The sequence below is a fragment of the Streptomyces sp. PA03-6a genome, from assembly GCF_033792765.1.
In the GTDB taxonomy this organism is placed as follows: domain Bacteria; phylum Actinomycetota; class Actinomycetes; order Streptomycetales; family Streptomycetaceae; genus Actinacidiphila.
The window spans coordinates 1-44,099 of record NZ_JARAVK010000055.1 but is presented as its reverse complement, the minus strand read 5'-3'; the positions used below and the strand labels follow the sequence as shown (position 1 = coordinate 44,099).

General features: G+C 72.0%; 43 protein-coding genes. 25 read left to right on the top strand and 18 right to left on the bottom strand.

Annotated elements, in window-relative coordinates; all coding sequences use genetic code 11:
* Positions 1–22: 22 nt before the first annotated feature.
* The 5 genes from PV350_RS15925 to PV350_RS15905 all read right to left on the bottom strand — a co-directional run bounded on the left by PV350_RS15925 (position 23) and on the right by PV350_RS15905 (position 5,080).
* Positions 23–820: a carbohydrate ABC transporter permease gene (locus PV350_RS15925; protein WP_499517036.1), complete on the bottom strand. Its 798-nt coding sequence runs from the start codon at positions 818–820 to the stop codon at positions 23–25.
* A 56-nt stretch (positions 821–876) separates the two neighbouring features.
* Positions 877–1,827, bottom strand: a complete 951-nt coding sequence (locus tag PV350_RS15920; protein ID WP_499516170.1) for a carbohydrate ABC transporter permease — start codon at positions 1,825–1,827, stop codon at positions 877–879.
* A 7-nt stretch (positions 1,828–1,834) separates the two neighbouring features.
* Positions 1,835–3,172, bottom strand: coding sequence for an ABC transporter substrate-binding protein (locus PV350_RS15915; RefSeq protein ID WP_499516171.1), 1,338 nt, complete (start codon positions 3,170–3,172; stop codon positions 1,835–1,837).
* A gap of 277 nt (positions 3,173–3,449) precedes the next feature.
* Positions 3,450–4,454: a LacI family DNA-binding transcriptional regulator gene (locus PV350_RS15910; protein WP_499516172.1), complete on the bottom strand. Its 1,005-nt coding sequence runs from the start codon at positions 4,452–4,454 to the stop codon at positions 3,450–3,452.
* Between the two features lie 149 nt (positions 4,455–4,603).
* Positions 4,604–5,080, bottom strand: a complete 477-nt coding sequence (locus PV350_RS15905) for a MarR family winged helix-turn-helix transcriptional regulator (RefSeq protein ID WP_499516173.1) — start codon at positions 5,078–5,080, stop codon at positions 4,604–4,606.
* A 132-nt stretch (positions 5,081–5,212) separates the two neighbouring features.
* Here PV350_RS15905 and PV350_RS15900 point away from each other — a divergent pair, with 132 nt between their 5' ends.
* From PV350_RS15900 to PV350_RS15850, 11 genes are all read left to right on the top strand, one after another.
* Positions 5,213–5,992, top strand: a complete 780-nt coding sequence (locus tag PV350_RS15900; RefSeq protein WP_499516174.1) for an RNA polymerase sigma factor — start codon at positions 5,213–5,215, stop codon at positions 5,990–5,992.
* A gap of 208 nt (positions 5,993–6,200) precedes the next feature.
* Positions 6,201–7,349, top strand: coding sequence for a transaldolase (gene tal / locus PV350_RS15895; protein ID WP_500334417.1), 1,149 nt, complete (start codon positions 6,201–6,203; stop codon positions 7,347–7,349).
* Positions 7,346–8,899 carry a glucose-6-phosphate dehydrogenase gene (gene zwf / locus PV350_RS15890; RefSeq protein ID WP_499516176.1) on the top strand — a complete coding sequence of 518 codons (1,554 nt, stop codon included), beginning with the start codon at positions 7,346–7,348 and terminating at the stop codon, positions 8,897–8,899. Before tal ends, zwf begins: the two co-directional genes overlap by 4 nt.
* The gene (gene opcA / locus PV350_RS15885) at positions 8,896–9,930 is read left to right on the top strand and encodes a glucose-6-phosphate dehydrogenase assembly protein OpcA (RefSeq protein ID WP_500334415.1); all 1,035 of its coding nucleotides are present in this window, start codon (positions 8,896–8,898) and stop codon (positions 9,928–9,930) included. The genes zwf and opcA overlap by 4 nt, the downstream gene beginning before the upstream one ends.
* Complete coding sequence (gene pgi / locus PV350_RS15880; RefSeq protein ID WP_500334414.1) at positions 9,923–11,572, top strand: glucose-6-phosphate isomerase; 1,650 nt, start codon at positions 9,923–9,925, stop codon at positions 11,570–11,572. The genes opcA and pgi overlap by 8 nt, the downstream gene beginning before the upstream one ends.
* Before the next feature lie 90 nt (positions 11,573–11,662).
* A complete protein-coding gene (gene gnd / locus PV350_RS15875) occupies positions 11,663–12,550 on the top strand; it encodes a phosphogluconate dehydrogenase (NAD(+)-dependent, decarboxylating) (protein WP_500334412.1) in 888 nt (295 codons plus the stop codon).
* A 91-nt stretch (positions 12,551–12,641) separates the two neighbouring features.
* Complete coding sequence (locus PV350_RS15870; RefSeq protein WP_499516180.1) at positions 12,642–13,319, top strand: histidine phosphatase family protein; 678 nt, start codon at positions 12,642–12,644, stop codon at positions 13,317–13,319.
* 97 nt (positions 13,320–13,416) lie between these two features.
* Entirely contained in the window at positions 13,417–14,244 is an 828-nt protein-coding gene (locus PV350_RS15865) for an SDR family oxidoreductase (protein ID WP_499516181.1), read from the top strand.
* A 122-nt stretch (positions 14,245–14,366) separates the two neighbouring features.
* Positions 14,367–15,029, top strand: coding sequence for a nitrile hydratase subunit beta (gene nthB / locus PV350_RS15860; protein ID WP_499516182.1), 663 nt, complete (start codon positions 14,367–14,369; stop codon positions 15,027–15,029).
* Positions 15,029–15,628, top strand: a complete 600-nt coding sequence (gene nthA, locus PV350_RS15855) for a nitrile hydratase subunit alpha (protein ID WP_500334410.1) — start codon at positions 15,029–15,031, stop codon at positions 15,626–15,628. The genes nthB and nthA overlap by 1 nt, the downstream gene beginning before the upstream one ends.
* Complete coding sequence (locus PV350_RS15850; protein WP_499516184.1) at positions 15,625–16,002, top strand: nitrile hydratase accessory protein; 378 nt, start codon at positions 15,625–15,627, stop codon at positions 16,000–16,002. Before nthA ends, PV350_RS15850 begins: the two co-directional genes overlap by 4 nt.
* Positions 16,003–16,031: 29 nt before the next feature.
* On the opposite strand, the gene PV350_RS15845 is transcribed toward PV350_RS15850, so the two are convergent.
* Entirely contained in the window at positions 16,032–17,033 is a 1,002-nt protein-coding gene (locus tag PV350_RS15845) for a SpoIIE family protein phosphatase (RefSeq protein WP_500334409.1), read from the bottom strand.
* Positions 17,030–18,277 (bottom strand): GAF domain-containing protein, encoded by a 1,248-nt coding sequence (locus tag PV350_RS15840; RefSeq protein ID WP_500334407.1) that lies wholly within the window; start codon positions 18,275–18,277, stop codon positions 17,030–17,032. The genes PV350_RS15845 and PV350_RS15840 overlap by 4 nt, the downstream gene beginning before the upstream one ends.
* Positions 18,278–18,480: 203 nt before the next feature.
* Here PV350_RS15840 and PV350_RS15835 point away from each other — a divergent pair, with 203 nt between their 5' ends.
* Both PV350_RS15835 and PV350_RS15830 read left to right on the top strand, forming a co-directional pair.
* Positions 18,481–19,386 carry an NmrA family NAD(P)-binding protein gene (locus tag PV350_RS15835; RefSeq protein ID WP_499516186.1) on the top strand — a complete coding sequence of 302 codons (906 nt, stop codon included), beginning with the start codon at positions 18,481–18,483 and terminating at the stop codon, positions 19,384–19,386.
* A gap of 503 nt (positions 19,387–19,889) precedes the next feature.
* Positions 19,890–21,848 (top strand): multicopper oxidase family protein, encoded by a 1,959-nt coding sequence (locus PV350_RS15830; protein WP_500334405.1) that lies wholly within the window; start codon positions 19,890–19,892, stop codon positions 21,846–21,848.
* Between the two features lie 78 nt (positions 21,849–21,926).
* Here PV350_RS15830 and PV350_RS15825 read toward each other — a convergent pair whose 3' ends face one another.
* Positions 21,927–23,282 carry a mycothione reductase gene (locus PV350_RS15825; RefSeq protein WP_499516188.1) on the bottom strand — a complete coding sequence of 452 codons (1,356 nt, stop codon included), beginning with the start codon at positions 23,280–23,282 and terminating at the stop codon, positions 21,927–21,929.
* Positions 23,283–23,445: 163 nt separating this feature from the next.
* Positions 23,446–24,048: a CGNR zinc finger domain-containing protein gene (locus PV350_RS15820; protein WP_499516189.1), complete on the bottom strand. Its 603-nt coding sequence runs from the start codon at positions 24,046–24,048 to the stop codon at positions 23,446–23,448.
* 342 nt (positions 24,049–24,390) lie between these two features.
* Between PV350_RS15820 and PV350_RS15815 the strand changes: the two genes are divergently transcribed.
* From PV350_RS15815 to tatC, 5 genes are all read left to right on the top strand, one after another.
* Positions 24,391–24,864 (top strand): VOC family protein, encoded by a 474-nt coding sequence (locus PV350_RS15815; RefSeq protein ID WP_499516190.1) that lies wholly within the window; start codon positions 24,391–24,393, stop codon positions 24,862–24,864.
* Positions 24,865–24,967: 103 nt separating this feature from the next.
* On the top strand, positions 24,968–26,080 hold the full coding sequence (locus PV350_RS15810; RefSeq protein ID WP_499517037.1) for an alpha/beta fold hydrolase: 1,113 nt from the start codon (positions 24,968–24,970) through the stop codon (positions 26,078–26,080).
* A 50-nt stretch (positions 26,081–26,130) separates the two neighbouring features.
* On the top strand, positions 26,131–26,370 hold the full coding sequence (locus tag PV350_RS15805; RefSeq protein WP_499516191.1) for a twin-arginine translocase TatA/TatE family subunit: 240 nt from the start codon (positions 26,131–26,133) through the stop codon (positions 26,368–26,370).
* Positions 26,371–26,442: 72 nt separating this feature from the next.
* Positions 26,443–26,724, top strand: coding sequence for a Sec-independent protein translocase subunit TatA (gene tatA, locus PV350_RS15800; protein ID WP_500334402.1), 282 nt, complete (start codon positions 26,443–26,445; stop codon positions 26,722–26,724).
* A 21-nt stretch (positions 26,725–26,745) separates the two neighbouring features.
* Positions 26,746–27,612, top strand: coding sequence for a twin-arginine translocase subunit TatC (tatC, locus tag PV350_RS15795; protein WP_499516193.1), 867 nt, complete (start codon positions 26,746–26,748; stop codon positions 27,610–27,612).
* A gap of 20 nt (positions 27,613–27,632) precedes the next feature.
* On the opposite strand, the gene PV350_RS15790 is transcribed toward tatC, so the two are convergent.
* Positions 27,633–28,082, bottom strand: a complete 450-nt coding sequence (locus PV350_RS15790; RefSeq protein ID WP_499516194.1) for a MarR family winged helix-turn-helix transcriptional regulator — start codon at positions 28,080–28,082, stop codon at positions 27,633–27,635.
* A gap of 199 nt (positions 28,083–28,281) precedes the next feature.
* On the opposite strand from PV350_RS15790, the gene PV350_RS15785 reads away from it, so the two are divergent.
* The gene (locus PV350_RS15785; protein WP_499516195.1) at positions 28,282–28,758 is read left to right on the top strand and encodes a MarR family winged helix-turn-helix transcriptional regulator; all 477 of its coding nucleotides are present in this window, start codon (positions 28,282–28,284) and stop codon (positions 28,756–28,758) included.
* 81 nt (positions 28,759–28,839) lie between these two features.
* On the opposite strand, the gene PV350_RS15780 is transcribed toward PV350_RS15785, so the two are convergent.
* From PV350_RS15780 to PV350_RS15755, 6 genes are all read right to left on the bottom strand, one after another.
* A complete protein-coding gene (locus PV350_RS15780) occupies positions 28,840–29,547 on the bottom strand; it encodes a hypothetical protein (RefSeq protein ID WP_499516196.1) in 708 nt (235 codons plus the stop codon).
* A 376-nt stretch (positions 29,548–29,923) separates the two neighbouring features.
* Positions 29,924–30,529, bottom strand: a complete 606-nt coding sequence (locus tag PV350_RS15775) for a GOLPH3/VPS74 family protein (protein ID WP_500334399.1) — start codon at positions 30,527–30,529, stop codon at positions 29,924–29,926.
* A 114-nt stretch (positions 30,530–30,643) separates the two neighbouring features.
* A complete protein-coding gene (locus PV350_RS15770; RefSeq protein ID WP_499516198.1) occupies positions 30,644–31,102 on the bottom strand; it encodes an RrF2 family transcriptional regulator in 459 nt (152 codons plus the stop codon).
* Between the two features lie 42 nt (positions 31,103–31,144).
* On the bottom strand, positions 31,145–32,386 hold the full coding sequence (locus PV350_RS15765) for an acyl-CoA dehydrogenase family protein (RefSeq protein ID WP_500334423.1): 1,242 nt from the start codon (positions 32,384–32,386) through the stop codon (positions 31,145–31,147).
* A gap of 96 nt (positions 32,387–32,482) precedes the next feature.
* Complete coding sequence (locus tag PV350_RS15760; RefSeq protein ID WP_500334421.1) at positions 32,483–33,559, bottom strand: PP2C family protein-serine/threonine phosphatase; 1,077 nt, start codon at positions 33,557–33,559, stop codon at positions 32,483–32,485.
* Between the two features lie 187 nt (positions 33,560–33,746).
* Entirely contained in the window at positions 33,747–34,493 is a 747-nt protein-coding gene (locus PV350_RS15755; protein WP_500334397.1) for a hypothetical protein, read from the bottom strand.
* A gap of 339 nt (positions 34,494–34,832) precedes the next feature.
* On the opposite strand from PV350_RS15755, the gene PV350_RS15750 reads away from it, so the two are divergent.
* Positions 34,833–35,801, top strand: a complete 969-nt coding sequence (locus tag PV350_RS15750; protein ID WP_500334396.1) for an esterase-like activity of phytase family protein — start codon at positions 34,833–34,835, stop codon at positions 35,799–35,801.
* 193 nt (positions 35,802–35,994) lie between these two features.
* On the opposite strand, the gene PV350_RS15745 is transcribed toward PV350_RS15750, so the two are convergent.
* Positions 35,995–36,948 carry a hypothetical protein gene (locus PV350_RS15745; RefSeq protein WP_500334394.1) on the bottom strand — a complete coding sequence of 318 codons (954 nt, stop codon included), beginning with the start codon at positions 36,946–36,948 and terminating at the stop codon, positions 35,995–35,997.
* 195 nt (positions 36,949–37,143) lie between these two features.
* Here PV350_RS15745 and PV350_RS15740 point away from each other — a divergent pair, with 195 nt between their 5' ends.
* The 3 genes from PV350_RS15740 (at position 37,144) to PV350_RS15730 (ending at position 39,988) form a co-directional block, all read left to right on the top strand.
* Positions 37,144–37,737, top strand: coding sequence for a DinB family protein (locus tag PV350_RS15740; protein ID WP_499516202.1), 594 nt, complete (start codon positions 37,144–37,146; stop codon positions 37,735–37,737).
* 39 nt (positions 37,738–37,776) lie between these two features.
* Complete coding sequence (locus PV350_RS15735) at positions 37,777–38,877, top strand: M20 family metallopeptidase (protein WP_499516203.1); 1,101 nt, start codon at positions 37,777–37,779, stop codon at positions 38,875–38,877.
* Positions 38,878–39,004: 127 nt separating this feature from the next.
* Entirely contained in the window at positions 39,005–39,988 is a 984-nt protein-coding gene (locus PV350_RS15730) for an aldo/keto reductase (RefSeq protein ID WP_499516204.1), read from the top strand.
* A gap of 75 nt (positions 39,989–40,063) precedes the next feature.
* Here PV350_RS15730 and PV350_RS15725 read toward each other — a convergent pair whose 3' ends face one another.
* Complete coding sequence (locus PV350_RS15725) at positions 40,064–42,598, bottom strand: alkaline phosphatase D family protein (RefSeq protein ID WP_499516205.1); 2,535 nt, start codon at positions 42,596–42,598, stop codon at positions 40,064–40,066.
* 242 nt (positions 42,599–42,840) lie between these two features.
* Here PV350_RS15725 and PV350_RS15720 point away from each other — a divergent pair, with 242 nt between their 5' ends.
* Both PV350_RS15720 and PV350_RS15715 read left to right on the top strand, forming a co-directional pair.
* Positions 42,841–43,254, top strand: coding sequence for a hypothetical protein (locus tag PV350_RS15720; protein ID WP_499516206.1), 414 nt, complete (start codon positions 42,841–42,843; stop codon positions 43,252–43,254).
* A 94-nt stretch (positions 43,255–43,348) separates the two neighbouring features.
* Positions 43,349–43,927, top strand: coding sequence for a P-loop NTPase family protein (locus tag PV350_RS15715; RefSeq protein ID WP_499516207.1), 579 nt, complete (start codon positions 43,349–43,351; stop codon positions 43,925–43,927).
* Positions 43,928–44,099: the final 172 nt, after the last annotated feature.

Here is a 44,099-nt window from a genome sequence, read left to right as displayed (position 1 = left end):
GCGCGGGGGTGCCGGCGCGGGGCTAGCGGAGCGAGCCGGCGGCCAGTCCGGTGCGCCAGAACCGCTGGAGGAGGATGAACACGACGATCACGGGCACGATCGAGACCAGCGAACCGGTGATCACCGACTCCTGCAGCAGCGGGGCGCGGGCGGTCTGGCCGTTCCACTGGTACAGGCCGAGCGTGATCGGGAAGAGCGACTCCTTCTGCAGCATCACCATCGGCAGGAAGAAGTTGTTCCAGATCGCGACGAACTGGAACAGGAAGATGGTCACCAGCGAGGGCGTCATCAGCTTGAACGCCACCGAGAAGAACGTCCGGAACTCCCCGGCCCCGTCGAGGCGCGCCGACTCCAGGATCTCCTGGGGGACGGCCGACGCGGCGAAGATCCGGGCCAGGTAGACGCCGAACGGGCTGACGATGCTGGGCAGGAACACCGCGAGGTAGGTGTTGACGAGCCCGGTCGCCGAGAACAGCAGGAACAGCGGCAGCGCGAGCGCGGTGGTCGGTACGAGGATCCCGCCGAGGATGACGGAGAAGAGGAACTCGCGGCCCCGGAAGGGGAACTTGGCGAGCGCGTAGCCGCACAGCGCCGAGATCAGGGTGCCGACCGCCGCGCCCAGCACCGCGTACAGCACGCTGTTCAGCGCCCAGCGCCCGAAGATGCCGTCGCTGCGGGTGAAGAGGGTGTCGAGGTTGGCGAAGAGGTCGAAGTGCGAGAACGCCAGGCCGTTGGTGGAGGCGAGGTCGCCCTGCGGCTTCGTCGCCGCCACGACCAGGAAGTAGACCGGCAGCAGGAAGTAGACCGCCAGCAGGAACATCAGGGCCGTGGCGGCCGTGCGGCTGACGCGGCTCTCGCGGATCGGGGTCTGGTCGCTCACAGTCCGGCCCTCTTCGAGGTCAGTCGCATGAACCCGAAGCTCAAGACGAAGGTGATCACGGCGATGACCACGGAGATCGCCGCCGCCTGCTGGTAGTTGTTCCCGGAGGCCACCGTGTACGCGAGCATGTTCGGGGTGAAGGTGCTCGAGATGTTCGAGGAGATCTGGCGCAGCACCGCCGGCTCGGCGTACAGCTGCAGCGTGCCGATGATGGAGAACACCGTGGTCAGGACGACCGACGGGGCGATGATCGGCACCTTGATCCGCCATGCGATGGCCCAGTTGCTGGCGCCGTCGAGCTTGGCGGCCTCGTAGAGCTCCTGCGGGATCGACTGCAGCGCGGAGAACATGATCAGCATGTTGTAGCCGGTCCACAGCCAGGTCGACACGTTCGCCGTCGACCACAGCACGGCACCCGGACCGAGGAAGTCGGGCTGGAGGCCGACGCCCTTGAGCAGGTCGACGACCGGGCTGATCTGCGGCGAGTAGAGGTACGACCACATGATCGCGGCGATGACGCCGGGCACGGCGTACGGCATGAACGCCGAGATGCGGAAGAAGGCCTTGAGCTTCAGCAGGGGGGTGTCGAGCAGCAGCGCCATGACCAGCGCCACGAAGAGCATCACCGGCACCTGCACGATGCCGAACAGCCCGATGCGGCCGATGCTGCCCCAGAACTCGGTGTTCTGGAAGACCTGCGTGTACTGCTCCAGACCGCCGAAGGTCGTGTACGACGTGCCGTACTGGCCGCCGGTGCGGCGCACGACGAGCAGGCTCTGCCAGAACGCGTAGCCGATCGGCACCAGGTAGAAGAGGACGAACGGCAGGAAGAACGGGGTCACGAACGCGGCGATGGTGCCCGCCCGGGGGCCGCCGCCGTTGTGGCGGCGACGGCGGCCCTCGGTGGTCGCCACCCCGCGCGTCGCGCGGGTTGCGAGGTCGGTCATGCGACGGTCACTTGCCCGCCGTGGCCGGGATCGCCTGGTCCTTCATGGACTTCAGCGCGGCGTCCTGGGCGGCCGTGAGGGCGTCGGCGACGGTGCCGTCACCGGCGGTCGCCTTGGCCATCGCGTCCTGGAGCGCCAGGTTGACCGTCTTCTGGGTCGGGCCCCAGGTGAAGTCGGTGTCGATGTTCTTGGACGACTCGGCGAAGACGTCGAAGATCTTCTCGTTGTCGTAGTAGGCCACGCCCTGGGAGAGCGCGGGGAGCGCCAGACCGGCGGTGGCCGCCGGGTAGAGGCCGCCCAGCTTGTTCTCCAGCGCGAGGGCCTCGGGGTCGGTGTTCAGCCAGGTGTTGAACTTGACCGACTCGTAGGGGTGCTTGCCGCCCTTCATGAAGGCGACGGTGGAACCGCCCCAGTCACCGGACGCGGCGCTCGAACCCCAGGTCGGCATCGGCACGATCGACCACTTGCCGGCCTGCTTGGGCAGGTTGTCGCGGAACATGCTGTAGCCCCAGGCGGCGCCGACGTAGGTGGCGATCTGGTCCTTCTGGTACGCCGTGTACATCTGCGTCGAGCCGTGGGCGAGGTCGGTCCGCACCAGCTTGGCGTCGATCAGCTTCTGCCAGTAGTCGGCGACCTGCTTGCTCTGCTCGGACTCGACGGCGACGTGCCACTTGTCGCCGGAGTAGGAGTACATCTCGGCGCTGTTCTGCCAGAGGAGCCCGTTGAACCACTCGGCGTTGTTCGGGTCGAAGAACGTCATGCTGAGGTTCGGGTCCGCCTTGTGCAGCTTCTGCGCCTCGGTCGCGTACTCGTCCCAGGTCTTGGGGATCTCCAGGCCGTGCTTCTTGAAGATGTCGCTGCGCACGTACAGGGCCATCGGGCCGGTGTCCTGCGGGATGGCGAACACCCCGGTGCCGCCGAAGCTGGCCTGCGACCAGGTCCAGGGCACGAACGCCGACTTGGCGTCGGTGGCCGCCTTGCAGGCGGAGGCGTCCGCGAAGGCGTCCTGGCTGCGCAGGTTGGGCAGTTCGTCGTAGCCGACCTGGGCGAGGTCCGGCGCCTTGCCCGCCTTGAGGGCGTTGCCGATGGTGCCGTACTGGTCGTTGGAGATGTTCTTCGTCTCGACCTGGATGTTCGGGTTCTTCTTGTTCCACAGCGCGACGACTTCGTCCATGCCGGGAACGGTGTTCCAGTACTGGAGGGTGACTTTGCCCTTCGCGGGCGCGCAGGCGTCTGCCGATGCGCTGTCACCCGAAGGGGCCGGCGATGAGCATCCGGCGAGTACGGCGATGCTGGCTGCCGCGGCGACGGCGGCGACGCGGATGCGCGTGACTGTGCTGCTCATGGTTTCCGTTCCGGAGGACGACTGGCGTGGGCGCCAGCCGGGTCGACGTTGACACCTCAGGCGGGCCGTGCTGGAGAGGAGGGACAGGGGGAGCGACGGGTTCCGGTGCACGCACCGAGCACCGTCGCAAGGTTGGGCAAAACCACGTGTTCCGGTCCCGTGAGCGTTCACGTGAGCGTTCACGTGAACGCTCACGGGGCCATTGAGAATTGTTCGGAAGTGTGCGCTCCGGTGCCGTCAAGTGTCAAGAGTTTGCGGCGCGCACGGGTCCGGCAGGTTAAGCGGAGCCGCTCAGCCGCAGCTCGGCGCGGACGACGAGGTCGTCGGCCCCGAGCGGTTCCAGCCCGGTCAGCAGCCGTGCGACCTGGTCGATGGCGAGCGCGCCGAGCCGGCGTGTGTCGAGCGCGACGCTGGACAGCGGGGGCTCCACGAGCGTGCCGAGCTGCAGTCCGTCGAAGCCGACCACGGCGAGGTCCTCGGGGACGGCCCTGCCGAGCCGGCGTGCCTCGCGCAGGGCGCCGATGGCGATGATGTCGTTGAAGGTGAAGACCGCGGTGACGTCGGGATGCGCGGCCAGCAGTTTCCTGAGCGCCGTCCCGCCGCCGTCGGCCGACTGGGCGGCCCCGACCACCCTGCCCGCGTCGATCCCGTGGGCCGCCGCGGCCGTGGCGAACCACTCGCGCCGGACGCTCGGCTCGGCACGGCCGTCGTGGTCGAGCATGCCGATGTGCCGGTGGCCCGCGGCGACCAGGTGGGCGACCGCGGCGTTGACGCCCTCCTCGCCGTCGATGCGGATCGAGCTGAACCGCGCCGTGTGGTGCTCACGGCCGATGAGCACCACGGGCACTCCGCGGGTGAAGCGTTCGAGGTCGTGCTCGGAGCAGCTGAAGTAGCCGACGACCGCGTCCACTTGCGAGGCGATCACCTGCAGGGTGCCGAACTCCTCCTCGGCCCTGTCCCCCGTGTCGTAGACGACGACGTGCCAGCCGCGTGCCCGGGCCGCCTCCAGCGCGGCCGCGGCGACCTCGGTGAAGAACGGGTTGAGCAGGTCGGGGATGACCAGCCCGATCGTGGTGGTGTCCTGCCGGACCAGGCCGCGGGCGAAGCGGCTCGGCCGGTAGCCGAGCTCGCGGGCGGCCTCCAGCACACGCTGCTTGGTGGTGCCGTCGATCTCGTCCTTGTCGTTGAGCGCCCGCGACACGGTCTGCCGCGACACCCCCGCGGACCGGGCGACGTCATGGATCGTGACCCTCCGGGATTCCGTCCCTGACGACGACACCATCGCGTACCTCCCGATCGTCGCGGGTGCCGGCGCGCCCGCAGGGCCTGAGTATGCACGTCCCGGACGGGGCGGCGCGAGATCAGGTCCCCGCGCGGCTGCGGGGGTACGGGCCCCTCGGGGCGGCTCTGACCTCGGGAAAAGAGGCGGGGTCAGGTTGCCGCGGTGCGCAGCGCCGCGCTGAGCGCCCGGAGGTCGAGACCGGCGAGGTGGTCCAGGAAGTGGCGGCGCATGGAGGCCAGGTGGGTCGGCCAGGCCTCCTCCAGGCGGGCCAGCCCGGCGTCGGTGAGGACGGCATTCGAGCCACGGGCGTCCCGCTCGCACCTGACCCTCCGGATGAACCCCTGGCCTTCCAGCCGGCGCACCACGCCCGTCATGCCGCTGAGCGACATCTCGCAGGCGGCGGCGAGGTCGCTCATCCGCATCCGCCGCCCGGGCGCCTCCGAGAGGTTCATCATCGCCCGGTACTCGATGAGGGGGAGCTGCTGCTCGCGGGTCATGTCGGCGTCCAGTGCGCGGGGCAGGGCGTAGATGACACGGCTGAGGGACCGCATGAGGGCTTCTTCGTCCGGATTGAGGGGATCCAGCAGATCCGGGTCGGATTCCGGGCGGTGTGCGGCATCGTGCATGCCCCCCACTTTACTTGCTTCGCGAAGGATATATATTTGCTGCGCGAAGCAATTAATGCCGAGCCGTGCGGCGCGGCCACCTTGCCCGCGTGACCGTACCGACCCCGCAAGTCATCCCGGAAAGAGACGCACATGCCTCAGTCGCTGACGAACGCCCAGTCCACCGCAGGAATCCGGTACGCGGTGTCCGGCCCGGGCGGTGGCCGGCACCGGGGCCGGAGCGTCGACGGCGAACCGTACGTGCGGGGGAGCGGTACGGCTCCCGGGAGCGGCCGCCACCGCAGGACCGTCCGCGCCCCGCAGGCCCGGCAGGCCGCCGAGGAGCCGGTGCGGCCGGCCGTCGGCGACGAGGACGGTTCCGCCGGGCGCGAGGCCCGCTTCGAGCGTGACGTGCTGACCCTCCTCGACCCCGTCTACCGGGCCGCGTTGGGCGTCACGGGCGACCCGGCCGAGGCGGAGGGGCTCGTCCTGGAGGTGTTCACCCGGGCGTACGCCGCGTTCCCGCACCTCCTCGACGGCATCGACCACCGGGCCTGGCTCTACGACCTCCTGGCCTCGGCGTTCGTCGGCCCCCACCCGGAGGTGTGCGTGCTGCCCCCGGAGTCCGGGATCCCGCAGGGGGTGCGGGTGTCCGCGCTGGACGAGTTCGTCCTGCTGTCCGAGGCGGACGTCCGGGCCGCCCTCCTCACGCTGCCGAAGGAACAGCGGTTTGCCGTGTACCTCGCGGCCGTTGAAGGCTTCGCCTATCAGGAGATAGCAGACATCATGGATGTTTCCGCAGCAATTGCGGCGTACTGGCTGCACGACGCCCGGCTGCGGCTGTGGGCGGCCGAAGGCCCGCGCGTGGCGGCGTCCGAGCAGGAGTACGCCTGCGGCGACCTCGTCGGTGCCGGGCGGAGCGGATCCGCATGACACGTCGTCGCCGGGACGAGCGGCGGGCAAGGGCCGGCGGGCCCGCGCGGCACCCACGCGCGGCGTGATCTTCGTCTCTCGTCACATTCCCGGGGCCCGCGCTGTCATGCCCGCGGGGAGGGAAACCTCCGTCACCTGCGGAAACACGGCCCTCCACAGCCGGGAATCGTTTGGGGTCCGCCGCGGTTGACGCGAGCGCAGAAAGAAGATGATCACAGTGAACGAAGAACCAACCGCAACCGCGGAACCGTTGCAGCGACTGGCCGCCGAGGGAGTCTCGGTCTGGCTGGACGACCTGTCGCGCAGACGCATCGCCTCCGGCGGCCTCGCCCGACTCGTCGCATCGGGACGCGTGGTGGGCGTCACCACGAATCCGTCCATCTTCCGGGCCGCCATCGGCTCGGGGGAGGACTACCGGGAAGAGCTCGCCGACCTGGCCGCGCGCGGCGTCACCCCGGACGAAGCCGTCCGCATGATGACCGCCGCCGACGTGCGTGCCGCGGCCGACCTCCTGAGACCCGTGTACGAGGCGACCGGCGGCCGGGACGGCCGGGTGTCGATCGAGGTCGACCCGCGCCTGGCCCACCGCACGCGGGCGACCGTCGCCGAGGCCCGGCAGCTCGCCTGGCTGGTCGACCGCCCCAACGTGATGGTCAAGATCCCGGCGACCGAGGAGGGCCTGCCGGCCATCACGGAGGTCACCGCCCTCGGCATCAGCGTGAACGTCACGCTGATCTTCTCGCCGGAGCGCCACCGCGAGGTCATGGAGGCGTACCTGACCGGTCTGGAGAAGGCGCGTGCGGCCGGGATCGACCTGTCCACCGTGCACTCCGTCGCCTCCTTCTTCGTCTCCCGCGTCGACACGGAGGTCGACCGGCGGCTGACGGAGCTGGGCACGGACGAGGCGTCGGCCCTGAAGGGCAGGGCGGCGCTCGCCAACGCCCGGCTGGCGTACCGCGCGCAGCGGGAGTTCTTCACCGGCGACCGCTGGGCCGCGCTCGCCGCGGCGGGCGCGCACGAGCAGCGGCCGCTGTGGGCCTCCACGGGCGTGAAGGACCCGGCCTACCGGGACACCCGCTACGTCGAGGAACTCGTCGCGCCCGGAACGGTCACCACCGTGCCGGAGGCGACGCTCGACGCCGTCGCCGACCACGGCCGCGTCGACGGCGACACCGTCACCGGCCGCCACGACCGGGCCCGCGACGACCTGACGGCCCTGGAACGACTGGGGATCCCCCTCGACGAGGTCGTCCGGCGGTTGGAGGACGAGGGCGTGGCGAAGTTCGAGGCGGCCTGGGCCGAACTGCTGCAGGCCATCGGAACAGCACTGAACGGCAAGGGAGCCGACGCGCGATGAGCAAGGACCCGACCGCACCCGCCACCACCCCGTGGCCCAACCCCCTGCGCGATCCGTCCGACCGGCGGCTGCCGCGCATCGCCGGCCCGTCCGGTCTGGTGATCTTCGGCGTGACGGGCGACCTGTCCCGCAAGAAGCTGATGCCTGCGGTGTACGACCTCGCCAACCGCGGGCTGCTGCCGCCGGGCTTCTCGCTCGTCGGCTTCGCCCGCCGCGACTGGGCGGACCAGGACTTCGCCCAGGTCGTGCACGACTCGGTGCGCGAGCACGCCCGGACGCCGTTCCGCGAGGAGGTCTGGCAGCAGCTCGCCGAGGGCATGCGCTTCATCCCCGGAGACTTCGACGACGACGTCGCGTTCAAGCAGCTCGCCGTCACCGTGGACGAGCTGGACGCCACCCGGGGGACCAGCGGCAACTACGCGTTCTACCTGTCCGTACCGCCGAAGTTCTTCCCCAAGGTCGTGCGGCAGCTGAAGAAGCACGGACTCACCGACGCCCCCGAGGGCTCCTGGCGACGCGCGGTCATCGAGAAGCCCTTCGGCCACGACCTGGCCAGCGCGCGGGAACTCAACGCGCTCGTCCACGAGGTGTTCGCCCCGGAGCAGGTCTTCCGGATCGACCACTACCTGGGCAAGGAGACGGTCCAGAACATCCTGGCGCTGCGGTTCGCCAACACGATGTTCGAGCCGTTGTGGAACCGTTCCTACGTCGACCACGTGCAGATCACGATGGCCGAGGACATCGGCATCGGCGGCCGCGCGGGCTACTACGACGGCATCGGCGCCGCGCGCGACGTCATCCAGAACCACCTGCTCCAACTGCTCGCGCTGACCGCGATGGAGGAGCCCGCCTCCTTCGACGCCGAGTCGCTCCTCACCGAGAAGCTGAACGTGCTGCGCGCGGTACGGCTCCCCGGCGACCTGGGCGCGCACACCGTGCGCGGGCAGTACGCGCACGGCTGGCAGGGCGGCGAGGAGGTGGACGGCTACCTGGAGGAGGACGGCATCGACGCCGAGTCCAGGACCGACACCTACGCCGCGATCAAGCTGGAGATCGACAACCGCCGCTGGGCGGGCGTCCCCTTCTACCTCCGGGCCGGCAAGCGCCTGGGCCGCCGCGTCACCGAGATCGCGGTCGTCTTCCAGCGCGCCCCGCACTCCCCGTTCGGCCCGGAGGCGACGCAGGAACTCGGGCAGAACGCGATCGTCATCCGCGTCCAGCCCGACGAGGGCATCACGGTGCGCTTCGGGTCGAAGGTGCCCGGGACGTCGATGGAGATACGCGACGTGACGATGGACTTCGCCTACGGCGAGTCCTTCACCGAGTCCAGCCCCGAGGCGTACGAGCGGCTCATCCTCGACGTGCTGCTCGGTGACGCCAACCTCTTCCCCCGCCACCTGGAGGTGGAGGAGTCCTGGAAGATCCTCGACCCGATCGAGGAGCACTGGGACACGCACGGACGGCCCGCGCAGTACACCGCGGGCAGTTGGGGCCCCGCGGAGGCCGACGAGATGCTCGCACGAGACGGACGGAGCTGGCGCAGGCCATGAGGATCGACCTGACCGACACCACGGCAAGCCACATCAACAAGGCCCTGGTGCAGGGCCGCCGCGCCATCGGCACCCCCGCCGTCGGCATGGTCCTGACCATGGTCATCGTGACCGACGAGGAGAACGCCCACGACTCCCTGAAGGCGGCGGAGCAGGCCGCTCAGGAACACCCCTCGCGCACCCTCGTCGTCATCAAGCGGCCGTCGCGCACCAGCGGCCGGCGCACCCCCTCCCGCGTCGACGCCGAGGTCCGCGTCGGCTCCGACGCCGGATCCGGCGAGGCGGTGCTGCTGAGGCTGTTCGGGGAAGTGGCCGGGCACGCCGACTCCGTGGTCCTGCCGCTGCTGCTGCCCGACGCCCCCGTCGTCGTCTGGTGGCCCGCGGACGCACCCGACGTGCCGGCCGAGGACCCGCTCGGGGCCCTCGCCCAGCGCCGCATCACCGACGCCTACGCGGTCGACCGGCCGCTGGAGGCACTGGCGGCCCGGGCCGGTGCGTACGCGCCCGGCGACACCGACCTCGCGTGGACCCGGACGACGCCGTGGCGCTCCATGCTCGCCGCCGCGCTGGACCAGGCCCAGGCCCGGGTCACCTCCGCGGTCGTGGAGAGCGAGGCCGACAACCCCAGCGCCGAACTGCTGGCCCGCTGGTTCGCCGACCGGCTGCGCGTACCCGTCGAACGGGTCGTCACCGAAGGGCCCGTCGTGACGGCGGTCCGGCTGCGCACCCCGCACGGCGACGTCACCATCGACCGCCCCGAGGGCGCCGTGGCCCGGCTGTCGATCCCCGGACAGCCCACCCGCGCCCTGGCGCTGAAGGTGCGCACCACCGCGGAGCTCATCGCGGAGGAGCTCCGCCGTCTCGACCCGGACGAGGCCTACGCCGCCGCGCTGCGGGCCCAGGTCAAGGCGCCCCGCACGAAGGCCCTCCCGGCGAAGGCCCCCTCCACCAGGGCCCGTTCCGGCAAGGCCGCCCCGGTGCCGCCCCAGCGCGCGCACCAGCACGAGAACCAGGAGAAGGACGATGCCTGACACACCCGAGCCGAGCCACCGCCCGCAGTGGGCCGCACTGGCGGAGCACCGCGCCGCCACGCGGCCGGGACCGCACCTGCGCGAGCTGTTCGCGGCGGACCCCGCACGCGCGCGGCGCTACACGGTGGAGGTCGGTGACCTGCGCATCGACTACTCCAAGAACCTGGTCACGGACGAGACCCTCGCCCTGCTGCGCGACCTGGCCGCCGCCACCGGCGTGTTCGAGCTGCGCGACGCCATGTTCCGCGGCGAGAAGATCAACGTCACCGAGGGCAGGGCCGTCCTGCACACCGCCCTGCGCGCGCCGCGGGACGCCGTCGTCGAGGTGGACGGCGAGAACGTCGTGCCGCGGGTCCACGCGGTGCTCGACAAGATGTCCGCCTTCGCCGACCGGGTGCGCTCCGGTGAGTGGACCGGTCACACCGGCAAGCGGATCAGGAACGTCGTCAACATCGGCATCGGCGGCTCCGACCTCGGCCCCGCCATGGCGTACGAGGCGCTGCGGCCGTTCACCGACCGCTCGCTGACGTTCCGTTTCGTCTCCAACGTCGACGGCGCGGACCTTCACGAGGCCCTGCAGGGCCTCGACCCGGCCGAGACCCTGTTCGTCGTCGCGTCCAAGACCTTCACCACCATCGAGACGATCACCAACGCCACCTCCGCGCGCAGCTGGCTGCTGGCCGGATTCGACGGGGAGGAGAAGGCCGTCGCCCGGCACTTCGTCGCCCTGTCGACCAACACCGGCAAGGTGGCGGAGTTCGGCATCGACCCGGAGAACATGTTCGAGTTCTGGGACTGGGTGGGCGGCCGTTACTCCTTCGACTCGGCGATCGGCCTCTCCCTGATGATCGCCATCGGCCCGGGGCGGTTCCGTGAGATGCTCGACGGCTTCCACACCGTCGACGAGCACTTCCGCACCGCGCCGGCCGAGGCCAACGCGCCGCTGATCCTCGGACTGCTCGGCGTCTGGTACGGAAACTTCTTCGACGCCCAGTCGCACGCCGTCCTGCCGTACTCGCACTACCTGTCCAAGTTCACCGCCTACCTGCAGCAACTGGACATGGAGTCCAACGGCAAGTCCGTGGACCGCGACGGGCACCCCGTGGAGTGGCAGACCGGCCCCGTCGTGTGGGGCACGCCCGGCACCAACGGGCAGCACGCGTACTACCAGCTGATCCACCAGGGCACGAAGCTGATACCGGCGGACCTCATCGGCTTCGCCCGCCCGGCCGGCGAGCTGAGCGCGGAACTCACCGCCCAGCACGACCTGCTGATGGCCAACCTGTTCGCGCAGGGTCAGGCGCTCGCCTTCGGCAAGACCGCCGACGAGGTCCGCGCCGAGGGCGTGCCCGAGGAACAGGTCCCGCACCGGACCTTCCGCGGCGACCACCCGACCACCACCGTCCTGGCGACCGAACTGACCCCCTCGGTCCTCGGCCAGCTCATCGCGCTCTACGAGCACAAGGTCTTCGTCCAGGGCGCCCTGTGGAACATCGACTCCTTCGATCAATGGGGCGTCGAACTCGGAAAGGTCCTCGCCAAGCGCGTCGAACCCGCCCTGACCGGCGAAGCCGACGTGCCCGGACTCGACCCCTCCACCGCGGCCCTGGTGGCCGCGTACCGGTCCCTGCGGGGCAACTGACCCGGGGGGAACTCCCATGGCGGCGCCGCCCGGCCCCGGGTGCGCGCCGCCCGCCGACCACACCCGCGACACACACAAGGAGCACCTGACATGCAACTCGGACTCGTCGGCCTCGGCAAGATGGGCGGCAACATGCGCGAGCGGATCCGCCGCGCCGGCCACACCGTCGTCGGCTACGACCGGGACCCCGACCTGGCCGACGTCGGCAGCCTCACCGAACTGGTCGACAAGCTCGACGCACCCCGCGTGGTGTGGGTGATGGTGCCGGCAGGCGCCCCGACCCAGTCCGTGGTCGACGAGCTCGGCGGCCTCCTGGAGCCGGGCGACATCGTCGTCGACGGCGGCAACTCCCGCTGGACGGACGACGAGAAGCACGCCGGGGAGCTGGCCGCCAGGGGCATCGGCTTCGTGGACGCCGGTGTCTCCGGGGGCGTCTGGGGCCTGAAGAACGGCTACGCCCTCATGGTCGGCGGCCGGGCAGAGCACGTGGCGAAGGTGCAGCCGGTCTTCGACGCCCTCAAGCCCGCGGGCGACTTCGGCTTCGTCCACGCGGGCGCGGTCGGCGCCGGCCACTTCGCGAAGATGGTCCACAACGGCATCGAGTACGCCATGATGCAGGCCTACGCCGAGGGCTGGGAGCTGCTGGAGAAGGTCGACTCGGTCACCGACGTGCGCGAGGTGTTCCGCTCCTGGCAGGAGGGCACCGTCATCCGCTCCTGGCTTCTGGACCTGGCCGTGGGCGCCCTCGACGAGGACGAGCACCTCGACGGACTCAGGGGGTACGCGGAGGACTCCGGCGAGGGCCGCTGGACCGTCGAGGCGGCCATCGACAACGCCGTGCCGCTGCCCGCGATCACCGCGTCGCTCTTCGCGCGCTTCGCGTCCCGTCAGGACGACTCCCCGCAGATGAAGATGATCGCCGCGCTCCGCAACCAGTTCGGCGGCCACGCCGTCACCACCGCGGACGACAAGGCCTAGTCACCGCCGGAGCCCGCGCCCGCCGGCGCGGGCTCCGTACCGCCCCACCCGCACCACCCTGTTCCTTTGTGCCGAAAGTGGATGAACGACCATGGGCGACCTGCTCCTGCTGCGCCACGGCGAAACCGCGTGGACCCTGTCCCGACAGCACACCAGCCACACCGACCTGCCCCTGACACCGCACGGAGAGGGGGAGGCGGCCCGCGTCGCCCACCTGCTCCGCGGGCACGACATCGCCCTCGCCCTGAGCAGCCCCCTGCGCCGCGCCGTACGCACCGCCGAACTGGCCGGGGTGTCCGGTGCCGAGATCGACCCGGACCTGAGGGAATGGGACTACGGGGGCTACGAGGGCGTCACCACCGCCGAGATCCACCGCACCCGCCCGACCTGGAACCTGTGGGCCGACGGCGTGGCCCCCGGCCCCGCCGACCATCCGGGGGAGGCCCCCGAGGACGTCGGCCGCCGCGCCGACCGCGTGCTCGCGCGTGTCGAGCCGCTGCTGCGCGACCCCGCCGCGGGCGACGTGCTGCTCGTCGCGCACGGCCACATCCTGCGCGTCCTCACCGCCCGCCGCCTCGGCCTGCCGCCGTCGGCCGGATCGCTGTTCGCCCTGGACACCGGCACCGTCAGCCGGCTCGGCACCGAGCACGACCGCCCCGTCATCAAGGCCTGGAACACCACGGGCCCCCGGGCGACCGGCGCGCCCTCCCCGTCCGGCACGATCCCCCCGCAGCGGCGCCCCGAGCACGACTCGTCCCCGGGCCGGTGAGGGGGCGTCGCCCCGTCAGGAACTTCCTCCCCCGCCCTCGCCGTCTTCCGGGGCGGAGGAGCCCCGCCGGTGCTGCGCCTGCCCTACGGTGAAGCCCGTGAAGGTCCTCATCGTCGGCGGCAGCGGGTTCCTCGGCAGGGAACTCGTACGACAGGCCGCGGCCGCGGGTCTCGAGACGGCCGCGACGTACCGCTCCCGCCACCCCGGCGGGGTCCCCGGTGTCCCGTGGCACCACCTCGACCTCCGCGCCCCTGGGCACCTCGGCGAGGTACTGGCCGAGGTCGCCCCCGACACCGTCGTCAACGCCAGCAGCGGGTACAGCGACTGGGAGGTCACCGCCGACGGTTCGGTCCGCGTGGCCCTGGCCGCCGCGGAGCACGGCTGCCGCCTGGTCCACGTCTCCAGTGACGCCGTCTTCTCCGGGGGCCGGGTCCACTACGACGAGACCTGCCTGCCCGATCCCATCAGCCCGTACGGCGCGGCGAAGGCCGCCGCCGAGACCGCGGTGCGGCTCCTGGCGCCGGCCGCCGTGGTCGCGCGCACCTCGTTGATCATCGGCGACGGCGGATCCGCGCACGAGCGCCTGGTCCACGACCTGGCCGCGGGCGTGCGCGACGGCGTCCTGTTCACCGACGACGTCCGCTGCCCGGTGCACGTCGAGGACCTCGCCTCCGCTCTGTGGGAACTCGCGGTGTCCGACGCCTCGGGCGTGTTCCACCTCGCCGGGACGGACGCACTCAACCGCTACGAACTGGGCGGGCTCATCGCCCGCCGCGACGGACTCGACGCCACCGTGCTGCGCCCCGGACTCCGCATCGACGGCCCCGTCCCCGGCCCCCTCGACGTCCGCCTCGACAGCAGCGCCACCCAGCGGCGCATACGGACCCGTCTGCGCGGAGCCCGGGAGTTCCTCCGCCCCCGGTAGGACGCGGGCCCGACTGCCCATCGGATGGAACCGGGAGGCGCGCGGGCCGTGTCGCCGGGGCCATCGGCCGCCCAGGGTCCAAGCTGATGTGCCAGTGGTCCCGGCACACGGAAGGGCGCGCCATGGAGGGCATCGCGGACATGGGGGGCACGCGGGGATGGGGGCCCGTCCGGCCGCCGAGACCCGGCGAACCGGTCTTCGCCGAGCCCTGGCAGGGCCGGGCGTTCGCGCTGGCGATCCTCTCCATCCAGGTGTCCGGGTACAACGTGGACGCCTTCCGGCACGCCACGGAACGCCTGGACCGGGCCGCCTACCTGGACGACGGCTACTTCGGCCGCTGGCTGAACGCCGCGGAGCTGATGCTCACCGAGAGCGCCGTCCTGGCGCCCACCGCGGTCGAGACCCGCGCCCGCAACCTGCGCGGCGCGGGCGTCGAGGAGCCACCGGTCCCCGAACCGGCCCGTCCCGACTACGCCCCCACCGCACCGGGCTCGCTGCGTTCCGTGGACACCCCGCCGGCCTTCGCCGTCGGCGAGCGGGTCCGCGCGAAGGACATGTCCCCGCCCGGGCACACGCGGCTGCCGGGCTACCTGCGCGGACACCCCGGCGTCGTCGAGCTCGTGCAGCCCGCCGCGCTGTTGCCGGACACCCATGCGCACTTCCTGGGCGAGAACCCGCAGCACGTCTACTCGGTCCGGTTCGACTCCCGCGAACTGTGGGGCGCCGCCGCCGAGCCCTTCTCCGTCACCGCCGAGCTGTTCGAGAGCTACCTGGAGACCCCCTGATGACCTCCACCAGCGGACCGGGCGACCACCTCCCCCCGGCCCTGCGGACCGAGGCGCTCGAGCAACTGCTCACCGAGCGCGGCCTGATCGACCCGGCGGCGATGGACACGATCATCGCCACCTACGAGACCCAGGTGGGCCCGCTCAACGGCGCCAAGGTCGTCGCCAAGGCGTGGACCGACCCGCAGTACAAGCGCCGGCTGCTCCAGGACGGCACCGCGGCCATCGCGGAACTGGGCTTCGCCGGGCGGCAGGGTGAGCACATCGTCGTCGTGGAGAACACCCCGACGACCCACAACGTGGTGGTCTGCACCCTGTGCTCGTGCTATCCGTGGCCGGTGCTCGGCCTGCCGCCGAGCTGGTACAAGGACCCCGCCTACCGTGCGCGCGTGGTGAGGGAGCCACGCACGGTGCTCTCCGAGATGGGACTCGACCTCGCCGACGACGTGCGGATCACCGTCCGCGACTCCACCAGCGAGGTGCGCTGGCTGGTGCTGCCCGAACGCCCCGCCGGCACCGGGCACCTGACGGAGGAGGAACTCGTGCCGCTGGTGACCCGGGACGCCATGGTCGGCGTGGCGAAGGTGACGGCGCCGTGACCGCGCCCCTGGACGTCGACGGTCCGGCCGCGCCGCCCCGCTCCAACGGCGAGCTGGTCTTCGCCGAGCCGTGGGAGAGCCGCGCCTTCGGCATGGCCGTCGGCCTCCATGAAGCGGGTGCCTTCGCCTGGCCCCGGTTCCAGGCCGCGCTGATCGCGCGCATCCGGGCCTGGGAGAAGGCGCCGCCGGCGGACGGTCCCTGGAACTACTACCGGCTCTGGCTGGCCGCGCTGGAGGACGTGCTCACCGAACAGGACGTGGTCCGTGCGGGCGAGGTCACCGCGCGCGCCCGGATCCTGGCCGGCCGGCCCGCGGGCCACGACCACGGCGACCACCACGACCACCACGACCACGACCACGCACATCGGCACTGACCGCGAGGCACCGGTCCAGGCCTGTTCCGTCAGCCGAGCGGGATGGGCAGGTCCAGGGAGACGGTCTTGCCGCGGCCGTTGGGCGAGGTGTTCCACTGCCCGGCCAGGGCCTCCACGATGAGCAGACCCCTGCCGTGCTCGGCCTCGGCGTTCTCCTCCTCGTCCAGGGCCAGTGGCGAGGGGACGGGTGGGTTGCTGTCGGAGTCCCGCACCTCCAGCCGGACGTGGTCGCCGAAGGCCCGCAGCCGGACGTCGACGTCGCTGCCCGCGTGGATGAGGGCGTTGGTCACGATCTCCGACGCGATCAGCTGGAGGGTGTCCGAGACCACCGGCAGCGACCACGCGTGCAGTTGCTCGTCGACGAATGCCCGGGCCGCCTTGACCCCGTGCAGATCGCGTCGCTGCACGTGCAGGCTCGCGGTCAGCGGCGCCCCCTTGCCCGCGGCGCCTTCGTACCGGGCCAGGAGCAGCACCGCGTCGTCCCGGCGCCACCGGGGGCCGGAGACCTCGGCGACCATGCGGTCGGCGACCTGTTCCAGGTCGGCCCCGGCCCCGGTCTCCCGGACCCCCGCACGGAGCAGGGTCCGCGCGCACGCGCCGTGGTCCCCGGTGAGGGAGTCGGTCAGGCCGTTGGAGTAGAGCATCAGCACGGACCCTGGGGACAGGGTGTGCTCACAACTGCGGTAAGGGTGCTGCGTGGTGACGCCCAGGGGAAGGTTCGGAGGTGCGTCGAGGACGTCCACGCCTCCGTCGGGCCGCCGTACGACCGGCGCCGGATGCCCGGCGAGAGCCACCTCTGCCGTACCGTCGGCGGTGTCCAGGGCGACCACGCAGCAGGTCACGAGCTGCTCCGTGCCGAGTTCGGCGAGCAGCCGGCCCGTCCGGTCGATCACCACGGCGGGGCGGTGGCCTTCGGTCGCGTACGAGGCCAGCGCGGTGCGCACCTGGCCCATGACGGCGGCGCTGTCCAGGTCGTGGCCTTCCACGTCACCGACGACGAGCACCATCCGGTCGTCCGACACCTTGATCACGTCGTACCAGTCGCCGCCCGCCTGGCAGGTGGTCGTGGCGGGCCGGTAGCGCGCGGTGGTGGCCAGCCCCGGCAGCTCGTCGTCGGGAGCAGGAGCCTGCGCTGCAGGTGTTCCGCGATCTCGCGCTGCCGGCTGCCCAGTTCGACGCGTTCCACCGTCGCCCCCAGCATGCCGGCCATCATGCCGAGCACCGTCCGCTCCTCGGGCGGGAACGCGCGGGCCCCCTCGAACTCCAGGCAGCACACCCCGATGATGCGCGGGTTCATCAGGGACACCTCGGCGACGCTCCTGCTCCCGACGACGAGCGGCAGGTAGGCCTCGGCCCGCGGCCCGGCGTCGTTCCGGTCCGGGTCCGTGCCCGGTGGTGCGCCCTCGGACAGGAACAGCGCGTGCCCGCGTGCCGCCTCCACCGCGGGAGTGCTCGCGCCGAGTCTGGCGCCGTGGACGGTGCGGACCAGGGCGGAGGACGGTCCGCTGTGTCCCAGGACCCAGAGCCGGCCCGCACTCACCGAGGCCAGCACCACGGCTCCGGCGCCGAAGGGGGACATGATGCAGTCCCGGGCCGCCGCGACGACGTGGTCCACCGTCGTGGCCTGGTTGAGGCGCTCGGCGAAATGACGCAGGGGGTACATCAGGCTGGCGCCGGACGAGCCGGGGACGCCGTGCACCCCCCAGCCCGGGGTGTGGATGCTCGCGTGGAACACCGGTACGAGGGCGGGTGCGGGGCCGGTCGCGACGGCGACGCCGTGACGGACGAGTTCGGCGAGGGCGGTGGCCAGCGCGTCCGCGATCTCCCGCAGCACCGTGTGGTCGGCGGGGCCGTAGTCGCCGTGGCTCTCCAGGCGCAGCACGGTGAGCGCGCCGAAGCGGTGCCCGCCGGCGGTGGCCGGGGACGCCAGGGCCGCGTACGGATAGGGCAGTGCGAAGCGCTGGTCCGGGTCGGCCGGGTCGGGATCGGGCAGCACCGCCGTCGCGCCCGTGGTGACGGCGCGGGTCGACGCGCGGGGCATGTCCATGGTCATCCGGCAGGGGATCGTGAACATGGAGGGCGGGCTGCCGGCGATCATCGCCGCTCGCAGTTCGGCGCCGTCCGGGTCCAGCAGGTAGACCGCCGCGGCGACGGCGTCCATCCGGAACAGGGCCTCACGGAGGGCGCCGTGCAGGACCTCCTCGAGACCCGTCCCCTCGATCCGTGCGGGCGCGCCTTCGCGGCGGTGTTCTCCGACTGCGCTGTTGCTGGTCATCGAACGGCTCCCTCTTGGCGAGTATAGGTGCGCGGGTGACCGGTCGCTCAGGGGCGAAGACCGCGCTTGCCGCTCGCAAGATAGGAGCATATGCTCGTAATGGTGCGGGTGGGGGTGCGCGCCCTGCGGCACCTCGGACGCCACGGGAGTCCGTGGTCACACCCGTCACCCGTAACTCAGCCAACCCAGAAGGAGACCGACCGATGGTTGCCGGCAATCTTGTCCTCGTCACCGGGGTCGGCGGCGTGGGCCGTGCCGTCCTCGAACTCCTGCGTGAGCAGGACGTACCCGTGCGCGCGATGGTCCGCCACGACGACGAGCGGGCGGACGCGCTGCGCGCGCTCGGCGCGGAGGTCGTCACCGGCGATCTGACCCGGCCCGAGACCGTGGCGGCGGCACTGGAGGGTGCGCGGCGGATGTACTTCGCGATGCCCGTCTCGACCGATCACCTGCTCGCGGCGACCGTGGTGGCGAGCGTCGCCCGCGCGTACGGGCGGCTGGACGCGCTGGTGGGCATGTCGCAGATGACGGTGTCGCAGATGACCGCGACCAGCACGGGGGAGTCCCACCAGCAGCGGCTGCACTGGCTGGCGGAGCAGGTGCTGAACTGGTCGGGCCTGCCGGTGGTCCACGTCCGCCCGACGTCCTTCCTGGACAATCCGCTGTTCACCGCACTGGCGGCACGGTCGATCCGGGAGACCGGGACGATCGCGCTGCCGTTCGGCACCGGGCGTACGTCCCCGGTGGCCGTGGAGGACGTCGCCCGGGTCGTCGCCACGGTCCTGCGCGACCCGGTCCCGCACGTCGGCCGGGTCCTGGAACTGACCGGGCCGCGCACGCTCGACATGGCCGAGATGGCCGAGGAGTTCTCCCGGGCGCTGGGACGTGAGGTGGCCTACGTCGACGTGCCGCCGGAGCGGTGGCGGGACGAGGTGCTCAGCCGGGCCGGTCTGCCGCCGCACGTCGAGGCGCACATCGCCACCATGGGCCGGCTGCACCGGGAGAACCGCTACGACCGGGCGTCCGACGACGTCGAGCGTGTGACGGGCGTGCCCGCCAGGACCGTCGAGCAGTTCGTCGCCGCCCGCCGGGACTTCTACCTGGGCTGAGCCCGGGGTGGGGCCGCTCCGGCATCCCGCGGGGATGCCGGAGCGGGGTGCGCCGTGCGTCCGCGGGCCCGTGGTGCCGCCGCCGGTTTGATGACGAATCAAGCTACTTGCACGTACAAGTAATCAACTGTTCTACTTGCTTGACCGAGCAAATAGTGCGCGGGGGGCTCAGCGCAGGCTGGGGGGAATGCCCGGGTACGAGTGCCGCACCGAGGTGGCGAACCCACCGGGAGGATGCGCGCTCCGGGAGCGCCGGACCGACAGGACCCTCGTCGGGACCGGCCGGCAGGCCGACGTGCCTGTCCTGACGCGGGATGCCGGTGGCCGACAGGCCCGACGGCATCCGTCCGCGCCCGGATTTCCCCAGGCCGCAGGTCGACCGCTCGGCATCGCCGTCCTGAGGCGCGCGGAACGACGCTCCCCGGACCCAGGGGAGCGCATGTGCGTCCCGTCGAAGCTCCGCCTCCCGCGCTCGTACCACCCAGAACAGGATGAACACTTACATGTCAACGACCAGCAGGCGGACCGTCCTCGGCATGGCCGGGGCCACCGCTGCCGCCGTCGCCGTCGCCGGCACCGGAGTCCTCGGCTCCGCCGGCGTCTTCGAGGGCACGGCGGAGGCGGCCGACGCGCTGCACGGCGTGAACGAGCCCACGTTCACGACGTTGAAACCGTTCCGGGACGCGCTGCGCGTCCCGCCGACGCTGCGCCCCAAGAGCCATGGGATCACGGAGATCGACATGGTCCCGTCCTCGGTCCGGCTGCACTCGCAGATGCCGCCGACCCGGCTGTGGACCTACGCCGGCCACTTCCCCGGCCCGACCATCGAGGTCCGCAGCGGGGAGCGGGTCCGCATCGCCTGGAACAACAAGCTCAAGGGCAGGACGCCGGTCAAGGCGGTGTGGGTGAACCCCGAGGGGCCCGGCCCCGGCCTGCTCCCCTACAACCGGCCCGGTGCCGAGGGTGCCGCCGCGCGCCCCGAGGTCGAGGGGCTGACCGCCTGGACCACCGTCCATGTGCACGGCGGCCACCAGAACGCCCTGAGCGACGGCGCCGCGGAGTTCGGAGTCACCTCCGGCAACGGACAGTTGGGGGAGTACGCCAACGACCAGGCGGCGACCCACCTCTTCTACCACGACCACGCCATGTCGGTGACCTCGCTCAACGTCCAGGCCGGTCTGGTCGGGAACTACGTGGTGCGCGACGCGGAGGAGGACCGGCTGGGCCTGCCCCGCGGCGAGTACGAGATCCCGCTGACCATCCAGGACGTCAACTTCGACACCGACGCCCAGGGCCGCCTCACCGGCCAGGTCCTCGCCAAGCGGATCCTGGGCGGCGGCGCGATGCCGATGCCGGGCACCATCCCGCCCGCCCTGGCGAGCCTGAACCCGTTCACCATGGTCAACGGCGTGGTGTGGCCGTACCTGGACGTGCAGGCCCGCGCCTACCGCTTCCGCCTGGTGAACGTCTCCACCACGCGCGTCTACCGCCTGGTCGTCGTCGACGAGGAGACCGGCAAGGTCGTGCGCGGCGCCATGAGACTCATCGGCACCGACATGGGGCTGCTCGGCAAGCCGCAGATCATCGACGAGGCGATCTCCCTCTCGCCCGCCGAGCGCGCCGACGTCGTCGTCGACTTCGCGGCCTTCCCCGGGAGGAAGCTCAAGCTCGTCAACACCATCCCCGGCCAGACCCCCGGGGCCGCGCTGCCCGACTTCATGATCCCCTTCCCCGACGTCATGCAGTTCCGCGTCGAGAAGAAGCGCCGCGCGCTGCACCCGCTTCCGACAACGTTGTCGAAGTCGTTCCGCAAGCTCACCCTCGCCGATGTACCCAAGGACGCGACCGAGCGCTTCGTCCTGCTCGGCTTCGACAGGACCGGCGCCATGCCCCAGATCTGGGAGATGGAGCAGGTCCCGGCCGACACGGCGCCGGGCACCGGCGTCGTGACGGTCGACATGCCGGGCGGCACCCGGACGCTGCGTCGCACGGGCAGCATGTTCGAGGACACCACCACCTTCTTCGGCGCCTCCGGCACCTGGGAGAAGTGGCACTTCATCAGCGCCGCCCCCGAGGGCGTGCCCATCTACCACCCGATGCACATCCACCTGATGAACTTCCAGGTCGTCGACCGGCGGGCCGTCGACTCCTCCGGTGTGGACTTCGCCACGGCGCAGACCAGGAAGCCCATCACGGTCGGCGCCCCGGTCCCGGTCGCCCCGGAGGAGTCCGGCTGGAAGGACACCATCACCGTCAACGCCAACACCCTCGTCACCGTGGCGGGACGTCTCGCCGACCAGACCGGCCAGGTCATGTACCACTGCCACCTCCTCGACCACGAGGACGAGGGCATGATGCGGCCCTTCGTCGTCATGCCGTCGCCGGTCCACGACATCCACCGGATGCTGATGGACATGGGCCGGGGAATGGACGCGCACGACATGGAGCACATGAAGATGTAGCCCCCACCGCCGGGGCGTCAAGGCCCGGAGCGGTCCCGTCTCGGGCGGGACCGCTCCGGGCGGACCCGGACCCCGGGCCTACAGGTCCAGCAGGGCCTGCTCGACGGCCTCGGTCAGCGCGGGGTGGATGTACAGCACCTCCCGGCCGACCTGGTCGGCCGTCTGCCCCAGTGCCATGGCCTGGATCAGCGGCTGGATGAGCGTCGCGGCCTGGGGACCGATGATGTGCGCGCCCAGGATCGTCCGGTCGTGGGGGTCCGCCAGGACCTTCACGAAACTGGTGGTGTCCTCCAGGGCCCATCCGTAGGCGGTGTCCGCGTAGTCGCGGACGCTCACCAGGTACGCGACGCCGCGGCGGCGCGCCTCCTGCTCGGTCAGCCCGACGCTCGCGATCTGCGGGCTGGTGAAGACCGCGTGCGGAGCGAGCTTGTTGGACAGGGTGCGCAGGTCGTCCGGGTGGAGCAGGTTGTGCCGTACGACACGGGACTCGGCGTTGGCCATGTGCTTGAGCTGGAAGTGGTTCACCGCGTCGCCGAGGGCCCAGACCCCCGGTACGGACGTGCGGTAGGTGTCGTCGGTCACGATGTGCCCGTGCCCGTCGAGTTCCAGCCCGCCGGCGGCCGCGTCCAGCCGGTCGGTGTTGGGCCGGCGGCCGGTGCAGACCAGCAGCATCTCGGCCTGGACGACCTGCTCGCCCTCGGCGCAGGTCACACTCACCTCGACACCGTCGGGGCGGCGTTCCACGGCGGTGACGGTGGCGCCGAGGAGGACCTGGTGCCGACGGGAGACGAGCTCGGTGAAGCGCTCGGACACCTGCTCGTCCTCGGCCATCAGCAGGCGCGGCCCCCGCTGGATGATCGTGACGTCCGACCCGAACGCGCCGAAGACGTGGCCGAACTCGGCCGCGATGAACCCGCCGCCGATGACGGCCAGCGAAGCGGGTGCGTCCTCGATCCGCATGATGGTGTCGGAGGTGTGGAACGGCACGGTGTCCAGTCCGGGGACGTCGGGCACGTCGGGCCGTGAGCCGACCGCGACGACGATGGTGTCGGCGGTGATCCGCTCCCCGCCCACCTGCAGCACCTTGGGCCCGACGAAGCGCGCCTCCTCGGTGTACACGTCGATGCCGTGGTCCCGGCGGTAGTCCAGCGCGCTGTCGTGGAGCGGGTCGATCCGGTGGAACACCCGGTCGCGGACGGTTTTCCAGTCCACCGGTTCGACGGTGGCGCGGACCCCCAGCCGCGCGGCCGCCCGCGCGCCCTCGGCCGCGTCGGCGGCGACGACGAACATCTTGCTGGGGATGCAGCCCCGGTTCAGGCAGGTGCCGCCGAAGCGGCTCGGTTCGACGATGGCGCAGCGCAGGTGCGCGAACTCGTCCCCGATCAGCATGTTGCCGCTGCCCCCGCCGAGGACCACAAGATCGTAGTGCGGCATGTCCGCCCGCCTTCCGCCGGTCAGCAGATGTCCGGACGTCCTGGCTGCGGGGCAGGCCCCCGCGGGACGGCCCGCCCGATTTGTGCCTGTTCGGTCCTTCGAGGTTCATATCACGGGCACGGGGCGCCGGGGGTGCACCATCGGCGCGACACAGCCGGCGGGGTCAGCCCGCCGTTCCGGCGGCCTGCTCCTTCCTGCGCTGCCGGTAGGCCCGCATGGACGCGCGGGAACCGCACCTCGGGCCGCAGTAGCCGGCCGAGCTGTTGCGCGTCCGGTCGAAGAAGCAGAAGTGGCACGGCTCGTGGCGGCACGCCCGCAGCCTGTCCCACACGCCCGCGTGCGCGAGTTCGGTGACGCTCGCCAGTACGGTCCCGAACAGCCCGGGGATGCCGCTCTGCGTGCTCGCCAAACGGGCCCCCTCGGCGGTGACGACCGTGACCAGGGGGTAGCGGGCGGCGATGCCGCGAAGGTGCTCCTCCGCCCGGGCGAGCGCCCCGGGGGTGGTGTTCTTGTCGCCCGCGTGCGCCAGCAGCACGGTGATCAGGGCGTTGCGCAGTTCGCGTGCGGCGGCCGCGTCGGCCTCGGTGACGTGGGTGGCCTCCGTGCCCAGGTCGTGCTCCAGCAGCCATGCGTGCATGCTGCGGGCGTCCGTGAAGCGCTCCGGGAGCTGCCTCGGCCCCGAAGCGTGCGTGTTGAGGAACCGCAGGAGCGCGTCGACGGCTGCGGGCTGGGTCAGCGGACTGCGCTCGGTCGTGGGCGTCGGCATCGTGCGGGCCTCCCTTTCCGGGTCAGTCTAGTTCGCTCCCCGTTGTGGGTGAAACCGCGACGGTAGTCATTCTCTTCCTGTGTGGTGGAGTCCCAGTGAAGTGCGGTGAGGTGTGTCACGCTCGCCCCGATTCGTGTGGATGCGTGTTGCGGGTTGCGACCTAATGGCCTACGGTCATCACCACGAAGACAGGCTGAGCCGCTCCGGTAGTTGCGGCTCGAAGCCTTCGGCGACCCGGCCGGGGATCCGGCGTGCGGCGCCGGTGTGGCTCCGCCGTCCTCGTCCCCCGAAAACGGTGACCGCCGGCGTGTGGCGCACCGTCCTCTACGAAGGAAGACCCCCATGTACACGAAGCTGGAACTTGTCGTGCTGCCCGTGTCCGATGTCGACCGGGCCAAGGCGTTCTACGAGGCGCTGGGATTCCGCCTGGATCTGGACAAGGCCGTCAGCGAGGACTGGCGCGCGGTGCACTTCACCCCGCCGGGCTCGGAGTGCTCGGTGATGTTCGGTCAGGGGCTCACCTCCGCCGCGCCGGGCTCGGCCCAGGGGCTGTACCTGGCCGTCCTCGACATCGAGGAGGCCCGTGCGGAGCTGGTCGCCCGGGGCGTCGAGGTGAGCGAGGTGTTCCACGACGCCGGCGGGATGCTGTTCCACGGCCATGAGGGCGGGGAGATCACCCACCGGCAGGAAGGTCAGGGGCGGCTCGCGGGCCTGCATCCCGACCGTGCCTCGTACGGCTCGTTCGCCACCTTCAGCGACCCGGACGGCAACGGCTGGGTGCTCCAGGAGATCAAGCAGCGGTTCCCCGGCCGCTGACCCACCCCGTCACCGCAGGGCGTACGGAGCCGTACGGACGCGACCCCTCCTGCACCCCAATACGTGCATATGCTCGTTCCTAGTGGAAGGAAACCCCGTGAACATGCCCCCCGTGGAGCCGTCCGAGCAGGACGGCCCCGGCCCGAGGCCGGTGTCGCACCGTGCCCCGCGCGGACTGTCACGACGCGCCTTCGTCGGCGGCGCGGCCGCCTCCGCCGTCACCGTCGCCGGCATCTCGCTGGCGGGCGGGTTGCCGTCGGCCTCCGCCACCCCGCCCCTGCGGACGCCGCACGGGTTCGGCTCGGTCTCCTCGGCGCCCCGGCTGCCGGCCGGGTTCACCAAGACCTTCAGCAGCCGCTTCGTGCGGGCCGGCGGGCTGCGCCAGCACGTGGTGACCGGAGGCGACGGGCCGCCGTTGCTCCTGGTGCACGGCTGGCCGCAGAATTGGTACGCGTGGCGCATGCTGATGCCGGAACTGGCCCGGCACCACACCGTCATCGCCGTCGACCAGCGCGGCATGGGACTCACCGACAAGCCCGTGAGCGGGTACGACACCCGCTCCCTGGCGGGCGACCTGGTCGCCCTGATGGACGCCCTGGGCCACGAGCGGTTCGCGGTCGTCGGCCACGACACCGGAATGATCATCAGCTACGCGCTGGCGGCCGACCACCCGGAGCGCGTCGCCCGCGTGGCCCTCGCCGAGGTCCCCGGACCCCCGCGGAAGTCCGCCTCACCGATCCTCTTCGTGGACGGGCGGGACAACGACAGGCTCTGGCACATCCCGTTCAACCGGGTCGACCACGAGCTGACCGAACGGCTGGTCAGGGGGCGCGAAGCGGACTTCTTCGGCTACGAGTTCGACATCCAGGGCGGGGAGAGGCTGCCCCGGTACGCGCGCGAGTACTACGTCCGCCTCTTCTGCGACCCCGCGACGCTGCGCGGCAGTTTCGGGTTCTACCGCGCGTGGGACGGCACCACCGGTCAGAACGAGGACCGCGCGCGGAAGAAGCTGACGATGCCGGTCCTGGCGATCGGCGGATCCGAGAGCTGGGGCGGTGCCGTCGCGGGCGCGATGGAGCCCCTGGCGGAGGACGTACGGGGCGTGGTCATCCGCGGCGCCGGTCACTGGGTCGCCGAGCAGGCACCCGAGGAGATGCTGGCGGAACTCGGCACGTTCCTCGCCCCGTACCGCCGCGCCGCCGGCGCCTCGCGGTAACCCCCGGCCGGGTCCGTCCCGGCGAACCCCACCCACAGACGGGAGGCACGGTGTTCTCCGACATCGGCCCGCTGGAGGTCCTGACGCTGCTCGTGGTGGCGGTCGTCCTCGTCGGACCCGACAGGCTCCCCGGGCTGGTCTCCGACACCGTGCGTGCCCTGCGCGGGCTCCGTGAGCTCGCGCAGGGCGCCCGGGCGGGCCTCCGGGACGAACTCCCACCCGAACTGCGGGACCTGGACCTCACGGACCTCGACCCGCGCGATCCGCCCGCCGGCGGCCACCGGCCGTGACGCGGCCGTCCGGCGGCGCCCGGATCCGCGTGCGGCACCTCCTCACCTCGGCACCTCAGAAGGGAAACACCCATGTTCGGAAGGCTCGGAGCACCCGAGATCCTCCTCATCCTCGTCGTCGTCCTCCTCCTCTTCGGGGCCAAACGGCTTCCCGACATGGCCCGTTCCTTCGGGCAGTCGCTCCGGATCCTCAGGAGCGAGACCAAGGCCATGCGGGAGGACGGCTCCGGTGAGCCCCCGGGTGCCGTGGGGACCGCGGCCCTCGAGCCCGGGGCCGCGACTTCTGAGCCCGGGGCCGCGACCCCGCACACGGCGCCCGAGGCCACCGCGGCGGGCGCACCCCACCGGCGCTGAAGCGCCCCGGACGGACCGGCCATGACCACCCGTACCCCGCGTGACCCCGATCGGATGCCCCTGCGGGAGCACCTGCGCGAACTGCGCAACCGCCTGCTCAAGGCCGTCGGGGCGATCCTGCTCGTCACCGTCGCTGCAGCCCTGTTCCACCGGCAGCTCATCGGGTTCCTCATCGATCCGCTGCCCGGCTGTGCCCCCGGCCGCCTGACCGGGGCCTCCGGGGCGGACGGTGCGGGTCACTGCGGCGTGATCTCCCTCAACGGTCTCCTCTCGCCGTTCTCCCTCGCGCTCAAGGTGTCGGTCACCGCGGGAGTGGTCGGCGCGAGCCCGGTGTGGCTCTACCAGCTGTGGGCCTTCGTCGCGCCGGGACTGCACCGCCGCGAGCGGAAGTACACCCTGGCCTTCCTCGGGGCGGGCATCCCCCTGTTCCTGACCGGTGCCGCGGTGGCGTACCGGACGCTGCCGACGACGGCCCGGGTGCTGATCTCCTTCACGCCCGACAACGCCACCAACATCCTGCCCGTCGACGACTTCCTCGACCTGGCCACCCGCATGGTGATCGTCTTCGGCCTCTCCTTCGAACTCCCCGTGCTCCTCGTGCTGCTGAACTTCGGCGGGGTGATCAGCGCCCGGCGGATGACCGGGTGGTGGCGCGGCATGCTCATGGGGGTCGCCGCCTTCGCGGCGATCGCCACCCCCAGCACCGACCCGATCAGCATGCTGCTGCTCGCCACGCCCATCAGCCTGCTGTACGGGGCGGCGTGCGCGGTCGCCTGGTGCAACGACCGCCGGCGACGGCGCACCGCACCCGGCCGCCCCGACCCGGCCCCGGGCGCCGTCGAGGCCCCCGCTCCCGCCCCCGACGACGTCGCCGCCGGCCGGTCATGACGTGTCGCGCCGGGAGTCGCTCACTCCGCCCACGGTTCGAAGCCGGTGTCCAGCACGGCGTCGAGGAACCCGCGCAGCAGGGCCGCGTCCGCGGACCCGAACCGTTCCTCGAACCGGGTCTGGACGTCGTTCCAGAGGGGGAGCGCCGCCTTCATCCTGGCGAGGCCGTCCGGTGTGAGCGTGACGATCCGCGCGCGGCGGTCGGTCGCCGACGTCTCGACGGTGACCAGGCCCTCCCGCGCGAGCGGCTTGAGGTTGGAGGCCATCGTCGTACGGTCCATCGCGATGATGTCGGCGAGGGCGGTGATCGTCATCTCTTCGTGGACGCTGAGCTGCTGCAGGATGCTGAACTGGGTCGCACGCAGGCCCACCGGGGCGAGGGCCTTGTCGTAGGTCGCGCCGAGGTACCGGGCCGCCTTGCGCAGCGCCAGGTTGTTGCACGAGTCGGCTTTCGACGCCGCAGCGGTCATGGTCTCCTCCCGAGCATCCTCCCCATGATACGAGCATCTGCTCCCACAGGGGAACGAGAACGACAGGCAGTGGCTGCTTGAGACCTACCGTGACCGACTAAACGGACGAAACGCGTCGTAATTTCCGGATGTGCGAGGATGCCGGGATCCCGCCGTTAGGAAGCGTTCACTTCCTTCGCCGCGCAAGTAAACTAGGGGCATGTCAGACGTCATGCCGCGGCAGGAAGCGGCCCCCGAGGCGATCGTGCCGCTCAGTCCCGACGAGGAAGCGGTCGTCCGGTCGCTGAGTCGTGTCATCTACGCCCTGCCCCGTGTCATGGACGCTGATCTGGTCCGCGAGCAGCGGCTCCCGCTCATCGAGTACCTGACCCTGATGAACCTCTCCGAGGCGCCCGGTCGGCAGATGCGCATGAGCGACCTCGCCGGGGCCTGCGAACTGTCGGTCAGCGGGATGACGCGCGTCGTCCACCGGCTGGAGAACGACGGGCTCGTGCAGCGCGTGAAGTGCGCCGAGGACGCCCGCGGCTGGAACGCGGTCCTCACCGACGCCGGCCTCGCCCGCCTCAAGGAGGCGTGGCGGACCAACCTGGTGTCCGTGCGCCGTCACTTCCTCGACCACCTCGAAGGCCTGGACCTCAAGGCGCTCGGCGCGGCCCTGAGGAACGTCGCCACCTGACAGCCCCGTGCGGCCGAGGTGCCCACCCGGCTCCGCGGCCACTCCGCCGTGGCAGAGGCGTGCCCCTGCCACGGCGCCCGGTCAGGCCTTCGCCGCGACCGGCTTCCCGGCCTCGGGCGCTGCCGCGCCCGCGCCGTCACCGGTGGTCCCGGCCGACGGCGTGACAGGGGTGTAGAAGACGCTCCCCTGACGGCGGGACCGCTCGGCGAGCCCCTTCGCGACCAACGCCTCCAGGGCGTTGCGCACGACGGGGGCGCTCGGGGCGGAGCGATCCGGATGCCGCTTGGCCAGCGCGTCGACGAACTCACTGACCATGCGCGGCTCTTCATCGGCGGCGAGGACGTCCGCGACGAGGCCGCGCAGGGTCGGCTTCTCCTTGTCGCGGGACGGCGCCGCCTTCTTGCCGGCCTTCCGGGCCTTCGCCCCGCCGGCCGGCTTCCGTGTGCGGGGCCGCGGGACGGCCCGGGGAGCACCCTCCTCCGGCGCCCCGGCCACGTCGGCGGCCGGAACCACCTCGGCGGGAACCTCCTCGGCCGGCACTTCTTCGGCCGGGACTTCGTCCGCCGGCACGGCATCGGCAGGTTCGTCGCGCGGGGCGACGCGGGGTCCGCCGGTCGTCACGCTGCCCTGCAGCCGGGTCAGCCAGGCCCGCTCGTCCTCGAGCCGGGTCAGGCGGGCCTGGAGCCCGGCCACCTGCTCCCGGACCGCTTCCTGATCCTTGGCGTTGTTCTCCAGGTCCTCTGCGAGACGCGCCGCATACCGGTCCTGAATGGTTGTGTTGTGGGACACGACAGCCGCTTCCTGGTGTATGGGATGTTGCTGCCGGATCGTACCCATCCTCCGCGCTCACCGTGCGGAACCGCCCCGTACTCAGCGAGTTGGGGCGGTGTTCACCGTGGACGTCCCGGCCGCACGCCCCGCCGCCGCAAGTCCCGTGCGGGGCAGGCCCGTGGGCGGGCCGGGAGAGACGTACTCATCCCAACTCGTCATTCCGTTGGCGTAGTTGAGATGCGCCTTCACGGTGGCGGGGTGCAGATGCGGCGCCCGGTCCCGCGGTGAGGGAGGAGTCCCTGACGGGCGAACCCATGTACGGGCAGGGCACGTTCGAGGGAACCCCACCGGGTGAGTCGCCGTTGACCGCCCTCCTGAGCCGCCGCCCTCGCCCTCAGGCCCGCCAGATGTTGTCGAAGGCCGCCTTCTCGATGTCCTTCCGCTGCCGCACCGACTGCAGTTCCTCGACGGCGTCGTGGACCGCGGCCAGCACCGTGGCCACGGCGTCGTCGCCGACGTCGGCGAGGTCGCCGGGGGTCCGGTCCCCGGGGACCCCGGCGGCGGACGCGAGGGCGGCAAGGACGGGCTCCCCGGACGACCGTCGGCCGAGTGCCTCCCGGCGGGCGGGGGAGTCCAGCAGCACCTGCTCCCCGGTGGCCCAGGGCCGCCACCGGGGGCGGCTCACGGCGGTCAGACCGGTCGCCTGCAGCGCGCCGCGGTAGACCGAGGAGAGGTTGCGGCCCCTGCGCCACAGCCAGTCCTCGACGGACTCGTAGGGCTCCTGGTCGACGAGCGCGGAGGCCGCCTGGTCCAGCAGGTGGTCACCGGTGGCCGGCCCGTCGGCCGGCACCAGGCGGTCACCGTCCAGAATGACCGCCCGCGCTCCGAGGAGATCGATCACCTCGGCCCCCGCGAGCGCGAGCGACAGGTCGCCCGGTTCGACGGGAGGGCTCGAAGGCACATCCATGCTGACGATCATCAGGTCCTGCGGCGTGCTCATGGCGGCTCCCGTCGAAGAGATCAACAACGATACGTCGCCGCGGGCCGCCGTCCGCCGTTCCCGGCGCACGGCGAGCCGCCCCCCACGGTGCGCGCAGGTCGGGGCGGTGCCCGGTCAGGGGTTCGTCCAGGCGCTGGGGGACTCCGTCAGGGCCAGGACGCCGTGCGGCAGTTCGGCCCCGGCGACGTCGGCGAGCGACACGCCCTCGAGGATCTCGCGCACGTTGGACCGCAGCGCGATCCACAGGGGCAGCAGCGACTCGGCGGGCCCGGTGTACGCCAGGTCCGGGGGGCGGACCCCGCGGACCGAGACGAGCGGTCCGTCGACGGCGCGGATGACGTCGGCGATGCTGATGGACCCGGCGGGCCCGGCCAGGCGGTAACCGCCGTTGCCGCCCCGCTGGCTGAGGACGAGACCGGCGCGGCGCATCTCGTTGAGGATGCCCTCGAGGAACTTGTGCGGGATGTCCTGGGCGGCGGCGATGGCCTCGGCCTTCATCGGCCCGGCCTCCGGTGACGCGGCGAGCTGCAGCGCGGCACGTACCGCGTAGTCCGCCCTGGCTGAGATCCGCATGGGCGCATTATCCCGTCGGGTGCCGGTGGTGTCGGTTCCGGGTCACACCGGCAGCGTGAACGGGGGGTGCGTGCCGTTGAGGAAGTAGTCCCCGACGTCGCGGAGGCGGGGGGCCACGGGCTCGTACAGGGTGTGGGTGCGCGCGTTGCGCCAGAAACGGTCCAGGCCCAGGCGCGCGGACGCGGAGCGGGGCCCGATGACGTCCAGGGCGCGCGTCGTGCTCTCCCGCACGGCGGTGGACGTCGCGACCTCGGCCACGGCCACGAGCGCCGAGATCTCCGCGCACTCCTCGTAGCCGAGGGCCTCCCCTCGTGCCAGGCCGCCCTCCAGTGCCTCCAGCGCCTGAGCGGCGAGCGCGGAGGCGGAGCGGGTGAGGACGGTCAGCTCGTCGTACGCGGCGAGCACGTGGGGGTCCTGGGGCGATCCGGCCGGCCACTCCGGCTGCCACGGCCGCTGGCCCGCCCTGCTGTACTCACGGGCCTCGGCGAGCACGCCCTCGGCCGTGCCGAGTCGGAGCTGGACCGACATCAGACGCCCCAGCGGCGAGGCCAGCGAGGCCAGGGGCGGCAGGACGTCCTCCTCGGCGGAGAGCGAACCGAGCACCTCGTCGGCGGTGACCGCCACGGAGGCGAACTCCACGCCGCCCCCGGCGGCGAGCCGCTGGCCGAAGGGATCGTCCTCCGCGCCGACCGCGACGCCGTGCCGGGCGGGGTCGACGGCGACGGCGAGCGGTTCCCCGGTGTCGGCCCGCACGGCGCGTACGGCGATGCGGTCGGCGACGAGGACGCCCGTGACGTAGCTCTGCCGGCCTTCCAGCCGGTAGCCGCCCGCGGTCCTGGCCAGCGTCAGCGTCGCGTCCTGGCGGGCGAACCCACCGCCCCAGCACCACTGCCCGGCCGCGGAACGCCGTTCCAGCCCCGTGGCGGCCGAGGGCCCGGTGAGGAGCCGGGCGCTCCACGACACGAAGTAGTGCGTGCCGAGCAGTTGGGCGATCGCGGCGTCGGCCGCCGCGATCTCCCGGACCACGGCGTACGCCGTGGCCCAGTCCGCGCCACCGCCGCCGGACCCGGCGGGCACCAGCAGCGGCAGCAGCCCCGCCTCGCGCAGCCGGGAGACCTCGTCGAACGGGGGCTTGCCCGCCTGGTCCCTGGCGACCGCGTCCGTGGCCAGGTCGTCCGCCGTCTCACGGGCCACCCGCAGCCAGTGCGCGCGGCCGGGCCCGGTCGGCTCCGGTTCCGGCTCCGGCGGCGGTGCGGAGCCGGACGGCGCGGTCTCAACGTCCATGGGCGTCTGGGGCACGTTCCTCATCCTGCGCAGCCTGTCGGACCACCGTCAATGCTTTCCCATCAATTCACTAGGAAATACTCGGCGGCGGCCGCTTCACGGGGTGCCCGCAGCGGTCCTGCGGATGGCGACGCAGGCGATGTCGTCGTTGAGGCCGCCGTCGCTGTGGCGGAGGAGCGCCTGGTGGAGGAGGTGCAGGAACCCGGCCGGTGCGGTGGTGGCGGCCTGCCCTGTCCAGGCGGTGAGGGGGAAGAAGGCGCCACCCGGGTCGCGGGTCTCGCTGACGCCGTCGGTGTAGAGCAGCAGCAGGTCGCCGACGGCCAGGGGAACGCGGTCGACGTGGTAGCCGGAGCCGACAAGTGCCGCCAGGTTGACCGGTGGTGAGGGGACCACCGGGTCGATGGCCCGGGTGCGGCCGTCGTGCACCAGCAGGGCAGGCGGGTGCCCGCAGCTGAGCACGGAGGCATGGTCGGCTGCGGGCGGGATCTCGACGATGACGGCGGTGGCGAAGCGTTCGCAGTCGTCCTCGGCGGGTACCGCCGCGGTGTACCGCGTGATGGTGGTCTCCAGGCGGTGCGCGAGGTGCGGCAGGTCGGGGGCCTCGTAGGCGGCCTCGTGGAAGGAGCCGAGGAGGGCGGCCGAAACCCCCACGGCGCGCAGGCCCTTGCCGCGGACGTCCCCGAGGATCAGGCGCAGGCCGTGGGGGGTGTCGGCCGCGGCGTAGAAGTCGCCCCCGATGCGCGCCTGGGGGGCCGCGGCGAGGTAGAAGGTCGCGATCTCCAGGTTCCTGATGCGTTCGGGCACCGGCCTGAGGAGAACCTCCTGCGTCGCGTCGGCGACGGCGCGGACCTGGGCGAGGGTGTGTTCGCGCTGCAGGCGCAGGTGGCTGGCGTAGGCGGCGGCCAGACTGACGGCGCCGATCGCCCCGGCGGTGTAGAGGGCGGACATGTCGGAGAAGGCCAGGGCGTAGCCGATGACCGGGAGCAGGCAGATCATCCCGAGGGTGAGGGTCGCCCGCACGGACCAGAGCGACGCGGCGAGCGCGGGCGCCGCCGGCAGCAGGCGGGTGAAGGGGACGTCCTGGGGGGTGAGGATCGCCAGGACCCCGATGACCGCGGTCAGGACGGCGGGGGACAGCAGAACGGGGTCCCGTCGCCGCAGGTTCGACCACATCGTCCGATACCGGGCCAGAGCGCTCATGGCTGGATCGTAGGCGATCCATGATCGCACCCCGCAGGTACGACATCTGATGCCGCGTCCGCCCCGGGACGCCCTTCGCGGGTCCGCGGAAGTCGCGCGTCCTTGGGCTGGTGTCTCCCACCTGCCGCGGTGTTCCGCGGGTGGGCCCTGCGTGTACGGGTCAGAAGGGAGGTTCGAGATCCCCGCGGCCGTCGCGGTGCGGCCCCCGGTCCCAGGGCTCCGCCCGGAAAGGTCCGGGGCCGGGGACGTCGTGGCCCCACGCTTCAAGGGCCCTCCGGGCGATGCGGCGGTCGGGCTCGTGGCCGTTGGTGTCGAGGACGCGGCGCGTGTGCACGGCGAGGTGATCACGCTGCTCGGCGAGTGCCGGGTGTTCGGCGAGGATGAGCGCGGCAACGACGGCGGCTTCGCGCACGTTCTCGTGGCTGTCCTGCACGAAGGGAGCGACGGCCCGGTAGAGCATCGGGCGCAGGTCCCGGAAGGACGCCATGGTCGTGCCGTGGGTGAGGAACCCGGGGAACCGCTGCTCGATGGGGCCTGCGATCTCGTCGGAAGCGTCGTAGGCCGTGGAAACCAGCCAGTTCAACAGCGTCGCGCGGATGGGGACGTCGCCGTAGGCCCGGAGGTTCGCGGCCGCCGGGTGGGTGAGGATGCCGGCGACGTACAGGGCGACGGGTGCGGTGGCCCCGTAGATGGTGCCCTGGTGGTTGACCATCTCACCCAGCTCCGACAAAGCGGTGACCTGGATCTTGGGATCGGGCTCCAACAGCCGCGCGAGGACGTCGGGAAGGTCCTCGCCGCTCCCGAAAGCAGTTTGGAGCGAGCCCCAATCGGTCTCCGCCAGGACCACCTGGTAGGGCGGCACGTCCGGCTCAAGGGGCACCCCGGCGCTGGAACGGCTCTCGTGCATGGGCCGAACCTAGACCAGGCCTCCGACACGATTGCCTTGCGGGCCTGCCATTCGGACTGCGGTCCCCGCGCGAGCTACGGGCGGGACGGCCGTCGAGGGCAGCCCGAGCGATCGCGTGCCGCAGGCGGACTGCCGCGGACTCGGTCCGGCCAACGAGGCCATCCAGTAGGGTTCCGACGCCGTGATCACTCCCGCGCAGCCGGATCGCTCCATGGCGGCAACGCCTTCGCGCGCGGTGGTGAGGAATCGCTGGAACCTACTGCGAGAGCATCCCAGGCGACGGGCGCGGCCGAGAAGACCGGTGTGGAGGGGTTTAGGCCCGATGCGAAGGGGTTTACGATGACCGAATTTTCCGAGGGTCCGGAGCCGAACGCCTGCTCCGCCTGGGCCGTTGTCGACTGGTTCTCCGATGCCCTCGACAAGACCCATTTCGAGGAGAAGTTCGTCGGCAACATGTCGGCCCTGGCGGTCAGCCCCGAGGGACGTGTGGCCGCCCTCGCGGACCGCTCCTTGCTCTTCCACCTGGACGCCGCCACCCACGAGCCCGTGGAAGTCGTGGCGCTGTACGACGAGGACGGGAAGGAGACGGACTTCGAGGCCCTGGTCTTCGATGAGGACGGCACGCTCCTGATCGCCTCCGAGGAACCTGCCGTTCGTCGCTACACCCCGGAGGGAAAGTTCATCGACAGGCTGCCGGTGCCGGACAGCCTCCTCCTCGCGCCTGCGGGCCGGGCCGTGGTCAACGAGACCTTCGAGGGCCTCGCCATGCAGCCCGGCGGCCTCACCCTGGTGGCGTCGATGGAGGGCGCGCTGAGGGGTGACGAGAGCGACTACGTGCGTTTCCAGGCGTGGAAACGCGAGACGGCCGGCGACGAGTTCCGGATCGGCGTGCAGTGGGGCTACGTGCGCGACAAGGGCCTGCTGCTGTCGGACATCTGCGCGTCCGGTGACGGCAGGCTCCTTGTTCTGGAGCGGGGCTTCGACAAGAGCGTCGGCAACATCATCCGGGTCTATCTCGCCGACCCGCGCGAGGCGGACGACATCACCCACGTCGAGAACCTGTCCGGCCAGGACGACGTCTCCCTGATGAACAAGACCCTGCTGGTCGACATGGTCAACTGCCCGCCGCTCGGAGCCACGAACAAGCAGTCGCAGGCCAACCCCCTGCTCGGCAACATCGAGGGTATGACGATCACCGGGACCACCCCGGACGGTCGTTTGAAGGTCCTCATGGTCACCGACGACAACCAGAGCGACATGCAGACCACCCGACTGTACGGGATGACCATACGGTTGCCCGAGCTCTGAGTCGCATGCGTGCGGCGTCTTGCGCCCGGCCCGTGCCCGATGCCACGTCGACAACGGTGCCGCTCGATGAGGCTCTGCCGCAAAGGCGGTACCGCCTCGCCGTGATCGACGGGCCCCACAGGGACCCCGGCCATGGGGAGGCGTCCGCCGGGTGGCGTGGGCACCCCACGGCGCCCGGCGGACGCGAGGGGCGTCACTCCACGAAGTGGCCCGGGCCGACGACCTTCCACTGGCGGGTGTGCGGGTCCTCGATCGAGGTGTAGGGGGCCTGGAAGACCAGCACCTGCTCGGTGGAGCGCTTGATGGTCCACAGCTCGGGGGTCCTGCCGGAGCGGTCCCAGGCGATGGCCTGGCCCTCGACGTCGGGCAGCTTGACGGTCGCCACCCAGCGCAGGTCCGAGCCCTCGGACGGGAGGTCCATCACGTAGGCCTCGTCGTAGTCGTGGCCGGTGATCCACAGCCGGCCGTCGGGGCCCCACGAACCTCCGGAGTTGCTCATCGGCCGGATCTTGTCCAGGAGTTCCTGCGGCAGCGTCCAGGCCTCCACGACCCGGAACCGGTCGTCGAGTTTGACGATCTGCGTGTTGTCGGTACCGCCGTACGGCTCCGTCGAGCCCGCCGGGGGCTTGTCGTAGTTGGCGAAGGCCGCCCACCACGCCCCGTCGTGCCGGTCCAGCCAGGTCAGCGAGCCGCGGTCGATGCCGAAGCCGAAGGTGTCGATGTGCTTCATCGTCCGGGTGTCGAACACCTCGACGGAGCTCTTCTCGGGCGTGGTGTTGTAGTTCGAGGTCGCCGCGTACAGCTTGTCGCCGACCACGGTGGCGCTGTCCATGTGGATGATCGGGCCGTCGGCGTCGCCGACGAACTGCAGGAGAGGTTTGCCGGTCGCCTTGTCGTGCTTGGTGATGGTCTGGTTGTTGACGGCGTAGAAGTACTTCCGGTCGACGGCCACGCCCTGCCGCGCGTCGAAGGCGGCGAAGGTGTGCCGGAGTTCGGCCGTGTACTCCGTGGGGGCCGCCTTCGCGACCGCCGCCTTCGCGACCGCCGGGGTCGAGGCCTCGGCGGATCCGAGGCCCGTGGCCGCCATGAGTGCCGCCGCCGCAAGGCAGGCTGCCGCGGCTGAAGCGATCTTGGTCCGTACGTGCATGGTTCCCCTCGGTCGATCCGGTGGCAGGGCAGGGTTCGACCCTGACGCGGCCGAAGATCGTCCACGCGAACTCCGGGGGAGCGGAGGGTGAAGGGCAGACCGCCGACCGCTGCGTGCGCGCCGCCCGGCTTCTCCGCGTCCGCGACCGCCCGCGCACGGGGGCCGCTGTCGGTGCCGGGTGGGAGACTTCCCGGCATGATCGAACCGAATCCCAAGGCGGACCTCCTCCGGTACCTGCAGGACGCGCGGGACACCCTGCTGTGGAAGATGGACGGGCTGTCGGAGTACGACGTCCGCCGCCCCCTCACGCCCACGGGGACGAACCTGCTGGGGCTGGTCAAGCACGCCGCCGGTGTGGAGCTGGGCTACCTCGGCGACACCTTCGGGCGGCCGTTCTTCGGTGCGGAGCGGCCCTCCTGGTACCGGGAGGACGCGGAGGCCAACGCGGACATGTGGGCCACGGCGGACGAGACGCGCGAGGAGATCACCGGGCTGTACCGCCGGGCCTGGGAGCACGCGGACAGCACGATCGAGGAGCTGCCGCTCGACGCGGTCGGCCACGTCCCGTGGTGGCCGGAGGAACGCCGGGCGGTGACCCTCAACCACGTCCTGGTGCGCGTGATCGCGGACACCCAGCGGCACGCCGGCCACGCCGACATCCTCCGCGAGCTCATCGACGGCAGCGTCGGATTCCTGCGGGGCAACGACAGCATCCCGTCGGACGACCGGGCCTGGTGGGAGGAGTACCGCGGCCGGCTCGAGCGCGTGGCACGCGAGGCCGGCGAGTGACCCGAGCGTGCCGGCCGGTATGCTCACTACCCTGGCGGGATGACGATGCACAGGATCGGCCCCGCGAGTGTCGACGCGATGATCGAGGACCTCAGGACGCTCGTCGAGGTCGAGTCCCCCTCGCGTGACGTCGACGCCCTGACGGCATCGGCCAAGGCCGTCGCCGGCGTCATCGAAAGGCGCCTCGGCGGCCAGGCCGTCTGCGTCGAGAGCCCCGTCGGGCCGCACGTCCGCTGGTCTTCCGGGGGCGACCCCAAGGTGCTGATCCTGGGACACCACGACACGGTGTTCCCGCTCGGTACCCTCGCACGGCGCCCGTTCACCGTCGCCGGCGGCCACGCCACCGGCCCCGGCGTGTTCGACATGCTGGGCGGTCTCGTGCAGGCCGTCCACGGTGTGGCGCTCCTGGAGGACCGGTCGGGCGTCGAGATCCTGGTGACCTGCGACGAGGAGGTCGGCTCCGCCCACTCCCGGGCCCTCATCGAGGAGCGGGCCCTCGCCTGCGGCGCCGTGCTCGTCTTCGAGGGCGCGGCCGAGGGCGGGGCGCTGAAGACGGGCCGCAAGGGCTGCGGCACGTTCGAGGTCACCGTCACCGGCCGCGCCTCGCACGCGGGACTGGAGCCCGAGGCCGGGGTCAACGCCCTCGTCGAGGCCGCGCACCAGGTGCTGGCCGTCGCGGCGCTCAGCCGGCCCGAGGCCGGGACGACCGTCACCCCGACCGTGGCGTCGGCGGGCACCGTCGACAACGTGGTGCCCGCGCAGGCGACCGTCGTCGCCGACGTACGGGTCGAGACGGCCGAGGAGAAAGAACGCGTCGAAGCCGGCTTCGCCGCGCTGACCCCGCACCTGGACGGAGCCGCCATCTCGGTCCGCGGCGGCGTCCGGCGGCCCCCGATGCCGGAGTCGGCGTCCGCCGCGCTCTTCGCCCTTGCGCAGCGGTTGCTGCCCGGCATCGAGGGCAGGGCCGTGGGCGGTGGGAGCGACGGCAACCACACCGCCGCGCTGGGAGTGCCGACCCTCGACGGTCTCGGAGCGGTCGGGGGCGGGGCGCACGCCGACCACGAGTACGTGGTCGTCGACGCCATGGCGGAACGGGCGACCCTCGTCGCGGGCCTGGTGCACGCCATCCGGAACGGGTAGCCGCAGGGGCCCCCGTCGCCGCCCGGTGTCACGGACACGGGGGCTGTCCGGTCCTGGAGGTAGCTGACGACCGCCGTGCGCGCCGGCGCACCGGGGCGGATCGACACCACTGCGGGAGGGAATGGCGATGCGGACGGTGGACCTCGGCGGTCAGGGACTGCGCGTGCCGGTGCAGGGCCTGGGTGCGATGGGGATGAGCGTGGACTACGGGGCGGGGGACGAGCGGGAGTCCGTGATCACGCTCAACCGCGCGGTCGACCTGGGCGTCACGTTCATCGACACGGCCGAGTCCTACGGCCCCTTCGAGAACGAGCGGCTGATCGCCCGCGCCCTCGGACACCGCCGGGACGAGGTCGTCCTGTCGACGAAGTTCGGCCTCGACTTCGCCGACGACGGTACGCCCGGTCCTCTCGACGGCCGGCCGGAGCACGTCCGCCGGGCCGTGGAGCGCTCGCTGCGCCACCTGGGCACGGACGTGATCGACCTCTACTTCATGCACCGGGTCGATCCCGGGACGCCCGTCGAGGACACCATCGGCGCGATGGGTGAACTGGTCACCGCGGGCAAGGTCCGCTACATCGGGCTCTCCGAGGTCTCCTCGGAGACCATCCGCCGGGCCCACGCCGTCCACCCCCTCACCGCGGTCCAGTCGGAGATGTCGCTGTTCACCCAGGACCTGCTGGACAACGGCCGCAAGGCGACGATGGACGAACTGGGCATCGGCCTGGTCGCCTCCTCGCCCATGGGCCGCGGCTTCCTCAGCGGGGCCATCCGCAGCGTCGACGACCTGGCGCCGGACGACGCGCGGCGCGGACTGCCCCGCTTCTCGCCGGAGAACATCGCCGCGAACCTCGTCCTGGTCGAGCGCGTACGGGAGATCGCCGAAGCACGCGGTGCGACACCGGGCCAGGTCGCGCTCGCCTGGGTCGATGCGCAGGGGGCCGTGGCCATCCCCGGTACGAAGCGGCGGAAGTACCTCGAGGAGAACGCCGCGGCGGCCGACCTCGTCCTGTCGCGGGACGAACGCGCCGCGCTCGGAGCCGCCGTCCCGGCCCGGGAGGTGAGCGGCGCGCGCTACACCGCGCGGGCGCTGGAGTCCACCAACCGCTGACCGACCGCCGGCCGAGCGCCGCGGCGGCGGTCCCCGCGACCGGGGGACCGCCGCCGCGTCCGTTCCGTGCCCGGATCAGAGCCCGGCGAGCACCGCGAACGGGTCGGCCGCACCGCCGTTGTCGACGGCGGCGATCCGCCGCCGCAGGGTGAACGCGGCGCCCGGTTCGATCGTCACCTGACGCTGGGTCATCGCCCATATCCCGCAGGCGTACACGGTGAAGCCCGGCTCGTCGTAGAGCAGCCCGTACGTCTGACCGTCGGAACCGGTCATGCCCACCCACGGCGCCGTCGGCTCGAAGTCGGCCGGGGCGGAGGCGGTCACGGTGCCGTGCCCCGCGACGCCGCTGCGCTGGCCGGCGCCGTCGTGGTCCAGCACGTCGCCCAGCCAGAAGGTGCGGGACTCCGTTCCCCGGTTGGTGAAGACGCTCTCGGCGGTCACCCAGGGCTCGCCCTCGCCGATCGTGAACGTCGTGACCACCTCGACGCCGGGGACCTGGGTGCTTGCCCCGGTGGCGCGCGCGGAGGCGACCGGGCCGCCCGCGGCGAGCACCTCCAGGGTGGTGGACCGCACGGTCAGCTGCTGCCAGGCGTTGCTCCCGCGCGGCCGCGCCGCCGAGGCGTACGGCAGGTTCATCCAGTCCAGCTGGTCCAGGTGACCCACGGCCGCCAGGTCCAGCGGCTTGCCCAGGGTGACCCCGGACAGCTGGGGGTCCTGGGAGCCCGCGGAGACGGCCAGCGACAGCATGCCGTTGGACAGCGTGACGTCCGTGGCCGCCGCCTGCGACTGCGGCCCGGGCACCGCACGGCCGGTGCCGGCCCGTACGGCGGCACGCGTCAGGGCCACGTCGCCCCGGGTCTGCGCGCCCGCGCGCACGGTGGCCGTGGCGGTCGCCGGTTCGTAGCCGACGCCGCCCACGGCGACCGCGTACTGTCCGGGCGGCGCGAAGGCCAGGTACTCGCCGGTGGTGTCGGTGGTGACGGCCGCGAACCGGGTGCCGTCCGCCGCCGTGACCGTCACCTGGACGTTGGCGAGCGGCTTGCCGGTGACCTTGTCGGTGATCCGGCCGACCAGGCCGTCGCCGGCGTCGATCCGCCGGGCCCCGGGGCGTCCGTCGCACACTTCGAAGGCGGCGATGGTGAAGGCCGGGGAGGCCGCGTCGTCGCCCTTGAGGACGATGCGCAGGTCGGCGCGCCACCGGTCGCGGGTCACGTCGCACATCACGTAGCCGCGGTAGGTGCCGTTGTAGAACTTCACGTGCGGGTTGGCGACGAGACCCGCCCGGACGTCGGCGTCCCAGCCGGCGCCGGAGGAGATCGACGTGCCGACGAACTCGGTGGCGACGACCGGCGCGTGCGGGTCGTCGAAGTCGGTCTTGAGGTCGTTGACCCAGTGGGTGTGCCAGTCGCCGCTGAGCACCACCGGGTTGGCGACGTCGCGGTCGGCGAGGAAGTCGAGGATGCGGGCGCGGGCACCCGCGTACCCGTCCCACTGGTCGAGGTTGACGATCTTCCCCGGGCCGAGGTCGTAGTCGAAGGCGGCCATGATGGTCTGCTGGGCGATGACGTTCCACCGGGCCTTGGAGCGGTCCAGGTTGCCGAGCAGCCACTTCTCCTGCTCCGGGCCGGTCATCGTGCGCTCCGGGTTCCAGACCTCGGGGCCCGGTTCCTTGCGGCCGTCCCCGTACGCCTGGTCGGTGCGGTACTGGCGGGTGTCGAGGACGCTGAACTCGGCGAGCTTCCCGAACCGCACCTGACGGTACATCAGTGCGTCCGGGCCGGTGGGCCGCTGCCCGGGCCGCAGCGGCAGGTGCTCGTAGTACGCCTGGTAGCCGTTGGCCCGGCGCTCCAGGAAGGGACGGCCGTCTCCGGCGCCACCCGGCACGTCGGCCGCGTAGTTGTTCTGGACCTCGTGGTCGTCCCAGGTGACGAAGAACGGGAACCGGGCGTGGGCAGCCCGCAGTTCGGGCGAGGTCTTGTACAGGGCGTGCAGCCGGCGGAACTCGGTGAGGCCGCCGTCGGTCGTCTCGTAGATGTAGTCGCCGAGGTGGAGGACGAAGTCGAGGTCCTGCTCCGCCAGGTCGCGGTAGGCGGGGTAGGCGCCGCCCGTCCACGACTGGCACGACACGAACGCGAAACGCAGCCGGTCGGCCTTCGCGCCGGGCGACGGCATGGTCCGCGTGCGGCCGGTGCGGCTGCGGACCTCGCCGTACTGGAAGCGGTACCAGTACCAGCGGTCGGGGGCCAGGTCGTCGACGACGACGTGCACGGTGTGCGCGGACTCGGGCAGCGCCGTCACCGCGCCGCTCGCGACGACCTTCCGGAAGGACTCGTCCTTCGCGACCTCCCACCGCACCTCGACGGGCGTCGCGGGCATGCCGCCGGTCTCCGCGTCGAGCGGATCGGGTACCAGGCGGGTCCACAGCACGACGCTGTGGTGGTCCGGGTCACCGGAGGCCACGCCGAGGGAGAAGGGCGCGGGGTCCAGTTCCGCGGCGCGTGCGGAGAGCGCCTCGGTCAACTGGCCCGCGGCCAGGACCCCGAAGGTGCCCCCCGCGAGGGCGAGGAAACGGCGGCGGTCGAGGGTGCGCAGTGCAGGGCTGGTGGTCACGTCCCAAGATCGTGCAGCAGCCGTACGGCCGGGCGGGTGTCGCCGCGGGGAAGGGACGGTGTCCGGCACATGTCGGGCGCGGGCGGTGTGTGCAACTCCACGGCTTGGAAAGGCAGTTCACTCGCGATTCATGATCGCGGACCTCGCTAGGCTGCCGGGTGTTCATCTGCGGCGCCCCATCGCCGCCCTGGAGCGGTCCGGCGGCACGGGGGGCTGTCACATCCACGGGGAGGAACTGTCACGTGAAGTCACGCAGGGTTCGGGCAGTCGGCGTCGTACTCGCCGCTTTCGGGCTGGTGTGCACCATCGGCAACTCCGCGAGTGCCGCGTCCTTCAGCTGGGGCGCGTACGAAGGCGGCGGTTACGGCTACTGGATGCAGGACCCGGGGCCCGACCCCATCGGCTGGGACGACGCCCCGGGCGACTCCATCGCGGCCTGCGACACCATCGCCGACGGCTGGGGGATCGAAGTCAGGCTCGACGTCAACCGGGACGGCGACATCGACCGCAAGGTCAGCACCCGCGGCCAGCACTCGCCGTACTGCTCCGGCTGGGCGAGCGGCAACCTGCCCGAAGGGACGCCGATCCGCATGTGGGTCGTCAAGGTCAAGGGCGACACCGAGTACCACCCCGTCTACAAGGACGGCAACGCCTGACACCCGTGCCGGCCGGGCGCGCGTTCCGCGCCCGCCCGGCCGGCCGGGGATGCCCCGGCGCGGGGGCCGGCGGCGGCGTTGCTACCGTGGCGGCGTGCCACTCCTGGGACCGGCTGACCCACTGCCCCACCGACCGCGTCGGGTGCTCGTCGCCGGCACGTCCGGCGCGGGCAAGACGACGCTCGCCGCCCGTGTCGCCGCCGCGCTGCGGGTGCCGCACGTGGAGATCGACGCGCTCTTCCACGGCCCCGGCTGGACCAGGCGCCCCTCGTTCGAGGCCGACGTCCACCGCTTCAGCGCCGAGCCCGGCTGGGTGACCGAGTGGCAGTACGGCTCGGTGCGCGCCCACCTCGCCGCCCGCGCCGACGTGCTGCTCTGGCTGGACCTTCCCCGGCGCCGCGTCATGCGCCAGGTGATCCGGCGCACCCTGGTACGTCGCCTCCGCCGGCAGCGGCTGTGGAACGGCAACGTCGAGCCGCCGCTGTGGACGATCCTCACCGACCCCGAGCACATCGTCCGCTGGGCGTGGAACACCCACGGCAAGACGGCGGCGCGGGTGACCCGACTGCTCAACGAACGGCCGGAGTTGACCGTGGTGCGCATCCGGAGCCACATCGAGGCGGCCCGCTGGGCGGACGGGCCGCTGCGGGACTCCGTCGTCACGCGGCCGTAGGACTGCCGCAGGACTGTCACCGAGCCGTGGTCATGGGGTCACGGTTCGTCTCAAGCATGGTCAACTCATAGCCTGAGCATGCCAGTTGGCGCACCATGGCATGTGCGCGCGGCAAGCGGCGGTCGCCGGTCGCCGAGACGGTGCGAAGAGTGCGAAGGGGTGGGTGGGAGTG

Excerpts from the sequence above, each read along its gene's own strand:
- PV350_RS15925 (WP_499517036.1), bottom strand. The coding sequence starts at position 820 with ATGTTCCTGCTGGCGGTCTACTTCCTGCTGCCGGTCTACTTCCTGGTC.
- PV350_RS15920 (WP_499516170.1), bottom strand. The coding sequence starts at position 1,827 with ATGACCGACCTCGCAACCCGCGCGACGCGCGGGGTGGCGACCACCGAG.
- PV350_RS15915 (WP_499516171.1), bottom strand. The coding sequence starts at position 3,172 with ATGAGCAGCACAGTCACGCGCATCCGCGTCGCCGCCGTCGCCGCGGCA.
- PV350_RS15910 (WP_499516172.1), bottom strand. The coding sequence starts at position 4,454 with ATGGTGTCGTCGTCAGGGACGGAATCCCGGAGGGTCACGATCCATGAC.
- PV350_RS15905 (WP_499516173.1), bottom strand. The coding sequence starts at position 5,080 with ATGCACGATGCCGCACACCGCCCGGAATCCGACCCGGATCTGCTGGAT.
- PV350_RS15900 (WP_499516174.1), top strand. The coding sequence starts at position 5,213 with ATGCCTCAGTCGCTGACGAACGCCCAGTCCACCGCAGGAATCCGGTAC.
- tal (WP_500334417.1), top strand. The coding sequence starts at position 6,201 with ATGATCACAGTGAACGAAGAACCAACCGCAACCGCGGAACCGTTGCAG.
- zwf (WP_499516176.1), top strand. The coding sequence starts at position 7,346 with ATGAGCAAGGACCCGACCGCACCCGCCACCACCCCGTGGCCCAACCCC.
- opcA (WP_500334415.1), top strand. The coding sequence starts at position 8,896 with ATGAGGATCGACCTGACCGACACCACGGCAAGCCACATCAACAAGGCC.
- pgi (WP_500334414.1), top strand. The coding sequence starts at position 9,923 with ATGCCTGACACACCCGAGCCGAGCCACCGCCCGCAGTGGGCCGCACTG.
- gnd (WP_500334412.1), top strand. The coding sequence starts at position 11,663 with ATGCAACTCGGACTCGTCGGCCTCGGCAAGATGGGCGGCAACATGCGC.
- PV350_RS15870 (WP_499516180.1), top strand. The coding sequence starts at position 12,642 with ATGGGCGACCTGCTCCTGCTGCGCCACGGCGAAACCGCGTGGACCCTG.
- nthB (WP_499516182.1), top strand. The coding sequence starts at position 14,367 with ATGGAGGGCATCGCGGACATGGGGGGCACGCGGGGATGGGGGCCCGTC.
- nthA (WP_500334410.1), top strand. The coding sequence starts at position 15,029 with ATGACCTCCACCAGCGGACCGGGCGACCACCTCCCCCCGGCCCTGCGG.
- PV350_RS15840 (WP_500334407.1), bottom strand. The coding sequence starts at position 18,277 with ATGACCAGCAACAGCGCAGTCGGAGAACACCGCCGCGAAGGCGCGCCC.
- PV350_RS15835 (WP_499516186.1), top strand. The coding sequence starts at position 18,481 with ATGGTTGCCGGCAATCTTGTCCTCGTCACCGGGGTCGGCGGCGTGGGC.
- PV350_RS15830 (WP_500334405.1), top strand. The coding sequence starts at position 19,890 with ATGTCAACGACCAGCAGGCGGACCGTCCTCGGCATGGCCGGGGCCACC.
- PV350_RS15825 (WP_499516188.1), bottom strand. The coding sequence starts at position 23,282 with ATGCCGCACTACGATCTTGTGGTCCTCGGCGGGGGCAGCGGCAACATG.
- PV350_RS15820 (WP_499516189.1), bottom strand. The coding sequence starts at position 24,048 with ATGCCGACGCCCACGACCGAGCGCAGTCCGCTGACCCAGCCCGCAGCC.
- PV350_RS15815 (WP_499516190.1), top strand. The coding sequence starts at position 24,391 with ATGTACACGAAGCTGGAACTTGTCGTGCTGCCCGTGTCCGATGTCGAC.
- PV350_RS15810 (WP_499517037.1), top strand. The coding sequence starts at position 24,968 with ATGCCCCCCGTGGAGCCGTCCGAGCAGGACGGCCCCGGCCCGAGGCCG.
- tatA (WP_500334402.1), top strand. The coding sequence starts at position 26,443 with ATGTTCGGAAGGCTCGGAGCACCCGAGATCCTCCTCATCCTCGTCGTC.
- tatC (WP_499516193.1), top strand. The coding sequence starts at position 26,746 with ATGACCACCCGTACCCCGCGTGACCCCGATCGGATGCCCCTGCGGGAG.
- PV350_RS15790 (WP_499516194.1), bottom strand. The coding sequence starts at position 28,082 with ATGACCGCTGCGGCGTCGAAAGCCGACTCGTGCAACAACCTGGCGCTG.
- PV350_RS15785 (WP_499516195.1), top strand. The coding sequence starts at position 28,282 with ATGTCAGACGTCATGCCGCGGCAGGAAGCGGCCCCCGAGGCGATCGTG.
- PV350_RS15775 (WP_500334399.1), bottom strand. The coding sequence starts at position 30,529 with ATGAGCACGCCGCAGGACCTGATGATCGTCAGCATGGATGTGCCTTCG.
- PV350_RS15770 (WP_499516198.1), bottom strand. The coding sequence starts at position 31,102 with ATGCGGATCTCAGCCAGGGCGGACTACGCGGTACGTGCCGCGCTGCAG.
- PV350_RS15765 (WP_500334423.1), bottom strand. The coding sequence starts at position 32,386 with ATGGACGTTGAGACCGCGCCGTCCGGCTCCGCACCGCCGCCGGAGCCG.
- PV350_RS15760 (WP_500334421.1), bottom strand. The coding sequence starts at position 33,559 with ATGTGGTCGAACCTGCGGCGACGGGACCCCGTTCTGCTGTCCCCCGCC.
- PV350_RS15755 (WP_500334397.1), bottom strand. The coding sequence starts at position 34,493 with ATGCACGAGAGCCGTTCCAGCGCCGGGGTGCCCCTTGAGCCGGACGTG.
- PV350_RS15750 (WP_500334396.1), top strand. The coding sequence starts at position 34,833 with ATGACCGAATTTTCCGAGGGTCCGGAGCCGAACGCCTGCTCCGCCTGG.
- PV350_RS15745 (WP_500334394.1), bottom strand. The coding sequence starts at position 36,948 with ATGCACGTACGGACCAAGATCGCTTCAGCCGCGGCAGCCTGCCTTGCG.
- PV350_RS15740 (WP_499516202.1), top strand. The coding sequence starts at position 37,144 with ATGATCGAACCGAATCCCAAGGCGGACCTCCTCCGGTACCTGCAGGAC.
- PV350_RS15735 (WP_499516203.1), top strand. The coding sequence starts at position 37,777 with ATGACGATGCACAGGATCGGCCCCGCGAGTGTCGACGCGATGATCGAG.
- PV350_RS15730 (WP_499516204.1), top strand. The coding sequence starts at position 39,005 with ATGCGGACGGTGGACCTCGGCGGTCAGGGACTGCGCGTGCCGGTGCAG.